Origin of the sequence: Desulfobacula sp., assembly GCF_030145145.1 — a bacterium.
Lineage (GTDB): Bacteria > Desulfobacterota > Desulfobacteria > Desulfobacterales > Desulfobacteraceae > Desulfobacula.
The window spans coordinates 1-57,671 of sequence record NZ_JAQYWD010000001.1; the positions used below are offsets into that span (position 1 = coordinate 1).

Here is a 57,671-nt window from a genome sequence, read left to right on the forward strand (position 1 = left end):
CGCTCTAAAATTTCTCACTGACCAATTTTCAAAGATCAAAAAAAAACTCCCCGAGGACACTCAAACCGTCTCTCGAGAAGACCGGCAGATAATGCATGAATTTTTTACTTCTGTCAAACCTTTTTTTAAAATAAAATCGATTAATTTTTATCTGTCTGAATTCATGAGTGATTCATGTATGGCCGATTAAAGTGTTACATCCCAACGGACTCGGCGGCAAGAAGTTTGCTTTGCCGGATTCCCGATATTGCCAGGCATTAAGAACCAGACGGATAAAATATAAAACCAGGGTCTTTGATCCAATGCCGCAAAGCATCCGCGCTTGCCTGCGTCACTGCTCACTCTTTATTTACAATGCGGAGGGATGCCTCAAACTCCTTGAAAAATTTATCTTTTTTCTGCCAATCCGGTCCAAATCGTCGGTTAAAATAATTTTCAAACTTGTCAAACATCTTTTTCCAAAGGGGTTTGCCCTCATTGAGGACAACTTGTTCTAAAAACTCTGTGAGTTCAGATAATTTTTCTTTTGGAAGAAAAAAGACCGCCCCCAACTTTATCGATTTTTTTATAGCCTCGGGGGTTATGGCATAGGCAGACAGCATCGTTGTGGGAAATCCTCTTGAAACGGAATCTTTCAGCAATTCAAAGCCATTTACCCCCATGATATCTAAAATCACAATATCATAAGAGTAACTTAACAGATATTGAAGTGCTGTTTCATAAGTTTTTGCCGTATGAACGATGCACATGTCCAATTCGTCCTTTATCGATTCCAGGACATCCGTTTCATCATCAACTGCCAGGATCAGTTTATCTTTTAAGGGGCTTTGTTTTATCATTTGTATCCTCCATATTCAAATACCGTGTGATTTTATAGCAGGTTTGAAATTTGGGTTTATGGGCGAAGTTCGTTGTCGGTTAAGCGGCTTTAATACGGATTCTTTAAGCGCTCTTTAAGCCAATTGTCCGATCCACCCGTCCAATTATTATCACAGGGTTTTTAAGATGAAAACATCTTTATTTTAGACAACCCTCTTATTTCCTTTCTTATGAACTCAACTTTCGGGGTTGGCCATTTAAAACTGAAGATCGAAAAATGAATTATCTTTTTTTCAAAATGAGAATTGAAAAACCAAAGTGAAAGAATCTTTATGAAAATTAAAGTGATTAATCGGTTTTTACATCGTCTATATCATCAATTAATCCATTAAAATAAGCATGTTATATGATTGACTGTCCAAAAACCACACTATGGCATACATATTGCTGAATATAATGAAGATGTCCAACATAAACTAAGGAGGAGAGCAAGCGTATGAAAAAATCAGAAAGCACACATGGGACTGCAGCATTTTTATCAGGTTTGGCATGGGCTTTACTTATCACCTTGATCTGCAGTATCAGCATGGGAAACGCCTTTGCAGCTGATACAATCAAGATCGGGTATATCAGCCCGATCACGGGCAGCCATGCTGAATTCTCTGAATCTGACCCGTACATGATTTCAAAAGTTAAAGCCCTGTTAAAGGATGGACTGGTTATCAAAGGGAAAAAATACACCGTTGAAATTCTTCAAAAGGACAGTCAGTCCAGTCTGGATAGAGCCGCAAACCTTACAGCACAGTTGATCTTGAAAGACGAAGTAGACTTGCTTTTGGTCCAGGACAGCCTAAGCTCGATTACGGCAGCTGACCAGGCTGAAATTAATGAAGTCCCGTTGGTCTCCACCATGATGCCCTGGCAGGCCTGGATGTTTCCGAGAAAAGGAGATCCGGCTGTTGGATTTGACTGGACATTCCATTTTTTCTGGGGTCTTGAAGATGTAATGAAGTGTTATACAGATATGTGGACCTCTGTTGAGACCAATAAAATAGTTGGGGGATTGTATGCAAACAACCCGTCAGGCCAGGCTTTTGCCAACAGGGAATTTGGCCTTCCAGCAGCCATTGCATCTATCAAATATAAAGAAGTTGATGGTGGCTTGTTCATAGAAGGGGCCCAGGATTACTCTCCTTTTATTGCTAAATTTAAAACCGGGGATACCGATATTATTACCGGGCTTTCTTATGTTCAGGACTGGGCCACGTTCTGGAGCCAGGCTGCTCAACAGGGTCTTAAACCAAAAGTAGTTACCATGGCCGCCTGCCTGCTATTTCCATCTGGGCTTGAAGTTTTGGGAAACCGGGGTGATGGTCTTACAACGGAAATCTGGTGGCATCCCAATGTGCCGTATAAATCTTCTTTAACTGGTGAAAGCGCTGCACAACTGGCAGCCGCCTATGAGAAAGAGACAGGGCGGCAGTGGACTCAGCCCCTGGGCTATGCCCATGCTATCTGGGAAATCGGTATTGAGGCATTAAAACGGGCCGGCGATCCACATGATCGAGACGCTGTTCGTGAAGCGCTGGCTAAAATGAAGATGGACACCATTGTTGGGGGCATCAACTGGGCCGACACGCCGATTAAAAATGTTTCCAAAACGACTCTGGTCGGCGGGCAATGGCGCCTGGGCGGCAAATACAAATATGAGTTGTTGATTGTCAATAATAATGCAGCGCCTCAAGTTCCGGTTCAAGCGGAGTTAAAACTGATGACAGATCTCAAGTAAAAAACGCAGGAAGGCATCAATGCTTAAATTGGAAAATATCCAGAAAAGCTATGGCAGTCTTAAAGTCATACACAATATGTCCTGCGAATTATCCCAGGGTGAGATGCTCGGGATTATCGGGCCGAATGGCGCTGGTAAAACAACGCTTTTTTCGGCCATATCCGGCCAGATTTCTGTGGACGGCGGAAAAATATTTTTTCTGGGAGAGGATGTAACAGGCCTTCCTGCATTTAAACGGTGCATGGCCGGTATCGGACGAAGTTTCCAGATACCACGGCCTTTTCATGGGATGACCATTTTCGAAAATGCCCGTGTGGCTGCCAATTTCGGAGCTGGTTTGAGCGGAAAAACAGCAGATAAATTTGCCATTCAGGCCATTGAACTCAGTGGCTTGGCCGACCAGTTGAATACCCCGTGTTCATCCTTGTCTTTATTAGACAGAAAACGCCTTGAACTGGCACGGGCCCTGGCAACAGATCCCAAATTATTGTTGCTTGACGAGATTGCCGGAGGTCTGGTTGAAAGTGAAATACATGATTTGATTGATATTTTAAAAGAAATTGGCCGAAGAGGAATCTCGGTTATCTGGATAGAACATATCGTACATGCGTTGACCTCGTGTGTGGATCGCCTGTTGGTCATCAATTTTGGTGCCAAGATAGCCGACGGCGATCCAAATACCGTTATGGCGTTGCCCGAGGTCCATGAAATCTATATGGGACTGGATGTAGAAGATGCTTCTTGAGATTAAAGAGTTGAAGGCAGGTTATGGTGAAATACAAGCATTGTTTGGCGTGGAATTATCATTGGAAGAAGGCTCAACCCTTGCCCTGATCGGTGCCAATGGGGCAGGGAAGAGCTCTTTGCTCCGCTGTATTACCGGTTTAATCCGCCCCACTGGCGGTCAGATTCTTTACAACAAAAAAAATATTGCAGCATACAGGCCCTATGATATCTCGGCCATGGGCATCGCCATGGTACCCGAGGGTCGGAGACTTTTTCCGTCCCTGACAGTGGAAGAGAATTTGATCATGGGCCAGTGTAATAAGCGGGAACAGGAGTGGACCCTGGAAAGGGTCTATGACCTGTTCCCCCCTCTCAAGGGATTTAGAAAAAGAATGGGAACCGAACTTTCCGGTGGACAGCAGCAGATGGTTGCTGTTGGGCGGGCACTCATGTCTAATCCCCGGTTGCTGTTGTGTGATGAATTATCTCTGGGTCTGGCACCTGTGGTGATAAAAGATATTTACCGAACCCTTGAAACCGTCACAAAAACAGGACTCAGCCTGATCATTGTGGAGCAGGATATCAACCAGGCGATTGCAGCAAGCAACTCTTTTCTATGCATTCGAGAAGGGGAAATTGTCCTGTCCGGAACCCGGGAAAATGCAGATAGAAACCTGATTGCAAAGGCATATTTCGGTAATTAAACAACAATCTTTTACAAAATAAAAAGCGAGAATTTATGATAGCATGGATAGATACCTTGATTCAGGGTGTATTGCTGGGTGGATTTTTTGCATTGTCAGGCCTTGGACTGTCTTTAAGTTTTGGCATCATGCATATCGTCAATATTGCACATGGTGATTTTTTAGTAGTGGCCGCCTATTTATGCCTGGTGATCTGTGGACTGTTCGGTTTAAATCCCCTGCTAGCCATTATTATCGTTATCCCGTTGATGTTTCTCTTCGGATATGCCCTTCAAAAAACGATTTTAAACAAGGGGGTTGATGGTGGTGAACTCAGCCCCTTGTTGATTACATTCGGATTATCCATCATTTTACATAATTTACTTCAGGAGTTCTTTTCTGCCGATGCCAAAAGTCTTGATGTGGGGGCTTTTGAAGTGGCAAGCCTAAATATTGGGCCACTCCATATCGGGTGGCTGCCCATCACCATACTTGTCACCACACTGGTGGTTTACTATATTCTGCACCAGATCATGGAATCTACCAAGTTTGGTATGATTGTCAGGGCGACGGTTGATGACCCTGAAATCACGAGTTTAATGGGAGTGGATACAAAAAAAATCAATTGCCTGGGGATGGGGTTGTCCATGACAATTGTCGGAATTGCAGGCACCCTTTTCGGTATCAAGTCCTCCTTTTTCCCCCTGGCCGGAGGACTCCAGCTGCTGTTTGCCTTTGAGGCAGTCATTATCGGAGGTATGGGCTCCATCTGGGGCACATTGCTTGGCGGAATGTCCCTTGGTATTGCCCAGACCATTGGATACCGGATCGGATCCGGTTGGGGCGAGTTTGCCGGCCATCTTGTCTTTTTTCTATTTTTATTGTTAAAGCCTTCAGGACTTTTATCAAAGGAAACCCAGCATGCCTGATACACCTCAAGTAAAATCCTCTTTTTCATGGCAGATAAAAAAACCAATTGCCGGTCCTATTATTCTGGCCCTGGCAGCAGTGTTCTGTGCTGTTTTTCCGTTATTCGGCAGTACCGGTACGCTCCGCTTGATGAATGAGATTATGGCCCTGATGATTATGGCCCAGGCCTGGAATTTACTGGCAGGATTTACCGGATTTGTATCTATCGGGCAGCAGGCATTTATTGGCATCGGTGCCTATGGCCTGTTTGTCACCTCTATCGAAACAGGGTTGAATCCCTTTGCTGCCGTTTTTCTTGGTGGTTTGGCTGCCGCAGTGGTCGGCATTCTATCCGCACCGGCCCTGTTTCGTCTTCGCGGACCCTATTTTGCCATTGGGACCTGGGTTCTGGCCGAACTATTCCGAATTGTGATATTAAATACTCAAAAATTCGGCAGTGGATCCGGTCTTACCCTTGCCCGGGTGATCAAGACCATACCCAGGGAATACAGGACCAGCGGAACTTACTGGGTTGCATTGTTCCTGACTGTTTTTACAATTTTCCTGGTTTATTTCCTTCTTCGGTCCCGATTCGGACTGGCTGTCAGAACTGTCAGAGACAATGAGGCCAGTGCTGAGAGTGTTGGGGTTAATATTCTGCGGATTAAATTTATTGTTTTTATCATTTCCGCTTTCCTTACCGGATGTGCCGGGGCCATATCTTATTTAAACACCATGTTTATCAATCCATATGCAACCTTTTCTGTTGAATGGTCGGCCCTGTTAATTTTTGTCGTGATCATTGGCGGCATTGGAACCATTGAAGGTCCTTTTATCGGTGTATTATTCTATTTTTTCCTCAGGGAAACCCTGTCTGATTTCGGTACCTGGTATATCATTGCGCTGGGCCTTGTGGCGATTGCCATGATGTTGTTTGTCCCCAACGGACTGTGGGGAATGGTAAGCAAACGGTTTAATATCAACCTGTTCCCGACCGGTGCCACCGTGGTCATGAAAAAGGGATAACGACAGTTTTAAAGACAAAACCATCACAAAAAAGCATGCATAGTGTCTAAAACACTGAGGATCTAAAACTTTTTCGAACCCGTGAATCTGCTTGATTTCCCGCCTGCAATCTTTTATTCATTCACAACACATTACGCTTAATTTTGGGAATCTTGGGATTGCATTATTTAACCGCACAGGGCGCAGCTTTTCTTGACAATATCAAAACCGTTGAAGGTCTTTACAGGCTCATGGCCCTGTTGCTGACCCCCGGATGGTGGCAGGTGTTAATCTGTTTTATGGCCTGCTCCCTATTAATGATCGTGGGGCTCAATGCCGTTGAAAAAAACGGATTCCAAGGAACCCTTATCGGGACCCTTATCATGCCCTATTTCAGCGGATTTCCCAACCTGTGCTTTGCCTATCTTCTTGCCAGGCAAGGTTCTGACGGTGCCCTGGTTCTTGAAAACTGCCTGGTGAACAATGTGACGACCCTGACCCTTGTTCTTGCTTTTCCCGCCATGCTGTGGGGACTGGATCTTTTCCAGACGGGCAAAAGGATCGGTAATGAAACAAAAATAAACCACTTATCCCTTTTATTAAGTATTCTGGCCCTGGTATTTTTCAGTCTATCTGTCTTTTTTGTATCAAAGGATGGAAGGATTACGGCTGCCGACGGAATGCTGCTGGTGGGGATCTTTTTTTTCTGGCAATTGGTCCCCATGTTTGATGTATTAAAAAATAATACCCGAAGGTCAAAAACCATTAAAAAAAGAATATTTTTAGATCTCCTGCTTATCGGCATCTGCGCCTGGGGCATATTTTCAAGTATTGAAACGCTTATTCAATGGATCTCAACCCACGGCAGGGGGTTTTTCTCCAAAGCCAACCTGGGGCTTTTAAGCGGCCTTCTCATGGTCCTTCCCAATGCATTTTTAGCTGTGTATTACTCGGCTGTTCACCGTTCCGACATTGCATATTCCTCCCAGATCGGTGACTGCCATATCTGCATCCCTTTCTGCATAGGGCTTTTTGCCTTATTTTCGCCCATCACGGTGTCCCCGTCATTTGAACTGGCCATTTTCATTATTATGGGGGCTTCAGCCGGACACTTTTTATTCATGGCTTTTTTCGGTAAATTACCGCGGCTTGCCGGAATAGTTTTGATGGGTCTTTATGGCTTTTTTATTTATGGAGCGATCATTTAATATCATGACACCTGTTTATACCGATGCCTCATCCGCCATTCTCCTGGAAAGAATCAAATTGTTTGAACCATTGACCCGGGTATTTAAGGTTGTCCTGGCAACTTCCGTATTTTACGAGATCACAAAACCAGGAAAATACGGCGCAACATCCTTTACAGAAGGCCTTCGTCAAGGCCAGTTTGTCGTTTATCCCCCTTTTAACTCTGAAAATTTTAAGGCCTCCCCTGACACAGAACATCTGGACAGGGGAGAAAAGGAGAATAAAAATTTCAACGGAATAGAATTCACCCGGTTTGTCGCTGACTTACCACAACGGGGTTAACCGCACGGAAAGACTTGTGTTGAATACATCCAAACCACACGCCTAGCTGATAGGAAATCTGTTCCAAGGAAAAATAAAACAGAAATCCAAAAATATTCAATTCCGGTTTTTTTAAAACATACTCTGTCAGACCCGATAGGCAATGGACAAAAATAAAGAGGATGGACACCCATGGAAAGATCAACAGCACCGGAACAAACCAGATTAAATAATACCGGGAAACAAATGAACAGCAATGATAAAATAATGCGGCATAACTACGAACAATGGCTGAAAAAAGGTCAAATGCACGAACAGGTATCCGGCCCTGCTTGATTTGGGCCTGTTTTGTCATCCCCTCTGCAAGAACGATGAGGGGGCAAAGGAATAAGAACGGCAGATATGAAAAAACAATGGACAGCAGGACCACAGACCAGAACAATGATCCCCAAACAGGTAAAAAGAACTGCTTTCTCCGATTCTGATGCAATATCTGTAAAAGGGGTTCTGAGGTACCATACTCAAACCGTCTGCGGCAGAAAGGACGTATCTTGTTGCGGTGCCTATGAAAAATTTTGCCAATGGGCCTGAATTCCACCGGATGGCCTGCATCCTGCAATCGCCAACACAAGTCAACATCCTCTCCCACCACAAGCGCCTCATTAAACCCGCCAATGTTAAGAAACAGATCCCGCTTTACCAGAAGATTGCACGAGGGAACATAAAAAAAATTTTCATTTTCCCGGGATCTTTTTGCATGGGTTCCCATCATCAAGGATGACTTGACCTGTTCATATTTATCCAGGGGACTTGTGTGGAAAAAACTGTCTACCCGGCCCCCAACAGCACCGATAGAAGGGTCTTTAAAGGCGGGAATCAATTCAGATAACCATAGGGGATCCGCCGTACAATCTGAATCTATAAACGCCAGAATATCCCCTTTGGCTTTTTGAGCTGCCAGGTTCCGGCAGAACGGGGCTTTTTTGTTTTCCGCTAACGCGATAAGATGGACATTAAATTTTTTGATGATGTCCGGTGTATGGTCGGTGGATGCATCGTCCACCACAATGATTTCAATTTTTTCCGAAGGATAGGTCAGCCGGGCCAAAGACTCAAGGCAGGCAGTGATTTCTTCCGGTCGGTTTTGAACAGGAATAATGACAGACACATACGGATACGACGTCATCCGAGCAATCCCTTCCTGTTCAAGAAATCCTTTGCGAACCAGATCATTTAAAAAAAGTTCAACGCTTTCAGGATCAATGGCCCTGCAGCCGCTCACAATTTTTTCCAGCGGGATAAACCTGTTGGACGACAACAGCGCAAAAGCCCCCTTCCAGGCAGCATGAAGCCGTATGGATTTTAAAGGAAAACTTCTGACCAAAACCAAAGACGTATCGTTTTTTTGACAGCTCACTTTTTCAGGCAGTTTATATGCCAGTGGTTTTAAATATGGATCCATCTGCCAGCTGTACTATTTTGATTTCTGAGTTTGTGCAGGGGTTAAAAAACCGTGTTCCTTTAAAAAAGAAATCATGCCGGTCACCTGAAATTCAGGGCTGCCATCTAATATTTGGGTCTTTTTTTTCATCCGACTACCGGTCAACAACAGTTTGATACGATCAAATGATGCTAAATCACTGTCGGGAGCAAGCGTTCTTTTCGTCCGTGGGCAAGGAGGAGAAATATAAGACGTCACCATACTTTTCCCCGTAGAAGCATCGGAAAGACCCGTCACGTGATGAACCGGCTGGATATCGGCCCTTGCCTGGGCCTTTAACGTCGGCATTCTGAACCCATAAGCCCCCATGTCCACACTAAAAACCGCCGGCAGACACGATTGAAGGATTTGTCTGGCACCCCGACCGCAGCTTCTTTGCACAACCGCCGTCTTGTTATCATTAGACATGTTAAGGGTCTCTATGGCGGAGACAAAGGGCTGGTTTAAAAATTCGGCTAAAAAACATGCCACCTGGCCATTTTGACGATCCATGGATTCCTTGCCGCACAATACCAGATCAGGGGCCAGCGTCTCTAATGCCCTGGCCAGAAATTTCGCCTTGTCCTGAGATCCCAGAGAGGCGCTTTGCTCAATCTGATAGAGATAATCCGCTCCCAGGGCCAGGCATCTCTTCAGTTCATCTTCTACGATAACAGGTCCCAGGATCAAAAGGATAATTTCAATATCCGGGTGTTTATCTTTTAAGGTTAATGCGATCTCCAATGCGGCTTCATCATAAGGATTTATCCGAAAAATTTGATCTTCAGGAGCCAAATAATGTGTTTCAGCATCCACCCCTGTTTGTGCATAGGTTTGACAAATCTGTTTGATGCAGACAATTATTTTCATGCAACCCCCATTCTTTTGTTTCTTAACTTCTTATCCAATGGATGATGCCACCATCTCAATAATATCCACTGCCTCGACCGGTTTTTTGGGTTCAGCGGCATTGATGCCGTCATCCAGCATGGTCAGGCAATACGGGCAGGCAGTGACGACCATATCTGCCCCTGAATCAACAATTTGCTCGGCCCGGATATGATTGATATGACGTCCAATAGAATCATGGAGCCACATTTGACCGCCACCGGCACCACAACAGAACCCATTCTCACGACGGTGTTCAAGCTCTTTAATCTCAATCCCGTCAATGGCCCTGCTGATTTTTCGGATTGGCTCAACTATTTTATTCACTCTTCCCAGGTAGCAGGGATCATGAATCGTCAGCAAACTTTTCCGGGGATATCTGGGTGTAATTTTATTTTCCTTGATTAAGGATTGAACCAGTTCACTGGCATGCATCACATCAAACTGCCCGCCAAGGTCCGGGTACTCATGTTTAAGACTATGAAAACAATGCGGACACAGGGTCACGATTTTTTTAAACGTATATTTTTTTATTTCATGGATATTGTTCTTAGCCAATGAATTAAACACGGTTTCCTGCCCTAATCTTCTGGCTTGATCACCGCAGCAACGTTCCTTTTTCCCCAAAACCGCAAATTCAACCCCTGCATGAATTAAAATCCTTACCATGGAACGGTAAACTGTTGTGTATCTCGGGTTGAATGCGCCGGAACACCCCACCCACAACAGCACATCTGTTTGAAAATGATCCCTGGATAACACAGCAACCTCATTATCTTGGATCCAGTCAGTCCTGTGGGCCGGTCCTTTTCCATGGGTGTCACCAAACAGCTCCAGATTACGAATCATGGGCCGCACTTCTTTAGGTAAAGCGTTCTCACACATCGTCTGGTGCCGTCGCAGATCAATGATTTTATCCACAGGATCCGTATAAACAGGGCAGTGATGGACACAGGCCATGCAGGTTGTGCAGGACCAGATCTCGTCATTGCTGATGATGGTATTCAAACCCTCCGTATTTTTCCCATTGCCTTGTTTAATTTGTCCAAAAATTTTCTGTAATATTTTTTCAGGATACAGGGGTTTTCCGGCAATGACGGCAGGACAGTTTTCAATGCATTTACCGCAGGACACGCAGGCTTCAGCATCCAGAAGCTGTTTCCATGAAAGACTGGCAATGGTATTGAAACCTGTTTTTCCCTTTGCAATGGTACCCAGTTTACCCATCTGACGTTTGGGCCAGTATACTATATTTATGGTGGATGCAGACACATGGCGCAAAAAACCGGATGGCATTAAAACCGCGGCCCCTGCCAACACAAGAAAAAAATGAGCGTTAAGGATGAACTGCAAGCCTGGCGAAGACCGGGGCAGGATAAGTGACGCCATCGAACCAACAGGCCATGCCCATTCCGGCCCTTTTGCATAAAAACCGGTTATGACCAGACAAAGACCCATCAAACCGGCAATCAAAAAACGATGGAAAATAATTTTCTCATAATTAAATTTTTTATTTAAATATCTAAGGATAAATAAACCAATGCTGAGCAAAAGCGTAACCAAAAGGATCTCTCCTGAAAGGATGTGAAAGACCAGCCAGAAATGATAATTATCCGTATGATGGTGTGCGAGAAATCCCGTTATAAAAGGTGCGGCAGCCAGGAGCAAAAGCCAATAGTTAGATGCGCCTGTTAAGTCGTTGATGTTTCTTAAAACAAGCCGTCGTATTAAAAAAATAAAACAGCAGATAATAACCAACAACGTTAAAGCATCCGTAACGCTTTCGGGTAAGCTTGGCCAGCCAAACCCCCATGTGGTTTTCAGCAGGATAACATGGGCGTTTAAAAAAAAGGGTATTACAATAAACCCTGCATGAAAAATTAACGTTGCCACCGTCATAACAGGACGTTTTATCGTCCAGTGCAGTATGGATTTCAAACTGTATTTTAAACTCATAACAGGATACATCTTTCTTTACCATTCACCTGTAAAAAGGGATTTTGATTCTGTAAATAAGAGGGCATATACTTATTCATCTTCTTGGTTTCCTGTTAAAAAGAACCAGAACCAAACCATACCGATCAATGACATTCCCATAATAATATAGAGTGTATTTTCCGTATGCAGCATGTAATCTTGAAGCGTATACATCATGTTTTCCATTTGTCTTGTTCCGGCGTATTAATGGTTATTTGTAAAATCAGGGTGGTCATAAAAAACCGGCATTCTTGTAACAATAAATCTGAAAACAAGAACCAGGCAGGTTACCATAAAGATAGAAAGCATCACTTCCATCCAGGAGGGAATATATTTTTCACTTAACGGCTTTTGCCAGTTAAAGGTTATGATGCTCACATTAAGCCTGTTTAAAACAATGCCAATAATGGATAGAATTGCAGCAGATTTTATAAAACCAGGGTTTTTATCCCGAAAGCCGATGGTAAAAAGAAGACAGGGTAAGGCAACAAAGCCAAACACTTCCACAAGAAACCAGATGCCATAAGGGGTCCCAAGAAGGGTCCAGTGATTGCCGGCGGCAACGCCCATCAGTTTTATGATAAAATATCCAAATAATACCAGGGCCGCTGCTTTTGCATATCCAAAAACAAGGGGGTCATGCGCTTCAAGATAGGGCTTACCCATGTTTGAATGAAATGCCCTATGGGAAAGGGAACTTTCAAAGATGACCATTGATAACCCTGCAATGATACTTGATACAAAGAAGAATACGGCAATATATGGCGAATACCAGAGGGGATGAACCTTTGATGGCGCTATCAGAAAAAGCGCGCCAAGGGAGGACTGGTGTAATGTTGATAAAACAACGCCAAATATGGTGAGCATTATGGTTAATTTTACGGCAATGGTACGGGCTTTTCGCAATCCCAGCCATTCAAGGGGTATGGGCGAAAATTCAAGAAAAAGAACCAGAAGATAAAGCATGACACACAACCCCACTTCAAATAAAAGAGAGGTTGTCCCCTGCTGCACAATAAAAGGATATGCCATGATCAGACGATCCGGACGTCCCACATCATATAACAAAGATACCAGTACGGTTGCATATCCGAGAAACCCGGTTAAGATTGCAGGTCTTACAGCAGAATGATATTGTTTCATTCCAAACAGATAACAGGCGGCAGATGTTGTATACCCACCGGCTGCAAGGGCAACGCCACACATAAGATCAAAGCCGATCCAAAGACCCCATGGCTGGGTGTTGGAAAGGTTTGTCACCGTACCAAGGCCCTTTGTAAACCTTAAAATCGTAAGCAGGAGTCCCACGATTACAATCCCCCCGGCAATCACATTAAAGGGCGTAAAAAAAACGTTTTTTTCGTCCATGGCGCCATTTTCTTGTGTTGCAACACCGTCTTGCTCAGACATCAGGAGTCCTCCTCAGATTTTGGCGTATCTGTTTTTGTAAGAGCCGCTTTAACCGCTTTTTCTTTTTCTGCCTGGGCTATTATTAACGCATTTTCCTGCTGAATTTTTGCCGTTTCCATGGCGTGTAAAAGTTGGTCAGCCGCCTTAGTCTCAGCTTCTTGTACTGCCTTTGCAACAGCATGGGCTTTTTCAACAGCTGCTATTTTCTCCCGCCTTTTTGTCATGCCATACATTCCTGTCAAAAACACCGGCCATAACGCCACAACCATTGGAACAACATGCAACGCACCGGACGTTAATTTTGGTGCCGGCGTGTTCCCAAGATCCTCTCTCATTCCGGTTTCTTCAAAAGGAACATCGGAAACGTACATCCAGCTTGTTCCGCCCATCTCTTTTTCGCCATAAATATGATCAACATAGTGATCCGGATCTTTGCTTATTCTTTGTCTTGCAATTTTAATCAGGTCATTGCGTTTACCAAAGGTTAACGCCTCTTTGGGGCAGACTTCCACACAGCCGGGAAGCTCACCTTTTTCAAGCCTGGGAGCGCACATGGTACATTTTACAACTTCCGGCGTAAACGCATCATTATATTGGTATGCCGGCACTTCAAAGGGGCAGGCAATCATACAATACCGGCATCCAACGCACACACTGGGGTCATATGTAACAGCACCGGACGGCTGTTTTGAAAAAGCGGTTACAAAACAGACAGAAGCACATGCCGGTTCAAGACAATGGTTGCATTGAATTTTTCTAAACCGAACGCCTTTTGACGTTTCATATTTATTGACAACCGTATAGGAATCTTCATCTGGTCTGCGTTTGTCATTTAAAATTGACGTATCCTTAAACGGTTTTTCAGGTTCGGGCAGGTTGTTAATCCGATGGCATGCGTCTTCACAGGATCTACAGCCAACGCATCTTGTTTCATCATGCAAAACACCCAGGCTGTCCGGGTAGCCGGCAAATTCCTTTCCAGCAGATGCATGGGCATTCTTTTTGCCACTTGTGGTTCCTACACCCACAGCTCCAAGCCATCCTAAAAATTTTCTTCGCGTTATGGCCATATCGTCATCTCGTTAATGTATAAAAACTGCATCCTGATTTTATTGTTTTTCCTTGTGGCAGTCCGTGCAGCCCACCTGGTCTATCTTCATCCGGGTATGGCATCCCATACACTGGATATGATATGCACCCATAATTCCCGGTCTATCCATGGTGTTTCCATTAAACGGCTTGCCATGACAACTTTTACACCGGCTAGGCGTGTCTGTGGCAGGGGAATGATGGTGGCATCCCAGGCACAAGGTGCCCGTATCAGCATGGAAATATTGCGCCAGTTTATTCTCTTTTATATTCCGGGCAATGGTGTTGACTATTTTTCCATGGGGGAAGTTGACGGGTTCATATGTATCAACAAGGTCTTTTAAAATGATGGTTTCCGGGATATTTTTTATATCAATACGTTTAGCTTGAGTGGCCCGGGCTCGCTGTTCAATTATTATAGCAGCTGCATTTTCATCCAACGCCTCATCTGTCAGCGGCTGGGTGTGACACATCAGACATGAAGCATTATCAGACTTTCCGGTTTTAGAAAAAAAGGAATGGCACCCTGCACAATCTATATCATCCTGCATTTTTTGATGGCACCCGGCACAGCTTTGATCCCTGTCCATTTTATGCATTGCCTGCTCCAGGGAAACCCCTTTACTTTCCATGGACCCTTCCAGGGTGTGGCAGGTATTACAGGCCGACATTGTCTGGTGATGACACACCCGGCAGGTATCATTATCCTTTTCATGGCCTTTATGATTAAACGATACAAAATTCATTCTGTTTTTACCTGATTCATCAAGCTCCCTGTTGCCTGTTTTCATGTTCACTACATCCGGCTGATTTCTTTCCAACCGGGGGACAGGGAAAATTTTTTCTATCCCTTTTTGTGCCAATGGATCATGGCACCCGCCACACCTGAAAGGGCCGGTCTCTTTTTTTTCAGCCGTTCTTGCGATATGACAATTGATGCAGACGTCATGAACAGCCTGTTCCAGGGAAATGACATTGTTTTCAGACAATTTTTTTTCATGACAGTGTCTGCAGGTTGTTTCTTCACCTTTTTTATACGTATCGGTTTTGCAATCCGTATGACAGACCTCACATTTTTTATCATAGGCCGTCAAGTGGCGGTAATGAAGAGAGTTATCCATTCCCATGGGCGTCCGTGAAGACAAAACCTGAGGATCGGGATCATGACAGTCAGCACATGCAACAGGACCGGTTTTTTGATTTCTGGTTGTATTGTCTTTATGGCATCCAATACAATTGTCATGAAACGTATCCATGGCATCTTTTCCATTTGTATATTGATACGCCATGAATGTTTGTAATACTTTATCCTCTTTGATTTTATGACAGGTTTTGCAATCACCCCCTGTCTTTTCAATGGCATCCGTGTGCCTGTCGTGGGGAAAAAAAACCTCTGGCCGCTCAAGATCACCAAACGTTTTCATGACATCTATGCGTATCATATCAGATCCCGGGGGGAGGCGTACTGAGGTTGATTCAATGCCTTTTGCAACAGCAACAGCAACAAACAAGATGACAATCAAAACCACCAGATTGTGTCGTTTTAATAGTGTTTTAGCGTAGTTTACCATTGTTGCGCTATCCAATATCCTTTAATTGAATTAATCGTTTGATCAAAAGCGGCAGGATCAGGTCAAAGTCACCAACGATACCAAGAGATGCAAATCTGAATATCCTGGCCCTGGCATCCGTGTTTATGGCAATAACCTGTTTTGATTTCTCAATGCCTGCAGTGTATTCATTTGCACCTGAAATCCCACAATTGATAATCAGACGTGGCGTGACAGTCTTACCGGTTTGGCCGATCTGCCGTTCAAAAGGCAGATCACCCCTGTCAATAACCGGCCTGGTGCCGGCAACGGATGCACCCAGAAGACGTGCCAGCTCATAAACGGAATCCAGAGCGGTTTCATTGCCAGCCTGTTTGCCAACCCCTCTTCCTATTGCAAGTATGATATCTGCCTCGGTAATATCCAGGTTTTCAGGCTCAGCTTCAATGGTGCTGATAATTCTGGTTTTAAAATCTTGTTCCTCGTTTTGCTGTAAATCGATTTGATGGATCACTATATTATTTTTCTCGTCCCGATATCGTTCCTGGTCCGGTTCACGTCCTGATGACACCAGCACATTTGGGAGAAGTGTTACAATTAAAGACGTCCTGCAATTGTAAGTCCGTGTTTCAAACAGATGGCCGTTGGCTATGGGGCGTACCGCTGTTGGAATTTGATCATTAACACTCAGATCCACCGCCCGGGTAACAACCTGCAGTTGTAACATTGCAGCAAGCCTGGGGGCTAAATCAGCCGTGTCCGCATCATGGGCCATGAGAAAAAATAGGGGTCTCTCTTTTTCCATCACCCCGGACAAAGCGCGGGCAACAGACTCACCATGATATGTTGACGCTGAAGATCCCTTAAACTGAATGACCCGATCAACGCCACATCCACCCAGTAAATTTAACGGGTTGGCATTTTCCTGATCATCATCCAATGGGTCGTTTAAATCAATTCCCATGGCAATGGCCACAATGGAAACCGTATCCGCCATATCAGCTGCCAGTTCTCTTGCTTCCTGCACAAGCCCAAAGGTGATATCATCAATCAGACCATCTCTTTGATGGATCCAGATCCAAATAGTATTTTTCATAAAAATAGTTCCGTATTCACATGATCAGATATCATCATTCACCATTCTAGTAAAATCATAAACGCCTGCCGATACGATGTCCATCTGTAATGGCACTATCTGTTAATCTCGGTGCAAGACAGTCCCCAATACGATAAATTTCTTTACCCGTATCTTTTAACTCAAAATAAAGACGGTCGTCTGCCATATTTCCGGCAATACAGACAATGGTGTCATACCCCTCAAAATCTATCATTTCATTGGAATAAACGTTAAGCCCCTTGACCAGTGTCCCCTGGATTTCCAAAACCGCAATATCAGGGGTACAGGTAACCCCTTTTCGGGCCAGGCGCTGACTGGTCAGAAACAGATCCTGCAAGGGTCCCAAAGCGGATCCGGGGAAAAGGGATGGCACCAGCATATGGACTTTCCTTCCCTGGTTTGCAAGAAATTCTGCTGTGCCAGTGCCATGGTGATGCCCATTTAAGTCAATGACCAGAACCGCTGGTCCGGCCATGACCTGACCGGTCAGGATCTGTATACTGTTCACCACCTGGGGGAACTGGTACTGCCCGGGAAACGGATTGTTTTTTGGCGTTGAACCGGTTGCCACAACAATGGCATCGGGATTTTCTCGTAAAATCATTTCAGCATCAGCCCTGCACCCAAGTCTTACATCAATATCCAATTTATTGACCTGGCTGCTCAGCCACCGGGTCACCCCCTGGATCTCCTGACGTCCCGCAGCCTTGGCAGCAATCAGATTCTGGCCCCCCACCGCATCATTCTTATCAAACAAAATGACCTGGTGTTTACGCAATGCCGCAACCCTGGCAGCTTCCAGTCCTGCAGGTCCTGCGCCAATGATCACCACCTTTTTGGGAACATCGCACAAACTCAAGGTCCCTTTACCCAGCGTTTGTTCATTTCCGGCACACGGTGTCTGCATACAGCCGATGGTGTATCCCATTCCCATGCGGCCAATACATCCCTGGTTGCAGGCAATGCAGTGACGTATATCTTCTGACTTGCCATAACGGGCCTTGTTGGGAAGGTCCGGATCTGCAATGAGCGCCCGCACCATATTCACCATATCTCCCTGACCGTTTTCCAATATTTTTTCGGCAAGATGGGGGTCATTGATGCGATTGGTTGCATACACCGGCAGATTCACCACAGAACGAATACCCGCAGAAAGCGGGGTGGTATATGCCAGAGGGGTATGCATGGAACCCTCTACAAGGAAAAGGTTATGAAACGTTCCAAGACTGATGTTGATAAAGTCTATCAACCCGGCATCATCCAGGCATTTGGCCACTTTTTTTGCATCACGGTGGGTAAGTCCCCCTTTGGGGTGCATCTCATCCGCATTTAACCGGACACCCAGGGTAAACTCATTTCCAATCGTTTTTCGAACAGCGGCTATGACCTCAAGACAAAACCGCAATCGGTTGTCAAAACTGCCCCCATATTCATCTTCCCTGAAGTTGGATGCCGGTGAAAGGAACTGCCGGATCAGGGAACTGTGACCCAGTTGAAGTTCAATACCGTCAAACCCGCCCTCCACGACATATCGGGCACTTTTGGCAAAATAGGCGATACATTCTCGGATATCTTCTATTTCCATGGCTTTAGCCATTTCACGGAACAGGGGATCTTTTCCCGGAGAGGGTCCCCAAACCGGCAGTCGGGAAATTTTTCCGTCCGCCTGCATGCCGTTATGGTTGAGTTGGGCAAATATTTTGGTATCGGTTCCATGAATCGCCCGGGTCAGTTTTAAGAATCCGGGAATCACTTCAGGTACAAACGCATCCACTAACTTCGCATAGGCCAGATCAGACGGATGCACGGTCAGTTCTTCGGTGGTGATCAGTCCGCACCCGCCGTTTGCCCGCTCCATGTAGTAATGGATATGCGCATCACTGATTTGATGGTTTTCAGACAGATTGGTCAGATGGGCTGCAAAATTGATCCGGTTGGGTATGATGGTGGATCCGATTTTCAAAGGAGAAAAAAGATAGGGATACTCACTCATATGATCTCCCCTGTTCTTCTGGCCTCAAGAATCGCCATGTCAATCCCTCTTGGGGCAACACTGTCACCGATTCTATAGAGTTCATTCACCATCCCCTTTAACTGGAAATAAAGCGAGTCGTCTGCTTTATCCCCCATGTCCAGGACAATGGTATCATAGTCTTTATATTCAATAAATTCATTGGTATAAATATGTCTGGCATGGACAAGATTGCCGTCAATTTTTTCGACCCTGACATTGGTTGTAAAGGTGACGCCTTTTTGAAGCAGCCGCTGTCTTGTCAAATAAAGGTCTCCGATGGGCGCAAGCCCAATGCCGATAAACAGGTCACTGGTCACCATATCTATTTTTTTTCCCTGGTCAGCCAACAATTCCACGGTGGCGGTTGCATGGTGTCCCCCATTTTCATCAACAAACAGCACCCGGTCTCCCACGGGAAATTTTTCTTCAAGCACATCCCGGACATTGATGACAAAGGGCGGACCATAATTGCCATCAACGGGTTTCTCACACGGGACAGACCCTGTGGCAATTACCACCACATCCGGTTGACCCTGTTTGACAAACTCTTTTGTCACCTGTGTTTTTGTGACAACCCGGACATCCCTTTTTCCAAGCCGATACCTCAGATAGCGCACCACTTCTTCCATGGGTTTTCGGCCGGCCGCTTTGCATTGCAGATTGATCTGGCCACCCAAAACCGTATTTTTTTCGTAAAGGGTGACGGTATGACCGCGATGGGATGCCACCCGGGCAACCTCTAAACCCGCCGGTCCTGCCCCGACCACCCATACGGTCTTGAAAACATCCGGTTTGATACGGTTTGTTTTGTCCTGATGCTCAAACCCGACCCCGGGATTTTGGATGCACCCTAAAATTTTTGACTGGTTGATGCGGCCAATGCACCCGTTATTGTCCCTTACACAACTTCTGATCGCTTTTATATCACCGTTAAGGGCTTTTTCAGGCATTTTAGGATCACAAATGAGATTTCGAATAAATCCAACAACATCAAAATCTTTTTTTCCAATACCTTCATCCGCCATCTTCGGGGATGCCATCTGATATCCGCCAATGACGGGCAGGGCGATGGACCCTTTTATCTGTCGGGTGGTTTCCAAGGCAAACTTGTCCGGTGTATGCATGGACGCCATTTGCATGTGCAGGTTATAATAGGTCCCCACAGCCACATTAATAAAATCCACCTGGGTTGTGCGTTCAAAAATCTTCGCCATTTCACAGGATTCTTCCGGGGTTATTGCCCCCCAGAATATTTCATCCGCACACAGCCGGATGCCCAATGACACATCCGGGCCCACCTGTTCCCGGACGGCATGAACAACAGCAAGGGGAAATCGCATCCTGTTTTCAAGGCTTTGGCCATATTCATCCTGGCGATGATTGCTCAACGGGGATAAAAATTGCCGCAATAATGAATAGGGCCCCATATCGATTTCAATTCCGTCAAAGCCCCCCGCTACAGCAAGGGCTGCTGATTGGGCAACCGCCATAACAACTGACCTTATTTCATGCAGTTCCATTGATTTGCCTGTTTCGCCAAAGGCAATATCTGACTGGGCTGACGGTGCAAGACATGCCTTGCGTGTTATGGCGCCACTGCTTTGAAACCCGTGGTGGTTCAGGTTGGCAAACACTTTGGTCTCATATTCGTGTATGGCCCCGGTAAGGGTTTGAAACCCTTTGATGACCCGGCTATCATAGGCGTCGATCATGGCCTCCCAGGGTCGATCGTCAGGGTCGATACAAAGTTCGCCAATGATAATAAGGCCGCATCCGCCCTTTGCTCTTTGTCGGTAATAGGCGGTATGCCGGTCACTGACACACCCTTTTTCGGCAAAGTTTGTCCGGTGGGCCAAAAATCCAATTCTGTTCGGCAGGACCATCTTACCTAAATCAATGGGGCTGAACAAATGATCAAACATGAATGCCTTCCTTAACTTGCTATTTTTTTCAAATTGACCAGACATTCAGGGTCAGGCATATTAATATCATGGTAGGTATGGTAAGCCATGGCCGGACATCCTCCTCGACAGACATCAAACCGGGAACAGGTCATGCAGGTTTCCACATTAAGATTCCGCAGGTTTGAAAAAACCATTGAATTATCCCACATATCCTGAAAATCGTCCTTGCGAACATTTCCCGCGTGAAACGGGCTTTCCTGCAGAAAGGCACAGGGATATACGTCACCATTGGGTGAAATGCAACAGGTCATTTTAGCTGCCCCGCACATGTCCAGTCCCTTTCTTCTGCGTTTTTCAGATGTCAGACAAAAAAACGAATCTCCGGTTCTGACAAGGTCATGGTTTTCCAGCCAAAGGGCAAAATTCTCCAATTGCCATTTTTCAGGCCCCAGGGTGTCCACACTGTTTTTTGCCCGTCCGGAAGGACGGAACCGGGACACCCTCATTTCAGAACCAAAAGATGCTGCAATTTTTCTAAGCGCATCCAACTGGGAATAATTGATCCGGGTCAAAACCGTATTAATGCTGAAGGGAACATGATGACGGGCCAGACATGCCATGGCCTGTAAAATTTTTTCATAGGTTCCCTTCCCCCGTATCCCATCGTTCACCTGGGCTGTGGCACCGTCAAGACTGACCTGCAGGTAAAGCATTTTCAACCGGGATAACTTTTTTGCCAGCCGATCATCCACAAGGGTGCCATTGGTGCTCACACAGGTGACCAGTTGTCGATCATGGGCGTATTGCAGCAATTCAAAAAAATCTTCCCGGAAAAAGGGTTCCCCCCCACCGATGTTCACCTGGAACACTTTCATGTGGGTCAATTGATCGATCAATCGGCGACATTCTGGGGTCGTTAATTCGTCTGCTGCTGCCACCCCTGAATCAGACAGGCAATGGGCACATTTCAGATTACACTTTAACGTCATTTCCCAGGTAACATTCACCGGTGCCCGCAGGCCCGTTCTAGCTAATTTAGAACTCAAGAATCACTCCTTTATCAATTAATTGACCCAGGCTTTTTTCTATTTTTTCAAGATACCCGTCAGAAACCGTTGTTTCCCGGCTTTTTTGTTCCGCCCATTGCCGAAGCGCGCAGTCACTCGTAAAAAAAGACGGGTCGAGAAACGTCCCCACCGGAAGAAAATAGAGGCGTGGCCCCCTCATGGTATAAAAAAGAAGGCCAAAATCCTCCTGTCTCACTTGTGTTCCGGAAGATAACCGGTATTTTTTTTCAGATATACATGTCATAATCGACCTACACTTTTATTGGGGTAACTCAACTTTCGATTTTCAGTTTTAATGGACGGGGTCAGGCTTTTTTATGGTGTTTTTTATCACTATTTTATGACTATACGGTTAAAAAGTGCCATAAAGAAAGCCTGACCCCATGTAAAAATGACCCAATCCGAAAATTGAGGGGTAACTTATTAAATCAATAAACACCACAAATGCCATCAATGGCCATCTCTTCAATTTCAATCTCTTCTGTGTCAAAAATATCCTCTGTCTTTTCAATATCCGCTTTGATGTCATTCATCTGATTGTCTTGCTCTTTCATTATTTTACGTATCCTTTATATTATTATTGTATTTGAAATATCCAAATGACCACACCCCTGTTTGTCTGAGAAAACAGATAACTTAAACAGCAATATATATGCCATTTTCTATGTCTCTTTGCTCTTCTTTCTTAACCCAATGATATTTAAAGAAATTTTTTCGTAGGAGGGATACAGTAGACAAACTTTTTAAAACCAGCGCAATATTTTTTTTTTCAATTTGAAATTGTTTTTCTCATAATGGTATACGGCTTATTAGGTTCCATATCTGCTTTAGTGTCATCCATGTGATTGTTTTGCCTGTCCTTTTTATAATTATTGTCCCGGGAATATCCAGATGATCAAGACACTCTGAGATGCTTGATCATCCGGAATATTCACCCGTATACCCTATGGTGAATCCTGCGCTTTAATTCACCTCACTTATTTAAAAATTTAACGCCGTGTCCAGTTCTTCAGGACTGATTAAGACGACTTTATTGTGCGGCGGAAGCGGTTCCGTATAAAAGAATTCCGGCAACCGGTCATCCGCATTGGTTAATCCGGCTTTGCGGTTAAATTCCAATTCTTCTTTTAACACCCTGACGCCCATGGCCGGTATATCGTCCGGTCCTAACTGGGTGCCAAACTTGGCATTCATGACCTTTAAAAAGGCTTCTCCGCCCTCCGGTGTTGTCAACGCAAAGCTTGCCAGCAGGCACAGGCCTGTACAATCCACCGCTGCCATGGCAATCTGTGTGTTTCTGGATGCTTCGACCTGACCTTCAGGTTTCAAGGGATCAAGGGCCCCGGACATATACTCTCCCAAAACATTCCCAGCCGTATGATCCGCTCCCATGGGGGAAGTGGCATAGGTCACCGCGTTTCCCTGCATGCCCCGGGGATCATAGGCGGCAATACTTTGCCCCTTAACAGTGGGGACCCGTTTATGATTGAAATGGTTGCCCACGGCATCAGGGCCATTCCCTATAATTTTTCCCAGTTCCGTTCCCTGTCCGATCTGTTCGAGCATATCAATGGCTGCCTCACCATCACCAAAGTTTATTTTTCCGGCATCCATGGCAACGCCTATGGCCACGCCAGTGTTCATGGTATCTACCCCCATGTCATCACATAGCCGGTCCAGCCGGGCAATGATATCCAGATCATCAATGCCGGTCATTCCTCCCATTGACCAGATGGTTTCATATTCAAGGGAGGAGGTGACAAACGCCCCTTTTGCATCTACAATCTCATTGGAACACCGTATAATGCATTGAGAACACCCTAAATGGGAATTATTGCCCCCTCTTTTTCCGTTCAGCTCGGCAAGGGCTTCACCACTGACTTTTTCCCAGCCGTCCATCACCCCCTTGGTGGCATTGAGACTGGGAAAAGCCCCCATGGAATTCACCGCGCCCACTAAACCGGCTGTACCCAGAGCCGGCAGCAACTGTCCTGTAAAGGGGTGGGCTTTGACAGACTGGGCAAAGGCTTTTGCCGCTTGTTTAAACCCTTCCGGATCGGCAATGGCATCAGCATTTTTCCCTTGTTGATCAATGACAATGGCCTTTATTCCCTTTGCCCCCATCACTGCTCCCATGCCTCCCCTGCCGGCTGCCCTGCACGGTCGGCCATCCACATCCGAAGCCTGGATGGAAGCGGATGCCAATTGATATTCACCTGCCGGACCAATGACCAGAATGGACGATTTTTCTCCATAGGTTTCAAGCAAGGTTTCGGTGAGGGCATAGGTTTTCATCCCTCTATATTCCGTTGCAGGGACAAGACTTGCCGCTCCCTGGCCGTCAATCCTTAATATATATAATTCGTCATCCGTTGTCTGACCCTCAATGATAATGGCCGTAATACCCAGATGTCCCAAAGCAGCCGCTGTTGTGCCACCGGCATTGCTTTCTTTTATGCCGCCGGTTAATGGACTTTTCGCCCCAATGGAAACCCTGCTGGTGTTGACCAGACTGGTTCCGCTTAACGCACCGGGTGCAATGATCAGTTTATTGTCCGGTCCAAGGGGATCACATGTCGCTGGGACCTCTGCATTGATTATTGTTGAGGTAAGGCCTCTGCCGCCAAGCCCCAGATATTTCTCTGGGACGTCACCAATAGCAGTAGACTTATCGGTCATATTGACCTTGATAAATTTCATGTTTGTTCCTTTTTTTGGATGATTCAAAAATCTATTGATACCAATGATGTTGAATGTCTTTTAATCAAAATCACACATCCAGCGGCCCTTGATCTCTCTTCTGCCCATGGCATCAGCCACATCATTGATATCTTCCAGTTTAAATCTCTCTGATATCAATTTATCAAGTTTTAAATCATGGGTTTGGGCCATACGGGTTATCCTCGGGATATCAATGTGGGTAGAAATAGAGCCGTAAAGGTTGCCCAGAAGGCTTTTCTGGTGAAGGGTAAACAGCATCAAATTGAGAGACGTTGCCTCATCATGGGGAGTGATACCCGGCAAGGCAAGCTTTCCGCCGATATTGGTGGACCAGTACGCCTGGGTCTGGGCTCCCGAGTCTCCGATGGCTTCAAATGCGCAGTCAACGCCACCACCCATGATGGTACCGTCTTCCATTTCCACACCGCCTGTCGCCAATTGGATAACCCTGACCGGATCTTCTTTTGAGTTATCGATAAAATGTGTGGCACCGAACTCCATAGCCAGGTCTCGTTTGCTGCTCTCAAGATCAATGGCAAATATCGGGTTGGCATGACGGAGCGCCGCTGCACGCAGGACATTGAGGCCAACACCACCCATACCCCAGATGGCTACCGAATCGCCAGGCTGAATTTTGGCCGAATTACAGACCGTCCCCCATCCTGTAGGGACGCAACACCCCATGAGAGCTGCCTGGTCAAGAGGAAAGTCCTTAGGCATGGGAATAACGCCATCTTCTGGTATAACATTCGCCGTGGAAAAACCAGAAACAAAATTGCCGTGCCTAACCATTTCTCCATTTGCATCCTTCATCCGGGACGTGCCGTCAAGAAGCATCCCTTGGAGAAAGTTGCCGAAATTACCACTGCAGATATTCCCTTTTCCCCGGTAGCACTGTTCACACTTTCCGCACGGAATCATCCAGGTTACACCGACATGATCTCCCGGTTTTACCTTTGTGACGCCGGGACCGATGGCTTCTACAATGCCTGCTGCTTCATGACCTGCTACCAGAGGCATCATGATGGGAATTTCACCTTTCAGAAGATGATAATCCGAACGGCAGTAGCCCGTGTGTTTATACCGGACAAGAACTTCTCTCTCCTGCGGCGGATCCAGTTCCAGCTCCTCAATGGTATACGGCTTATTGGGTTCCCTTAAAACAGCTGCTTTGATTTTCATGACAACTCTCCTTTAAAATTAAATAATAATGACCACACCCCTATTTGTCTGATAGTGAAAACAGACAACGTAAAATGCAATATATATGCCATTCTCTACGTCTCTTTGCTCTTCTTTTTAACCCAATGATATTCAAAGAAATTTTTTTCTAGGAGGGATACAACAGATAAAATTTTACCAAACAGCGCAATATAAATTTTTCAATTTGAAATTGTTTTTCTCATTTTGATAAACCGAATTTTTTCATTTTCCGATAAAAGGTGCTCACCGGAATACCAATATAATTGGCCGCTTCTTTTACATTGCCAAACCGGTCGAGGTTTTCTGACAACATTTGCCGGGTTACGGCTGCCATGGTATGAACGGTTGTTGATTTATCCTCTGACAAGCCAGCGTTTATAATGGGTAAATTCAGGCTTTCCTGATCAATCTTTTCCCCTTCACAAAAATTAAAAGCGCTTTCTATGCAGTTCTTTAATTCTCTGATATTCCCCGGCCATGAATAGTTCGACATCAATTCCAACGCATCCGGTTCAATGCCCTGTATGGAACGATGGAATTTTTCATTCATCTGTTTTATAAAAAAGGAAACCAGCAACGCAATATCATCCTTTCTCTCTTTCAAACAGGGGATATATAATCTGACGACATTCAGCCTGAAAAAAAGGGCACTGAGAAAATTGCCCTTTTCCACTTGTTCACTTAAATTCTCAGAACTGGCCACAATAAACCTTAGGCTCAAAGAGATCGGGGTGTTTCCCCCGACCCTGATAACCGTTCGATCTTCTATGGTTCTCAATATTTTCATTTGAGCAGGTGTACTCATGGTATGAATTTCATCCAGGAAAATCGTCCCTCTATTTGCCATCTCAAATTTTCCAACACCGCCACTTTTATGGGCACCCGTATAAGCCCCTTTTTCATAGCCAAACAATTCACTTTCAATGAGTTCATTGGGGATGGCACTGCAATTAATGGCAACAAACGGACCCTTGCTGAATTGACTGGCATTATGAATCGAATGGGCAAACAATTCCTTGCCGGTACCGGTTTCTCCTTCAATCAGAATATTCGAAGATGTTTTTGCTGCTTTTTTTGCTCGATTGACGATATTCAAAAGCCGGCTTGACCTGCCAATAATATTTTCAAAGGTGAATATCGCTTGTCCAACGGGTCTTTCAGTCTTTAACAGGCCTTTGTTTTCCTGGGTAAATTGCAGCAAATAAGATATTTCATTTCCAGACGGATCAAAGATTGGAAGGGCTTCCACAGACACTCTTTTTACATCACCGTCAAGCTTAAAATTAAAGACTTGGACGTTTGACGATTTTAAAAGTGAACGAAACAGTATTGAATCCATATTCAATACACCTAAAATATTTCTATTGTGAATTTCGTATGGATTGATCCCAAAAAATTTCTTTGCCTTTGCGTTTAAATTAATAATATTCCCTCGTTTATTGATGAGGATTAAATTTTTATCCGCATATTTAAACGTAGAGTCAAAATAGGAACTATAGAGTTTAAGCTCTTGAAATTTTTTTTTCATAAAAAACTCGAATTGAAAAGAACTGGCTATACTGCAGAAAAGTAGCGTCAACTGTTCGAGTTTATGCCGATTTTCAATCGGGGTGGAAATGTTTAAACATCCTAATATTTTATTTTGATGACAGAAAACAGGCACTGCAAAACAACTGGCCCAGTGAAACATTTTAGAGTAGTGTTCTTCACCGCTGATAATAATCGGTCTTTGATTATGAAGGCTGATACCCGGTGCCGTCGTTCCCACAGAGCTTTCACTCAGGTTGGAACCGACCTTGATCGTTGAATGTTCTGATATTTGTAGAATTTTGTCATGCCCTTCAATGGACAGAACATAGCCTTCGGCATCTGAGAATAAAATATTGAAGAGAGATAAATCGGTTTCATTCGTGATATTTTGACAATGATATTGAATCAGTTGATGCAGGTCAACTTTTTCTTCAATTCGTTTTGTGACCATCTCCTGGCCCACTGTTGTCGGAGAGATATCATTTAAAGGGTCAACACCATATTCCCGGCATCTTTTCCAGGATTGTCCGATGGTGTCCCTTACACCAGTGGTTGTTCCATCTTTTAAAAAATTTTCCCACGCGCCATAAAATTCGGTTTTTTGAGTTACTGACTGAGACATAAAACGGTTTCCTTAGAAAAACAGAAAAAGTATTCATTTCAGAGATATGATGATGACAAAAAAGCCATCCCCCCCTAAACGGAAAAATAATTTTTTAATGGATTTTTTTTAGGTCAAGCGACTCCCCCCATCTCCTTGTTCCGGTTCCCCCCCCGATAGCTGACCCTTTCACTACAGGCGGCCTGGTCTAACAAATTTTTAAAAACGCTTTTGATTTCGAACCGTTACCTTAAATAACTATTGAATTTTGTTCAAAATGTCAAGGATATGAAAAATTATAACGGTACTTCTGGTTCCTCAAATTTTCTGGTATGCTGGATTTGTAACACTTAAAGAGGACTTAAAATTAAAATGATAGATCATCTCCGTTTTGACAGGACCGTATGGACAAAAAAAGCCATGGCCTTTGTGACCCGGTCTCACCGGCATCTTTGGGGAAAAAACAATGAAGACCCCCAGGCTTTTTTGTTTACCCGGGGTTTTAGCCATCAATTTGCAAAAACGCACCTCTTCGGCTGGAACAAATTTGGCCAGGAGCGCCCCCTTCAAAACTGGGGAAATAAAACTGATTCACGTGAAACACAAAAATTATTTCTTCCACCGGGCATTGTGATTCCGTTTATTGTAGAAAAAAAATTACAATCCATTTTTATCCACCCCTATGATGAAAACAAAAAAAGCAGCACAACCCTCGTGCCCGGAAGTTGGCATCCAACCATGGTGTTAGGGGGAAAAAAACAAAGAATTGCCGTTATCCAAAATATTTTTGACGGTCTGTTTCTTTTCCAGGAAATGAAGGACTCCTGCTGTGTCATGATTCATCCGGACCCGGATATTCCATTGGCGCGTCCGCTTGCATCCATGGTTAACTCTGCAGATTCTGTTTTTATCTTCTCTTCTGGAAAAAAGGAACTCGCCACAAATAAAACAGTATTTCCTGATCTTCCAAACCCTTGTTTTTATCTCTATCAATCAAAAGAAGAAGCGAAAGAAATTTATTTAACCCACTGATGCCGGCCATTTCCCTGTTTTTAAGTTTACAATGATCACCCCGGTCACGATAAAAGCGCTTGCCGTGGCCAAATGAGGGGTAATGGTTTCTCCCAGCAGCACCACACCCAACAGGACACCCGCCAAGGGCATGATAAAGATAAAGGAATGCAAAGACGTGGCCCCGAATTTCTGTAAAAGGGTGTTCCAGACAATAAAACCAAAGGATGCGGTAACGACAGACTGATACAGCAGGGAAGTGATGACCACCGGATTGATCATTTGTATCATTTGATCATCCCATAAAAAACCGCCGATAAAAAAGAAAGGGGTGCCGAAAATCATGGGATATATGGTAATTTGAACGGCATTATATTCGGAAATAATTCGTTTGACAAAAACGGCATTTGAACTCCACAAGTAAACGGCCAGTAGTACAATCAAATCGCCTTTCTTTAAATCCCCCGTCAAGTCCTGTTCATCAAATAACAGGAATAAAACACCGATAAAACCAAGTGTGATGCCCACCCCTTTTTTTAAGGAGATCCGTTCGCCGGGAATAAAAAAATGGGCCAGTATAAATATAAAAAAAGGCATAAGATTTGATATCAATGCCCCGTGAGAGGCCGTTGTTCTGGCAAGACCCTGATAAAAGCAGGAGAGCTGGGCAACAAAAATGGCAGAGAGTATGAGCATCTGAGCCAATTTTTTTTGAGTGAGTCTTAATGGGATGTGTTTAACCCTTGCCCATATAAAAATGACTACCGCTGCAATGGCAAACCGTATTCCCACTGTTGTAAAGGGCCCTAACCCTGTCAGACAAAATTTAATGGCCACGGGATTGCCACCAAAAAGAATGCAGATAAAAATTGTCAGGATTGATGCCCTGATCGTCAAATCATTGTTTTTCAATTGATACTCCAGATGGTTGAACTTGTTGCAGGGTGTTATTTTTGATGGTCTTTTCCCAGATGATAATTAATCCATGCGGATGTCTTGTTCAGTTCCCACATTCTCGGGGGAACAAACGCTTTAAGAAAGGTGTCAGATTCATGGGCATGTTTCAAGCGGTCATATGCCCTGACCCAGATGCAGCGCTTTTCCGGGTATACCTCGCAATATCCGTTCCTGCTGCCGCCGCACGGGCCGTTCCGGGTATGTTTCGGGCAGCCCGATTCCGGGCATTGAAAGGCGGCATGGGCGATACCGCAATCGCCACAGCTCTGGCAGGAAAGAAAAATAATTTTTATTGGATCTTCAAGGCCGCGTTTCAATATCCAGCCCTTTTTATGGGTTTCCAGAAACCGGGCGATGTGTTTATAAACCGGTGCAAACATGGCCTCTTTATCAAAAAAAATTCCATGGGCAGCCTTCAAAAGTCGATAGGGAATGTGGTCGGCCATTGTTTCTTTCATCCTTTCCACTACAGGCCGTTTCTCATCAAATGCCGCCTGTTTACCAACATAATAGCCGGTATTGGGTGTTGTTCCTTCAAATTCATCCAGGTATGCCTGCCAGTGGTCTTCTATTTCTTCCATCCGGTCCAGGATCGCCCCCACGGTTTTAAAACTTCTATGAATCCCACCGATATGAATCCCCCGGTACCCCAGGCCCTTTAAGATGACACCCAGCTTTGCAGCCCGTTCAATGGCAGCGTTCAATCCTGGTCTTGGCTTTTTCCACTCCAGGACAACCCGGTTAAAAAGATCATCGGACACATGGGCTCCCGGAACCCTTCCTCGATTCATGGCCCTGGCAGATCGGGGGCTCAACAGGAAAACCGAAGCCATCACCGGAATCTTTGGGTTATTGGCCGTGTGATGGCGTATGAGTTCATGAAATTTTTTTACATTATACCCCAATTGTGTCACAACAAAAGAAGCGCCGGCTTCAATCTTCTTGTCCATTTTTTTGTACTGGGCATGGCATTCTGCTTCAGTGGTTTTAAACGGGGATACCGCACACCCTGTTAAAAATTCTTCCGGGTCACCCCAGGCCAGAAGTTTTTGACTGAGGGTTTTAAACATGGCATTTAACAGAACAGAATCCAGATCAAACACGGGTGCTCCCCTGCCACCAAACCCGCTGCCGGAATAATCGCCGGTCAATGCCAGTATATTTTTCATTCCCATGCGGGCCAGCTGAAGGGCCCGGCTTTCCATTCCCACCCGGTTCATGTCCCTGCAGGTAAAATGAACAATGACATCCAGTCCATGCTTAAAAATTTCATATCCCAATACATCCGGACTCAAAGACGGATTACCCCCGGGATTATCTGTAATGGAAACGGCTGAGACCCGGCCGTCAGCAAAGGCATCCTTTGCAATCCCGATGAGTGTATCCGTTGTCCTGCCGAAGGATTCCCGTCCCGGAACCAGTTCAAGGGTGACCACAAAATTTTTGGGGTTTAATATCTCATCATTGAAAATGCGCAGCATCGCTTTTCACCTCCTGATGGTCGGATGGGACGTGTTATTTTTTGGACCGGCTTATCAATGGATGGTTTAGTCCTTTCCTGCATCATGATACATTTGGACAAAATTATTCAGTTGTCGGGCTTTGTTTGCCATAAATTTTATCCAATAAGACAGCACTTCTTTGCCTTCATCCGTAATGGTATAAATTCTTTTTGCCGCACCGGCTTGTTTGGTTTCCCACTCCGACTGCACTAAATTGTCATCCTCCATCTGACGCAAATGCCTGTAAACCATTCCTGGAGGGGCTTCTCCTTCCACAAACCCATACGACTGAATGGTGCTGATCAATTCATACCCATAGGAGGGCCTCAAACTTAAACCCAACAAGATTGATGCCTGGATATATCGTTCCTGCCGGCCGGAACCGGGTTTGATATTTTTTTCTTCTCGCATATATATTATTCCTTGACATATATCCTTCAAGGATATATTCTACCTGTAATGATATTGACCCGTATCATATCATATTTATTCATTCAACAATAGGAGGGGATCATGAGCAAAATATTTGTCAGGGAAAGACGAAAAATCGAAAAAGGAGAAAAAAAACCCCGGTTAAGGATTGTCGGTGTCAATGGGAATGACATTAAACTCTATTCAAAGCATATCCGGAAAGTCGAACTTGAAGCCATTGCCAATGAAACCGGCGCACAAATCGTTTATCTGCCGGTCCATGGCACCGGCAATAAGGATGGTTCAAGTAAATAATCAATGTCCGGCACGATTTACAAACCGGCTGTGACATCGTGCCGGACAGGACTGGGTTATTTGTAAATAATCGTACCGACTTGTTTTCCTTCCAGCGCGTCCCGAATAAACTCCGGATGGTTCAGGGCATCAATGATCTGTAGTTCTTTCAGGCATTTTGAAAATTTCAGCATCTGTAAAATAGGACGTTCAATGATCAGGTCATCCAGATCCAGTTCTATTAATTCATCCACAGAAATTTTACCATAAAATTTTAAATCTTTGGCATTTTTTCCGGCTTTTTTCGGATCATTTTCAAAAAGGCCGGTTTCATCTTTCAGGTAAATAAGAGACCGGGCGCCAATGTTTTCTGCCAGCAGAAATGCACCGCAGTCGGTTCGATGGGGGGGGATGGAACCGAATTCGGCCGGTTGTTCAAAAAATCCATAGGGCGGGATACCCGTGGTGATGGGAAGATACCCTTCCTTGCAGAACATGGTCAATTGTTCCAGGTGATCCCCGTGGCCAATTTTTACGCCGCCATGCTTTGCCAGAAGGACAGACAGAATTTCTGCATTCTGCCAGGAAACCTTATCCCCCAGTTTTGATAACACACCCGTGGGCATGCCCAAGTCCACACCGATATTGTACACATGCCTTGCCCGGGTCCCCCCGCCGGTCATTAATAGTAATTTGTATTCATCTTTCAGTTTTACCAGTTCATCAACAATGGGAAAAATGGCTTTTCGTCCCCGGTCCATGATACTTTGACCGCCGATTTTCAGGATATTGATATCCGGATGCATCCTGAAATATTCCTTGGATTCGGTTGTTTTTAAAAACTCTTTGCTCACAAGCGATTCACCCATAAGCGGTGTATCAATATGCAATCTGCCCTTATCATCATTTTCTTTGATTAATTTTCCCATGATTCCCTCCGATTATTTATTATCGTCGTTTCAGCGCTCAAACCATTCACCAGATGGGCCCATCCCAAGCATAAACCCTGGTATTCCGGAAGCCCGGTCCAGTGTTAAACAAATCGGTCATCCGACTTTAAAGACATTGCCTTTTTATAATTTTTTTCAAGCCATCCGGTGGCAGTCACCTCCTTTGCATCAAATCCGGGAACATAGGGTTTGATATCAATCAGCGGGGTTTTGTTCACCACATCAATACCTTTGATGGTCAATCGGTTTGTTTCACGTTTGATCAGCTGGACAATGGATAATCCCACAGGATTGGGCCGTCGGGGTGCCCGGGTGGAAAAAAGACCTCTTTCATGATCGTCCATAAACGGTTTCACCATCAAATCATACCCGTTTGACTGATGAAAATGGTACAGAAGAATGATATGGGAAAATCCTTCCAGATCGTTTAACCCCTGTTCATATTCCTTGTCAATAACAATGGTACCTATTACATTGACGGCACCCGAAGGTTGAATGGGCATGCCTTCCAATTTATCAAAAGGGGTTTCAATGATACCAATTGGCCTTATTGTGAACGCCATATATTATTCTCCTTTAAACAGAGTGGTTCTATTTCTTCCATTTTGCTTGGATTCATACAGGGCCTTATCTGCCTGGCGGATCCAGTCCGTGGCTGTCTGTATACCTGGGTCTCGATATAATCCGGCTATCCCGAAAGACATGGTAATATTTAAATATTGATGATCCAGGGGCTTTCCTGTTCTATCCGCCTGTTCAAACGGTGTTTGTTCAATGGTTTTTCGAAGCCTTTCAATAATGTGAAAAGCCTGGATTTCATCGGTTTCATCAAAAATAAGTAAAAATTCTTCCCCCCCATATCTTCCGGCTACATCAAAGACCCCCCGCAGGGAATTGGACAAAAGATCCCCCACCTTTTTTAAAACCAGATCCCCCTGAATATGGCCATAGGTATCATTGATTCGCTTAAAAAAATCAATGTCTCCCATGGCGATACAGGCAGTTGAAACGGGTTTTCTTTCAAACCGCTTTAACAGGGTTTCAACTTTTTGTTTGATCTTGCCGCTATTGAAAAGCCCGGTGAGATCATCATATTCTGCCTGTTGCTTAAACTGGGTTTTCAACAAAATAGCACTTAAAAAATTACACATAATTTCAACACTGGCCACTTCATAATCTTTGATGGAAGACTCGTGTCCACAGAAATCACCACCAAAAAGATAGTCCCCCCCAAAGCTTTCCGGCAAATAAACATATCCGATAATATCGCATCCCTCGCCCGGTACATTGATGTGCGAAATTCTTTTATTTAAAAATGCCATGACCTCATTGACATGGGTTTTATCCGGCTTATCCAGAAAAAGTCTCAGTTTCCTGCCCTCTTTTAAATCCGGTCGCAGACCGTCAGGGTCCAAAATTTTTACAATTTCCAAAATCAACCGGTTCCCAATGACGTTGGAAATTTTATACAGCACGCTGACATCAAACAGCATGTTTTTCTGGAGAATTTCCATGGGCAGGTCAAAACAACCGGTTTTGCCGCCATTGGCATTCAGGCCCGTTAAATAATCGGACAAGCCGCCCAGGCGTGTCAAAATCGTTTTTGCGTCTGATTTATGCTTTTTCATGTGGTTTCATTATAATTGACCTTGTGTTAAAGGTTATTTACTTTTTATTTTAGCTGTGATTAAATACCATTTTTTTCTTATTATTTGCAACTGCTTTCAAATTCGGTCAACCCCATTGGTAAGACCTTTTTTTTCTTTTATTAACCGTTAAAAATCTGATATAATACCCGATTTAAAATAACAAATTAACATTAACAAAGGAGTGCTGCTTTGGAAGATAATGGTATAATTCGTTTTGCAAGCCGTATGGATCAACTTCCCCCTTATTTGTTCGGAATGATCAATAAGATGAAAATGGAAAAAAGACGAAACGGGGATGATGTTATTGATCTGGGTATGGGAAATCCCATGGACCCCACCCCCAATGCGGTTATTGAAAAACTGGTTGAAGTGGCCCAAGACCCCAAAGCACACCGGTATCCGGAAAGTTCAGGAATGCCCCACTTGAAAATTGAAATCTCAAAATATTACAAACGGCATTACAATATTGATCTAGATTCTGAAACAGAAACTTACTTCACCATTGGTTCCAAAGAGGGAATATCCCATCTGTGCCTGGCCATAATGGGTCCGGGAGATTTGGTTCTGGTGCCGGCCCCTGCATTTCCGGTGCATATCTATGCCGCCGTTATTGCCGGGGCCACTGTTATGAAAATACCCATTGAACCCAAAAAAAGTTTCCTTGACCGCATCATCAATATTTGTGAGTCCTGTTATCCGAAACCCAAGGTTCTCATGCTCAATTACCCCCATAATCCAACAGGGGTTGTCACAGATAAAAATTTTTTCAAGGAAGTGGTCAAGCTTGCCAAACGGTTTAAATTCATGGTCATAAATGACTTTGCCTATTCAAAAATAACCTTTGATGGGTATGTGGCACCCAGTTTTCTTGAAGTTGAGGGCGCAAAGGATGTCGGGGTTGAATTCGGATCCTTTTCAAAATCCTATAACATGGCCGGATGGAGAATTGGATATTGTGTCGGTAACGCTGAAATTGTTCAGGCCCTTGGAAAAATAAAAGGCTATTTTGATTATGGTATTTTTTCGGCCATCCAAGTCGCCGGTATTATTGCTTTACGGGATTGTGATGACACCATACCTGAATTGTCAAAAATCTATGAACACAGAAGAGATGTCCTGTGCAATGGTCTTGAAAAAATCGGATGGAATATTCAGAAACCAAAAGCCGGCATGTTTGTATGGGCAAAAATACCGGAGCCCTACAATAAAATGGGTGCCTTTCAGTTTGCCATTGAAATGATGAACAGGGCCAATGTCGCCGTTGCACCCGGAACAGGATTCAGTGAAGAAGGGGAAGGATATCTGCGGCTGGCACTGGTGGAAAATGAGGAGCGGTTAAAACAGGCGGTACGTCAAATGAAAAAAGCCATGGAAAGTATATCTGTTTAATGTTCACTCAACTTTCGGACATCCGCTTTAATGGATGGGGACAGGCTTTTTTTATGGCACCTTTTATCATTATTTCATGATCAGACAAACAAAAAGTGCCATAAAAAAAGCCTGACCCCATGTAAACTGCCAACACCGAAAGTTGAGAGGTTAAGCAATGGCACACTTGATGATTTGCACTGCTTTTTCAACGGAAAAGGTCCCGGTATTTAAGAGCAGGTCATAATTTGACGCATCGTTTGCATCACAATTCATATATCTTTTTACAAAAGCAATTCTATTGGCATCAGTGCTGACGATATGTTTGTGGGCATCTTCTTTAGTTAAACCAAGGCGTTTTTGAATCCGGTCACGCCGGATCAAAACAGGCGCGATCATCCTTACCCTGAGGGCCTTTTGTTTGTTTAAAACACTATTGGCACCTCTTCCGAGAATCACCGCATTTCCATGTCTGGCAATGGTGGTCAATATCTTGAACAGCAGTTTTGAATATTCATCCGCCCATAAATGGTGATCGTTCACAAAATTGGATACAATATCATCCACGATGTTCATTGCCCGCTCATCCAGGGTTTCTAAAAGGGCCCGGCTGTTCTTTGAGGTTTCTATCATGGCCTCGATAATTTCGTTATGAAAAAGATCAAACCCTGTCTCCTGGCAAAGTTTTTCTGCAACCTCATGTCCCAGGCTGCCGGATTCTCTGGAGATGGTAATAACATTGATGGCTTCCTGAACAGGTGTATCTTCTATTTTCCCCATTTGCCATCTTCTGATCTGCTCCTCAATTATTTTTTGAATAGATTTGCCCATGATACCCTCCTTTTTTAATAAATACGCGAAAAAGAATTTATTATTGAAGTGTATTAACAGAATAAATTAATTTCATAATCCTGTCAATGAGGATCAATAATCCAGGGAAGAGACCTCAAGGGCATGTTTTTGGATAAAATTTCTTCTGGGTTCAACTTCCTCACCCATGAGAAGGGTGAAAATTTCATCTGCTTTCTCTGTATCTTCAATATCTACCTGAAGCATTATTCTTTTTTCCGGATTCATCGTAGTTTCCCAGAGTTCATCGGCATTCATTTCACCCAGACCTTTATAGCGCTGAATCGTAATCCCTTTTTTTGCTTCTGATAAGATAAATTCAAACAGGGTGCTGGTATCATTAAATACATACTCTTTTTTTATTTCAGCACCGGATTGCTTGGCAGATATGGAAAAAGGGGGGGTATCAAAGTGCTTGATTTTTTCATATCCTTTTAACATTCGTTTATAATCACTGGTGGCTAGAATTTCTCTGCCAACCCTTAAAAGAAAGTGGTTTCCTTCTTTCTCTGATATATCCATTTCAAAGATATTTCTTTCAGGATCATATTCTATTTCACCAGCAATATAATCGTGCTTGTTAAGATCTTCTGAAAGAGAAATAAAATTTTGTTTTTCCTCAAGGAAAAATTTATCTTTTACACCATTTTTAATCAGGGTAAGCAATAGATTCGTATCCATATCTCTTCGTTTTAAAATCGTTACCGCATGATAATAGTCTGATAAATTTATCAGAAAAGAATAAAAATCGTCCTCGGAAAGCGGGTCTTTGTTTCCGTTTAAAAAAATATTTTTTTGCCCGGCAATTCGTTTCACCAGATAATTAGAATACTCTTCTTCATTTTTCAGGTATACACCGCTTTTTCTTGACCCTACCCTGAAAAGAGGCGGCTGGGCAATATACAGATATCCTTTTGACACCAGCTCCGGCATCTGTCGATAAAAAAAGGTTAACAACAAGGTTCTGATGTGCGATCCATCAACATCCGCATCCGTCATGATCACGATTTTATGATACCTGATTTTATCAATATCATACTCTTCCCGGCCGACACCGGTACCCAGGACTGTTATAATATTCTTGATTTCATCACTTCGCAGCAATTTGTCAAATCTGGCCTTTTCAACATTTAAAATTTTTCCTTTAAGGGGAAGAATCGCCTGGAAACGTCTGTCTCTACCCTGTTTGGCACTGCCCCCTGCAGAATCGCCCTCCACCAAAAACAATTCCCTTTCAGCAGGATCAGCATACTGGCATTCAGCCAGTTTACCCGGCAGAGAAGAATCCAGCAGGGTTCCTTTTTTTCTTGCAAGCTCCCGTGCTCTTTTAGCGGCATCCCTTGCCCTTGCCGCATCAACGGCCTTGGCAATTATTTTTTTTGCAGTGCCTGGATTTTCTTCAAGATAATGACCCAGTTTTTCATTCAAAAGGGATTCAACAATCCCTTTAATTTCATTGTTCCCAAGCTTTGTTTTGGTCTGACCCTCAAACTGGGGTTCCATTAATTTTACAGAAATAATAACCGCAAGCCCCTCTCTCATGTCATCGCCGCTAATTTTTATATTCTGCATGTTTTTGGGCAGATTGTTTGATCCCGACGTAATATAAGCATTTACGGTACGGGTCAACGCCGCTTTAAAGCCGGATACATGGGCGCCACCTTCAATGGTCCGGATATTATTGGCATAAGAATAGAGTTTTTCCTTAAACGTGTCATTATATTGAATGGACACCTCAATCTGTACATCCTTTTTATCCCCTTCAATGTGAATGGGATCATGCAGCGGGGTGCAGGATCGGTTCAAATACTCGACAAAAGAAACAATGCCACCTTCATAATAAAATTCTTCTTTTTCAGCAGACCGTTCATCTTCAATAATGATTCTCAGACCCTTATTCAGAAAAGCCAGCTCTCTCATTCGCCGGGAAAGCGTTTCATAAATAAATTCGTTCTCGTTCATGATTTCAAAATCAGGAATAAAGGTAATTTTTGTTCCCCGCCGGACCGTATCCCCTTTAATGGTCAGTTTGGTTGTCACATGTCCTTTGGAATAGGACTGGTGATAAATTTTTCCATTTTTATACACTTCCATGTCAAGATTCTGGGAAAGGGCATTTACAACGGAAATCCCCACCCCATGCAGCCCACCTGAGACTTTATAGGAATCTTTATCAAACTTACCCCCGGCATGGAGCTTGGTCATGACCACTTCGCAGGCAGGAATATGTTCTGTTTCATGCATTTCAACAGGAATTCCCCGGCCGTTATCCATCACGCTCACCCGGTTATCCGGATGAAGGGTCACAAGGATGGTATCGCAGTGACCTGCCATGGCTTCATCAATACTATTGTCCACCACTTCATACACCAGGTGATGAAGACCTTCAATGTCAACATTTCCGATATACATGGAGGGTCTTTTCCGGACGGCTTCAAGGCCTTCCAATACTTTAATACTAGAAGAATTATAGTCTTTGGTTACTTTATTTTCATTCATGATATATGCATCGCCATTATTACACAAACAAGGTTATCATCATCCATACTTCTGATGATGCAGGGACTTTTATTGTCCTTAATATTGATAACAACAATACTGTCTTTAAAAAGGGATAGGGCATCGATAAAATATTTAGGATTAAAGGCGCTTTTAATTTCTTCATCAAAATATGAAATCATCATCCGTTCTTTTGATTCGCCTATTTCAGGATTGGTAATGGTCACTACCAGCTCCGAGTTCTTGAAGTTCAATATCACGCTTTTATAATCATCAGAGGTTAAAATAGAGACCCGCTTCATAAGGGTTGAAAACATATTTCGATCCATTTCAACGGGAATCATGCCCTCATAATTTAATACCGGCTGATATTTGGGATAGTCTCCTTCAAGGAGTTTGATCATAATGGATTCATTTTGATTTTGAAAAATAAAATAATTGTCTTTAATCCCCACCCGTATATCATCTACGCCACTGTCGATGAATTTGCTCAGTTCAGACAATCCTTTTTTGGGAATAATAACACTTTCATCCGGCATTTGAAAGTGACCTTTAAACGGTGCATCACAGCAATTAAGCCGTCTTGAATCCGTGGATACGATTCGTATTTTTTCACCTGTATCATTGGATATCTTTTCAATGAGGGATCCTAAAACATAAATTCGTTTTTCCTCACCCGAGTAACCCACAATGGCGGACACATCCACCATCTTTTTCAAGTCTCTGGAACTGATTTCAATAAATTCTATATTTTCTATGACCGGTGTCTCTGGAAAATTTGCATAATCTGAAGAAACAATGTGATACACACTGTCTCCCTCTCCAATTTCAACCCACCTGTTTTCCACTTCATTAACAATGATTTTATTTTCCGGGTATTCTTTGATAATTTCAAAAAATTTTTTTGAATTAATGGATAGAACACCCTCTTTTTCCACCTCTGCCATATAGGTTCCAAAAAAAACAGTTTCCAGATCATTGGCTGTAATCGTAATATTGGATCCCATTGCCTTGATAAGAATATCCGATGTAATCGTCAGATTTGTTTTCCTTCCAGTCAATCCTTGAATTTTTGAAAGAACGTCCACAATTTCTTTTTTGTCAAACGAGAATTTCATGTAAGGCCCTTTTCTTAAAATTATACATCCATCAATATTTATATCAAATCCATTGAATTATCAATTGATAAATTTGAAATTTCCAACTCACAGTTCATGGGCGACCAAGGTTTGTTTGTTAAATTATTTTATAAAAGATTAATCTTAATAATAAAGGATGTTTAAATGTTTAAAAGTTTATAACTTTCTTAATTTATTCGTCTTAGCTTTAACTTTTGGTGTTGAATACTGGTGTAATTTTTAAATAAAACCGGTTTGTTTTATCGTTTTATTTTCAGGTGTTCAAAACTGCCAGGTTTTGAACATTTTATTAAAATGATCCAATCCAGTTCTTAATATCCTGTAATCCTTTATGATTCCACTCATCTGATGCTCTTTGTTCAATATAGTTTAAAAACAGGGTGTCAATAATTGAAAAAATTTTAAAACAAAAAAATGATTTTTCCACCACCAGGCCCTCAAGTTCATCCTCGTTATGAGACAGATCTGTTTTTGGGGTTTTAAGACCGGTGATATTAAAACTGTCGCCTTTAATGGTAAATTTATATTCATCTTCATTTATTTTACAGATCAGGTTAATCTGGGTAACAAAGGCCCCTTTCTTTAAAGCGGTGGTGCCTTCTTCAAGACCGGCCTGGTCGCCTTTGATGGAAATTTTTTCCTTTGATTTATCCCCCAGGTTATTTTCAAGAACAATTGAATTACCCACTTCAAGTGTTACAGCATCTTTTGAATTTAAAAGGGCGGAAACAGAATGGTCGTTTTCAATTAAAAACCAGATCCAGGTTAAAAACTCATTGCCAAGAAATTGGTATTTATTATACGCGGTTGCAATATCAAGCATAAAGATTACCTCGAATATTTTACAGGGACAAGGGAGAGCACTTTGTCTTTCTGCGGATTTAAAAAATTTGATTTGGTTTCAACAATGGTATAAGGAAACAGTCTGATGGGCTTTAAATTAAAGGATTTCAAAAACAGGGTTTCAAAAAACTCATTGGCTGCTTTCTGTGTGGTATACAAATAGAGATTGCTTTCTTCATAATTCCAGAGCACATCATATATACTGGGGATAGAAGGTATTTTATGCATTAAAATATCAATGACCATTTCTTTTATTTCTGATTTTTCATTTTTAGAGACAAAATCTCTGCCTGATTTCTCCTTCTTTTTTTCAATTTCAATGGCCATGTGTTTTTGAATGACTTTAGCTGGAATGGACCGTTTATCAATTCTCAGTGAAAAAAGAAAATAGGTTGCAAATTGAAACGAAAATTTTTCAAAATCCGGATTATACGGACTTTCAACCGGGGTCCACCCGGCAGATATTTCATCATATTCATTCTCTGTTTTTGGGATGGAATGTTTGATTAAACCGTTTCGCACTTCTTCTGTTATTGAACCCTCAAATTGTCCATCAATATGATACCGACTGACAGAGTGTGTTGAAGAGATTAATCCCATACTGTATCCTTAGTTAATATTTGGTTATAAATAATTATTTTTATACATAAATAATGTTCTTCGTGTACCGGGTCTTTTTATCATAGTTTAATCAAAATAAACAGAACTCTTCTGGTATCCCCCAAGGGCATCCGGTATTTGGTTTAATATGTTTTTTACCAGATAGTTAAGCATTGACTTTTTTTAACTGTTTACTTATTCAGCATTTTATTGTATATTCTAAGGTTTAAATTAGTCATTAAAATTATTTCATTAAATAAAAGAGGGGATAATATGAAAAAAACAATGCAGACGATTGATGGAAATACTGCAGCAACCCATGTGGCCTATGCCATGAGTGAGGTGGCTGCCATATATCCGATTACACCGTCAAGCCCGCTGGGTGAAGTCGCTGATACATGGGCGTCAAAAGGCAGAAAAAATATATTCGGCCAGGTGTTGAATATTAAACAGATGCAATCTGAAGCTGGTGCAGCAGGAGCGGTTCACGGGTCCCTTGCGGCAGGCGCACTTACATCGACCTTTACGGCATCCCAGGGACTTTTGCTTAAAATACCCAATATGTATAAAATCGCCGGAGAACTGCTTCCCTGTGTTTTTCATGTAACGGCCCGTTCTATTTCCGGCCATGCCCTTTCTATTTTTGGTGATCATCAGGATGTCATGGCCGTCCGTCAGACCGGTTTTGCCATGCTGGCATCAAATTCAGTCCAGGAAGCCCAGGATATGGCATTGGTTGCCCATTTGGCAACGGTTGAAGGGCGGGTTCCCTTCTTGCATTTTTACGATGGATTCAGAACATCCCATGAAATCCAGAAGATAGAAATGATTGATTATAAAGATATGGCAGCACTGTTTAATTATGATGCATATAAAGCATTTAAAAGCCGTGCCATAAATCCGGAACATCCCGATACCAGGGGAACGGCCCAGAACCCGGATATTTATTTCCAGGGCAGAGAAGCTGCAAACGCCTATTATCTGAAAATTCCCGCCATTGTGAAAGCGTGTATGAAAAAGGTCAGTGATCTGACCGGACGGGAATATAATTTATTTGATTATGTGGGGGATCCGGAAGCTGACAGAGTGGTTGTGGCCATGGGGTCCGGTTGTGAAGCCATTGAAGAATCCATTAATCAGCTCAATGCCCAGGGGGAGAGACTGGGACTCATAAAAGCACGGCTTTACAGACCCTTTGATGTTCAAAGCTTTTTGCAGGCACTTCCGTCATCCGTTGAGACCCTTACGGTACTTGACAGGACCAAAGAATCCGGTGCCATCGGGGATCCGCTTTACATGGATGTGTGCACGGCCTTCATGGAATACGGCGAAAGTCCGAAAATCGTTGGCGGCAGATATGGTTTGTCTTCCAAGGAATTTAATCCAAATATGATCAAGGCTGTGTATGACAATATGAAATCTGTTCAGCCGAAAAATCATTTTACGGTGGGGATTATTGACGATGTTACCCACACCTCCCTTGATGTAAAAACCGGTTTTAACCCGGCGCCTAAAGGAACCATTGCCGCAAAATTCTGGGGGCTGGGGGCTGACGGAACCGTTGGTGCAAACCAGAGCGCCATCGCCATTATCGGTGATAACACGGATAAATATGCCCAGGGGTATTTTGCCTATGATTCAAAAAAATCAGGCGGCCTGACCGTATCCCATTTAAGGTTCGGGGATGTGCCCATCCAGTCAACCTACCAGATTGATAATTCTGATTTTGTTGCCTGTCATAAATCCAATTATGTGGAAATTTATGATGTTCTCAAGGGCATAAAAGAGGGGGGGACTTTTCTTCTGAACTCACCCTGGTCTGTTGAAGACATGGAAAAATATATTCCCGGCGATGTCAGAAAGACCATTTATGATAAAAATCTTAAATTTTTTAATATAGATGCCGTCAAAATTGCCGGAAAAGTTGGTTTGGGTGGCCGGATCAACATGATTATGCAGACCTGCTTTTTTAAGCTGGCCAATGTTCTTCCCGTTGAAACCGCCATCCGTCTTCTCAAGGAAGATATAAAAGCAAAATTCGGTAAAAAAGGTGAAAAAATTGTTTCCATGAATATGGAAGCCGTGGATAAAACCCTGGATCACCTGATTGAAATCACAGTTCCGGAATCCTGGAAAGAGGGGGGTCGCACAGAAAAAACAATTGAAAAGGCCACGCCATTTGTGGATGAGGTCATGCGAAAAATTAATGCCCAGGGCGGAGATGATCTTCCGGTTAGTGTGTTTACACCGGATGGTGTTTTTGAACAGGGAACCGCCCAATATGAAAAAAGAGGGGTGGCCATCAGCGTACCGGAATGGATTCCTGAAAATTGTATTCAGTGCAACCAGTGCGCCTTTGTGTGTCCCCATGCAGCGATTATTCCGATTGTCGTGAAAGAAGAAGAGCTTACCCAAGCGCCTGGAACGTTTGTTACGGTTGATGCGAAAGGCAAGGGCATGGAAGCGTATAAATTTAGAATTCAGGTGAACCCCCTGGATTGCCAGGGATGTGGAAACTGTGCAGATATCTGTCCTGCCAAAACCGTTGCCCTTGAAATGAAATCTGTGGCCAGTCAGATTGAAGGCCAGGTGGAGAATCATAAATTTTCCAAGACCATTCCGTTTAAAACAGATCTTCTTAAAAGAGAAACCGTTAAGGGCAGTCAGTTGTTTCAGCCCCTGCTTGAGTTCTCCGGCGCATGTGCCGGCTGTGGAGAAACCCCTTATGCGAAACTGTTAACCCAGTTGTTTGGCGAAAGAATGACCATTGCCAATGCCACTGGATGTTCATCCATCTGGGGCGGGTCAGCACCGTCAACGCCATATTGCACCAACGCAGATGGGGAAGGCCCGGCATATGCCAGTTCCCTGTTTGAAGACGCGGCTGAATTCGGCTATGGCATGATGCTGGCCACGACTACCCGGCGAAAAACCCTGGCGGCAAAAGTCACACAAGCGCTTGAAACCGATATATCGCCAGAATTAAAGGATGCATTAAGCGGTTGGCTTGCTGGAAAAGACGATGCCGAAGCCTCTAAAAGATATGCACTTGAATTAAAAACCCTGTTAAAAGGCGAGACCGAAGGTCTCCTGGCAGAGATCTATGATGAACAAGATATGTTTGTAAAAAAATCTCATTGGATCTTTGGTGGTGACGGCTGGGCATACGATATTGGATTCGGTGGTCTGGATCATGTTCTGGCATCGGGAGAAGATATCAATATTCTGGTAATGGATACGGAAGTGTATTCCAATACCGGTGGTCAGTCTTCAAAGGCTACTCCCACCGGCGCCATTGCAAAATATGCCGCTTCCGGTAAAAAAATCGGTAAAAAAGATCTGGGCCGTATGATCATGAGTTACGGGTATGTTTATGTGGCATCCATTTCCATGGGCGCGAACAAAAACCAGACCTTGAAAGCCATCCTTGAAGCGGAAAAATACCCAGGACCCTCTTTGATTATCTGTTATGCCCCCTGTATCAACCAGGGGATCAGAAAAGGTATGGGAAAATCCCAGCTGGAAGGTAAACTGGCGGTGGATTCGGGTTACTGGCCACTTTACCGGTATAATCCCGAATTGATCAAAGAAGGGAAAAATCCCTTTATTTATGATTCTAAAACGCCGGATGGTACCTTGCAGGAATTTCTTGGTGGTGAAACCCGATTTGCAGCCCTTGAAAAGAGTTTTCCTGAAGAATCCAAGCGGTTGAGAGCAAAAATTGAAGAAGAAGTGGCCGATAAATATACCATGTTTAAAATGATGGCAGACGCCGGTCAAGAAGAAAAATAGCGCTTTCGTCAAATCCTTCATATCTTAAAACGGGCCGGAATACAGATTTCCGGCCCGTTTTAAATCTAAAACAGTCCCAGTCCCATCTTGAATCAGGTGAAAATTTTCTTTACTAAAGATACGGGGTTGTATATGGTATCGGAAATTTAGCTTTAACACATGATGAATGGAAAGAAAATTATGGTTAGAAAAAAGGGTGTTTGTGTGCTGTTATTTATCGGCATTTTTTTTACCCTTTACAGTAACCGTGGATGGGCTTCAACCCTGGTTCATCATTCTCATACCCCTTCTTCCATTACCCTGCCGGACATTCAAATTGTAAAAGGCATCATAAAACAGGGCGATACCGTATCTTCGTTATTGAATAAATACCTTCCGTTAAAAACCATATATGAGATCAGCCGGCGCAGTTCAGATATTTTTAGTCTGGCCCGTATCAGGAAGGGAAAGCCGTATAAAATTATTTTTCAGGAGAACAATCTGATTGGATTTGAATATGAAATCGATAAAAAGAACCGATTGGTCATTCAAAGAAAAAAAGATATATTTTCCATAAACCGATTGCCCATTGAATATAATGCGCATCTTGAAGTAATATCTTCCACCATCACATCCAGTTTGTTTGAAGCTGTTAAAAAATCAGGAGAGCACATCAAACTGGCATTGAACCTGGCGGATATTTTTGCCTGGGACGTTGATTTTATAAGGGATATCCAGCCCGGAGACCAACTCAAGGTTCTTGTGGAAAAACACTATCGCGATGGAAAATTAGTGGGGTATGGCAAAATTCAGGCTGCGTTTTTTACAAATAACGGTAGGCTTTTTAAGGCCTTTTTATACAAAGATTCAAATGGGGTATCAGGATATTATGATGAGAATGGCGTATCTCTTCAAAAAGCATTTTTAAAAGCCCCCCTTGAATTTTCACGGATTTCATCCAGATTTACCAAAAAAAGACTGCATCCCATATTAAAAGAATATCGCTCTCATCCGGGCGTAGATTATGCGGCACCAAAAGGAACCCCCATTAAAACGGTTGGAGACGGTATCATCACGGAAATCGGCTATAACAAGGGAATGGGAAATTATATTAATATCCGCCATTACAATGGATATATTACCCAATATAATCATATGTGCAAGTTTGCCAGTGGTATGAAAAAAAAGAAAAGCGTGCTTCAGGGGGATGTGATCGGATATGTCGGCATGACCGGTTATGCCACAGGCCCCCATCTGGATTTTAGGATGAAGAAAAATGGAAAATTAATTGATCCGCTCAAGCATAGACCGGTATGCGCAAAATCGGTCAAACCGGATGAAATGCGACTGTTTATGGCCATAACACACAAATTGTCCACAAAAATTTTAGCCGTTCACACGCCTGAAGCATCCGATAAAACGCCCACGTAAAAAATAAAAAAGAATTGCTGCATCATCTATCCGCACATAAATTGAAAAAAAATCCCGCCGTGATGTTTGGGGTGTTACGGTGATAAAGAAAACAATAGGATCCAGTATCCATTAATTGAAAATGGAGGCCTCTAATTGTCTAACGAATCCATCAGCGAGCGGTTTGAGAATATTTTTAAACTGTTTGCCCGTAAAATAGCCCTCACGTTTTTCCGGAACGGGGTCATTGAAACACAATTAACCTATGATCAATTACATCATGATATGAATCTGTTTTCCAATTTTTTTTCGGCCAGGGGTCTGGAAAAAGGAGACCGGGTTATCCTGCTGCTTGAAAAGTCAGTGATCAGTGTTGTGGCTCATCTCGCTTTATTAAAAACAGGTCTTGTGGGTGTTCCCCTGAATCCAGGGTTTAAAAAAAATGAACTGAAATACCTGCTCAAGGATGCCCAGGCAAAAATGATCCTTGTGGACCCGGATAAAACAGAACGGATAAACGCCATTGATCCTCACATAACCCTGGTCGAAATACCAACCCATCGTCCCTATGCAGCGATCAATTTTTTCAGATCTCATGGATCCTCTTCCCCGGATTCAGACATATCACAAAGCGATGCGGGGTTGATTGTTTATACGTCAGGCACAACCGGTCATCCAAAAGGCGCTGTCCTGACCCACGGCAACCTGGTTTGTGATGCAGAAAATATTATTTCAATCTGGAAAATATCCCCAACAGACGTCCTTTGTCATGCCCTGCCCCTGTTTCATGTACATGGGCTTTGCTTTGCATTGAATACAGCTTTGCTGAGCGGTTCCCACGTGCTGATGCTGGACCGTTTTACGCCCAGGACCGTCCTGGAAAGACTATCGTCAAAAAATCCTGCCACCACCTGCAGCATTTTTATGGCTGTTCCTGCCATGTATTCAAAACTATTGGATTTTTTAGGGGATCAAACCATTGATGTGTCTCATATACGGTTATGGGCCTCTGGTTCAGCGCCTCTTCTGGAAAAAGAATTTGACCGGATCACACGAAAATTTGGTAAAAATCCAGTGGAAAGAGAAGGCATGTCAGAAACCGGCATGAATTTTTCAAATCCGTTAAATGGTGAAAAAAAACCGGGAAGTATCGGGCTTCCCCTGCCAGGGGTGTCCGTAAAAATCGTGTCTCCTGAAACCGGCAGGGGTGTTAAATCCGGGGAGACGGGTGAAATCCGGCTGAAAAGTTCTTCTATTACCAGAGAATATTGGCAAAAGCCGGCTGAAACAAAGGCAGCCTTTACAGATGGTTGGTTTAAGACCGGTGATCTGGGAAGAAAAGATACAGACGGGTATTATTATCTGACAGATCGGATAAAACACTTGATTATCACGGGGGGGGAGAATGTTTCCGCCAAAGAAGTGGAAACCGTTATCCTTTCTGTGGAAGGCGTGAAGGAAGCATCTGTGGTGGGGATACCGGATGAAACCTGGGGGGAACGCGTGGTGGCCCTGATCGAAAAAAAAACCGGATCTGACTTGAGCGCGTCTACAATTAAATGTGTGTGCAAACAACAATTGCACGACTTAAAATGTCCAAAAGAAATTCTGTTTACAGACCATATTCCTAAAAATACAATGGGTAAGGTGTTAAAGAAACAGGTGAAACAGTATTTTCAATAAAAAAGGAAAAAAGGGCATGGCAAATCCGATCCGATTAACGGCAGTCAAGGGGCTTAAACCCGGAGATACATTTGTGTATCAAAAAACATTCACAAAAGCAGAAACTGTGATATTCGGCGATATGACAAGGGATTACAACCCGGTTCATTATGACCAGCGCTGGACAGACGAAAAAGGGTTTAACGGGTTGATCTGTCATGGACTTCTGGTCGGCTCAATGATCTGTGAATTTGGGGGCCAGGTGGGATGGTTGGCCACTGGCATGGGGTTTAAATTCATCCGTCCTGTCTATTTTGGAGATACGATCCAGTGTGTTGTAACCATTACCCAAATTGAAGAAACCGGCCGGGCAGAAGCAACAGCGGTCTTTACGAATCAGGACAAAAAAAAGGTCTGTGATGCCCATATGACAGGTCGCCTGCCCATGAAAAAAGCAAAAGAAATTCTTAAAGCCATGATAGAGGAGGGTGATCCGACCAATGCATTGGCTGACAAACAATATCCGTTAATGGGACCTTCTTTTGAACCTGGTATTTCTTAACGTGTCCTTTTTTTTCCAACATAAGGGGAAAATTTAATTATAGAAATATCCGGATAAGCAGTCGTGTTCAAGATCATTTTATAGCCTTGATCTCATAGTTTCATCGTGCTAAACTTTTTTTAATTTTTTTAAAAAAAGGAACTGCTGATCGTTAAAGCGGAAATGGCCCAACAGATGTTGCCGAAAATGGATAATAAAGTAAAAGAAGAAGTGGCTGCTCTCAACCTGGGCAATAAAATCAGAAATCTTCGTAAACTAAGAGCATTAACCCTTCAGGAAGTTTCAAATCTGACCGGGCTTTCCAAACCCTTGCTCTCCCAGATTGAAAACAACATTGCAGCCCCCCCCATTGCTACATTGATTAAGATTTCCACAGCGCTGGGGGTTAAAATAAACCATTTTTTTCGGGATCATGAAATGGGAGACCGGATTGTGGTGGTAAAAAAACAGGAGCGGTATAGTGTAAAAAAATTATTTCATCATAAAAATGAATCCACGGTTGGATATCGTTGGGAGTCTTTAGCCTATCCCATGGTCGGAAAACAGATGGAGCCGTTTATTGTGGAAATAGAGCCCAGAAAAAAAGAGGCACTGCTGTATAATGACCACAAGGGAGAAGAGTTTCATTTTGTATTGGAGGGTACGCTTGAGTTCCGAAGTGCAGAACAGGCCCACGTGCTCGAAAAAGGGGACAGCATTTATTTTGACTCGAGTATTCCCCATGCCCTGCGGGGGATTAATGGTATGGCAAAAGCATTGATTATTATCTATGCATCCAAATAGAAAAGGGTCTACCATGAGATATCCCATTTTTTCAAAGAACATAAAAGATATAGTATCCCTTGTCATACCTAGCGGCAGGTGAACTGTAAGGCCAATCGTTTCATCAATGGAGAAAAATATGACCCACAATTTTCTAAAGGAAATTGTCACTTTGTTTTTGAGAATGGACCAATATGCCATCGATATTTATCAAAATTTTTCACTTTCTTCAGACAACAGGGAGTTAAAAAAATTCTGGGAACAAATGATGCAGGAAGAATCACGACATGTGGTTTTCTGGAAAGACCTGTTAAAATTGGTAAAGGATAATGGGATCCCCCAAATTTTTCACCACCCGGACATAACATTAAAAGAGTTAAAAGAAAATTTTAATAAAATACTGGCCCTTTCAAAAAAAAGCTCAGCATCCACAGGGATATCAGAAAGTTTTGTTTTAGCATTTCGCCTGGAATTTTATATGCTTCATCCTGCCCTTGAACAACTTTGGCATTATTATGGCATTATTCGAAAAGACGCGTATACTCCCGGTCAAGCGTATGGGCATCATTTACAAGGATTTATTGGTGCGATGCGTAAATTCGGTAAGGCGTCAATTGAATTAGAAGCACTGGGGGAAACGGTTGAACGAATGTGGGTGTATACGAAAAGCATGGCGCAACAAACAAATATCGATGAGCTGACGGGAATTTTAAACCGGCGGGGACTTTTTGATACCATGACATCATCAGCGTATCTGGCAAAAAGGAATACATTTAATTCAGCGGTTTTAATGATCGATATCGATCATTTTAAACAGGTTAATGATACCTTTGGTCATCAAAAAGGAGATATCGTGTTAAAACAGGTTGCTGATATTATACGAACAAATATCCGGACCAGTGATATTTTTGGCCGGTTTGGAGGCGAGGAGTTTTTAATTTTCTTTCCTCAAGTTGAACAAGAGAGTATCCACCCGCTTGCCGAAAAAATAAGGCTGTCCATTCAAGAAGGAATGCGACACAGTGTCCCTGTCACTGTCAGCATTGGGTGCGCGACTGCAAAAATTGCCGGAATCGTTGAGGATGAAATTCATGAACTTGTAAAACAGGCGGACACCCATATGTACGCGGCTAAAAGTATGGGAAGAAATAAAGCGGTCTGTTAATGGCCGCAGCAATATTTTTTCAAAAATAAAAAGGAAAATAATGTCAGATTTAAAAACTGAAAAATTAGCCGTACTTATAGATGCAGAGAATGCCCAACCGGCTATTGTTGAAGGATTATTGACGGAAATCGCAAAATATGGAACTTCAAATGTAAAGCGGATTTATGGGGATTGGACATTGCCGGACCTGAAAGGATGGAAAGAGGTTTTGTTGCGCTATTCCATCCAGCCCATCCAGCAATTTAGATATACCACAGGAAAAAATGCCACGGACAGTGCCATGATAATAGATGCAATGGATTTACTTTACACGAAAAATTTTGATGGTTTCTGTGTTGTTTCCAGTGACAGTGATTTTACAAAACTGGCATCAAGGATAAGGGAAGCCGGCCTTATTGTTTATGGCTTTGGAGAAAAAAAAACACCGGAACCGTTTGTTTCAGCCTGTGATAAATTCATCTTCACCGAAGTTCTCCGATCAAAAGATGAGGATGCCTTAGGGATTAATCGAAAAACAACATCAGAATTAAAGCAGGATACAAAGTTGGTGAATGTGTTGAGAATGGCGGTTGAAAATTCTTCTGATGATAGTGGGTGGGCCCATTTGGCCTCTGTTGGCAGCCATATTGCCAAACAAGCCCCGGAGTTTGATCCGAGAAATTATGGGTATAAAAAATTAGGTGAGCTCATAACCGCAACAAAATTATTTCAGATTGAGGAAAGAGAAGTGGGTGACGGACATTCAAAGGCGTTATACTTAAAAGATATCCGAAAAAAATAAACCCATTTCCGAGTCCCATATTACATTTTGCCGAATTTAAGGGCTGCTGTCATTGGCCGCTGATATTTTTTTAGACCAATGTCCGGGATGGGTATCCTTATACCTTGGAAATTTTGAAAATTTTTTCCAGGATGGTTTCCATGGGACAAAGGTTTGTAAAAGCAGATTGTAAAAGGTTCAGCCCCACAAAGGCCGTAAAAAGGAGCCAATAGTGGGAATGAAGCTGTCCAAGGATTAAAGATACGAGAATTAATGTGCCGGCAATGGCTCTGATATATTGTTCCATTTTCATGATTTACCTCATGTGTTTGTTTTAGAACCCCCGGGGGTTATTTCTGTCTATAATCTTTATAATTGATACCATATTTTCCAGCCTTATAAGAAAATTTACGGACGGTAATGCCAATGAGTTTTGCTGCCGCATGAATATTTCCCCGGGTATTTTTCAAAGAATCCATGAGTATTTCTTTTTCAAGATGTGTCACCGCATCTTCAAGGGAGAGGGGAAGGGTTTTGGATTTGTTTCCGGTTTGAAGGGTGGCGGGAAGATGATAACTGTGGATGGCGCCTTCATTACAGAGGATGACGGCTCGCTCTATACAGTTTTCAAGCTCTCTTACATTTCCCGGCCAATGATATTCCATCATCATGTCAATGGCCGGGGTCGTGATCCGTTTGATTTGTTTTCCATGTTCTTTTTTGTATTTTTCAAGAAAGTGATCGGCCAATAGAATGATATCGGTTTTCCGCATTCTCAGGCTGGGAATATAAATAGGGAACACGTTCAGCCTGAAATAAAGATCATCCCTGAATTTGCTTTGCTGGACCATCTCTTCAAGGTTTGAATTGGTGGCCGCCACTATTCTGACATTGGATTTAATGGGTTTGTATCCCCCTACCCGTTCAAATTCTTTTTCCTGCAGTACTCTCAACAGTTTGACCTGGGCAGAAAGGGACATATTCCCAATTTCATCTAAAAAGATGGTGCCTGTATCCGCCACTTCAAATTTCCCTTTTTTCTGTTGGGAAGCCCCGGTAAACGCACCTTTTTCATGGCCAAACAATTCACTTTCGATAAGGTTTTCCGGGATGGCGGCACAATTAATTTTGATAAAGGGTTTCTGGTTTCTTTCACTGTTATAATGGATGGCATTGGCAACCAATTCTTTTCCTGTCCCACTTTCTCCCCGGATGAGAACCGTTGCTGAAGAAGAAGATACCTGGGAGATCATTTGAAGCACTTCTCGCATCTTGTTGGAATTTCCAATAATATTGGTAAAACTGTATCGATTTTCCAGGGCTGATTTCAGGCGGATGTTTTCGGTTTTGAGCTGTTCTTTTTCCACCCGGATGGTTTCAATATGGATAACATGATGGGCCACCATGGTGGCCACAACCGACAAGAGTTTTTCTCCCTTTTCCAGGGACTGTTTGCCTTCAAAGGGTCGATCCGCACTGATGGCACCCACCACCCGGTTGTCTTTTTTTATGGGCACGCAGATAAAAGAATACTCCCGGCCTTCTATAATATCCCTTGAATGGGTTTTATCAAGAAACAGCGGTTCCTTACTGATGCGGGGAACCACCGCGGACTCTCCATTTTGGATGACCCTTCCAATAATGCCTTCACCGGGAAGATATTTGATTTGACGCGTGGTCTCTTCGGAAATGCCATGGGCCATTTCAATCCGTATTTCTCCGGTTTCAGAGTTGATCAAAAAGATGATCCCCCGGACCAGATCCATGGATTCCGATAGAACACTTAATACCTTGAACAGGGATTTTTTCATGTCCATGTGTTGGTTCAGTGATTCACTGATTTGATATAAAAAAGAGACTTCTTCAGAAAAATTCATTTATTGTCGTCCGTATAATAAGTTACAAGTTCAGCGCTTACTCTCATCCTATTATTGTCATACTTTATTCATACACAAGGCTGTCCGGATAGTATTACATAAAATCTGATACCAGAACAAGGGATAATGTTTTGCCGGGTCTAAACCGGCGACGCCCGGATGGAAATCCGTTTTCGGATACAGGGGAGGCGCAGACCAACGACCCGTTTGCCCGCCGGGATTTTTCTTGATAAAAGTAAATATTAATGGAATAATACGACCTTTTTTATAAAGATTTAAATAAAAAATCAATAACAGGATTGTGATGGGAAAAGATCGATCTGTAAACATAGAGAAGAAACGAGATTCCGGCAAATGTGTAACATTTGTGATCGGGGGCTGCAGAAGTGGGAAAAGCACTTTTGCCCTGGATCAGGCCAACCGGGTGCAGGGCAAAAATAAAATTTTTATTGCCACATCCGTGCCAACCGATTCTGAAATGGAAGATCGGGTAAAAAAGCATCAACAAGAGCGGGGAAAAGACTGGCAGACCATTGAAGAACCCGTGAAAATTCATGAAACAATAAATAAATTTTCTTCAAAAGCAGGTGTCATCCTTGTGGACTGCCTGACACTCTGGGCGTCCAATCTTTTGTTTCAGTCATATACGCCGGATCAAATTGATGGGGCGCTTCAACAACTGGAAACGTCTCTTGAGCAGTGCCAGTGTCCGGTATTTCTGGTTTCCAATGAAGTGGGCACCGGGATTGTTCCGGAAAACAGGCTTGCCAGACGATTCAGGGATGTTGCCGGGCTGGTCAATCAACGGACGGCAAAAACGGCAGATAAAGTCGTGATGATGGTTGCCGGAATTGACTGTCAGATAAAACCAACCCCCTAAATCAAAGGAAACCGGTTAACCGTGCAGAAAAAACAGCCCCACAGAGGAACCGCAATGTTTAACCATCACAAGGAAGTAAATATCCATGCAATATAAGTATATTTTCGGGCCGGTGCCGTCTCGGCGGCTGGGTCTCTCCCTGGGGGTTGATCTGGTTCCCCATAAAACCTGCAGTCTGGACTGTGTCTATTGTGAGTGCGGGAAAACCACCCGGTTAACCCTTGAGAAAAAAGAGTATGTCCGGTTTGCCGAGGTGAAAAAAGAACTGGATCATTATTGGCAGCACAATGCAGATCCGGACTATATCACTTTTTCCGGGTCGGGCGAACCCACATTAAACAGCAAGCTTGCCCAGGTGATTGAGTATATTAAGAAAACAAAACCACAGATTAAGGTGGCGGTTCTGACCAATTCAACCCTTTTTTCTGATCCAACCGTGCGGCATGCAATGTTAAAAGCAGATTTGGTGGTGCCGTCTCTTGATGCGGTTTCAACATCGGCATTTATCAGGATTAACCGGCCCCGGAAAGGGTTGGAGATCCATGAAATTATAAGGGGTATTGAACGGTTTGCAGCAGAATATACGGGACGTATCTGGCTGGAGGTGTTTGTTCTTCCAGGGATGAATGACAGCCGGTCTGATTTGCTGCTGCTGAAAGATGCGATACAACGGATTCAACCGGATCGGATACAGATCAATACCCTGGATCGGCCGGGAACTTTAGCCGGAATTGAACCGGCATCAAGGTCACAACTTGAACGCGTGATCCGGATTCTGGGGTTCCCCAATAGCGAAATTATCGCAAAGGTGGATGGAGACATCCAGGCCCGGATACACAGAGAAGATATCAGGGCCGCCATCGTGGAAACCATTCATCGAAGGCCCTGCACAAAGCAGGATTTGCTGCAGATGCTGGGGGTTGAAAAACACGTGCTGGATGCCTGTATCCATGGTCTTGAACAGGAAAAGAAAATTATTGGAAAATCCCAGGAACGGGGTGTTTTTTATCAGACAGTAAAAAAATCATGATAACAAATACGGTTATACGAGCGTTAAGCGGTGCGATTTTGTTTTTACAACCAGGGCATTAATCGCTGAAAAGGAACAGATGAAATGATACTCGGCCATGGTGGAAATATTAAGGAACTGGCAAAAACAATGGGCTGCAGCGATAGTGATATTATTGACATGAGCAGTAATTTAAATCCGCTGGGACCGCCGGAAACAATAGAAAAAGTCATTTGCGACAATTTAATGGACATCAGATCCCTTCCTGAACCGGATGCAGAGACCATGAGAAAAGGGTTTGCCGGATTTCACGGGATAGACCACAATACCGTTGCAGCAGGCAATGGCACCACCTGGTTTATTTACACCATCCCCAAAGCCCTGGGATCAAAAAAGGTATTAATTGCCGGCCCCACCTATTCGGATTACAAGGATGCCTGTCTCATGCATAATATTACTTTTACCCATTGCCTTGCAAAAGCCTCAGAACTATTTGTTCCGGATATGGATGACCTGTCCCGGATGGCCCAGGAGGCGGATACGGTTTTTATCTGCAATCCCAACAATCCCACCGGCTCACTATTGTCACGGGAAAAACTGGTGTACCTGATTCAAAAACATAAAGATACGATTTTTATCATTGATGAATCCTATCTTCCGTTCGTGGATCAGGCCCGGGAGATTTCCCTGGTATCATACACGGGATACGAGAATCTGATCGTGCTGTCCTCCATGTCAAAAATATTCAGGATACCCGGGCTTCGTACCGGGTTTTTAAGTGCCGCCAGGGGGCTGATTGAACAGATCATGGTCTATTACCAGCCATGGAGTGTGAATGCACTGGCCCAGGCAGTGATCAACCACATTTTTGACCATCCTGAAAGGATAGAGCCCTTTTATCAACGGACAAGGGATTTTATCACATTAGAAAAGCAGGTGTTCCTTGAAAGCCTTAAGGATATTAAAGCGTTACAATGGGTGGATTCCTGCACCTATTTTCTTTTAGCCCGTTTGACCGGTGACATAACCTCAACGGCGTTTTGCCGGCGGATCGGGCAGCACAAAATACTGATCCGGGATTGTGCTAATTTTATAGGGTTGTCAGATCAGTATGTCAGATTTTCGCTAAAAAAAAGACCCATCAATGCCCGTCTGGCAGATCTGATAAAACAGGTGGTTAACCATGATTGATCTTCACTGGACCATTATACCGGCCGCGTTTATTCTTGATGTTCTCCTGGGGGATCCAAAAAGATTACCCCACCCGGTCATTTACATGGGCAAAGCCATCTCTTTTTTTGAAATCCGGTTCAGGCGCTATGTCAAACCGCCCCTGGTTTCAGGATTTTTCTTTGCCGGCAGCCTGATTCTCTCTACATGGCTCATCGCCTTTATCACCATTCGAGTGAGCATGGGGGTTCATCCTGTTTTTGGATATGGTGTCCAGGCGATCCTGCTGTTTTTCTGTTTTTCATCAAAAAGCCTTGAAAGAGCTGCGTTAGATGTTTTGGCCGCCCTGGAAAAAAAGGATATTGAAACCGCCCGGGAAAAGGTCTCCAGGATTGTCGGCCGGCAGACGCAACATCTGGATCAAACGGCCATCACAAGGGCCAGTGTGGAAACCGTGGCTGAAAATTTTGTGGACGGGTTTTTATCTCCCTTGTTTTTTGCCGTGATCGGGGGCGTGCCGTTGGCCCTGGCTTACAAAATGGTCAACACCCTGGATTCAATGGTGGGATATAAAAATCAC

General features: G+C 43.5%; 52 protein-coding genes (1 of these 52 running past the window's edge). 22 read left to right on the forward strand and 30 right to left on the reverse strand.

All coding sequences use genetic code 11. The features are described 5' to 3' along the window. Positions 1 to 190: hypothetical protein (locus Q1Q15_RS00005; protein WP_300454837.1), on the forward strand; the 190-nt coding region annotated here is incomplete at its 5' end. 148 nt (positions 191 to 338) lie between these two features. On the opposite strand, the gene Q1Q15_RS00010 is transcribed toward Q1Q15_RS00005, so the two are convergent. After that, on the reverse strand, positions 339 to 839 hold the full coding sequence (locus tag Q1Q15_RS00010) for a response regulator (protein WP_300454840.1): 501 nt from the start codon (positions 837 to 839) through the stop codon (positions 339 to 341). 476 nt (positions 840 to 1,315) lie between these two features. Between Q1Q15_RS00010 and Q1Q15_RS00015 the strand changes: the two genes are divergently transcribed. The 7 genes from Q1Q15_RS00015 to Q1Q15_RS00045 all read left to right on the forward strand — a co-directional run bounded on the left by Q1Q15_RS00015 (position 1,316) and on the right by Q1Q15_RS00045 (position 7,461). Then, positions 1,316 to 2,608, forward strand: a complete 1,293-nt coding sequence (locus Q1Q15_RS00015; protein ID WP_300454843.1) for an ABC transporter substrate-binding protein — start codon at positions 1,316 to 1,318, stop codon at positions 2,606 to 2,608. A gap of 19 nt (positions 2,609 to 2,627) precedes the next feature. Beyond that, a complete protein-coding gene (locus Q1Q15_RS00020) occupies positions 2,628 to 3,353 on the forward strand; it encodes an ABC transporter ATP-binding protein (protein ID WP_300454846.1) in 726 nt (241 codons plus the stop codon). Then, positions 3,343 to 4,038 (forward strand): ABC transporter ATP-binding protein, encoded by a 696-nt coding sequence (locus Q1Q15_RS00025; protein WP_300454850.1) that lies wholly within the window; start codon positions 3,343 to 3,345, stop codon positions 4,036 to 4,038. The genes Q1Q15_RS00020 and Q1Q15_RS00025 overlap by 11 nt, the downstream gene beginning before the upstream one ends. 35 nt (positions 4,039 to 4,073) lie before the next feature. Next, positions 4,074 to 4,946, forward strand: coding sequence for a branched-chain amino acid ABC transporter permease (locus Q1Q15_RS00030; RefSeq protein ID WP_300454853.1), 873 nt, complete (start codon positions 4,074 to 4,076; stop codon positions 4,944 to 4,946). Further along, complete coding sequence (locus Q1Q15_RS00035; protein ID WP_300454856.1) at positions 4,939 to 5,952, forward strand: branched-chain amino acid ABC transporter permease; 1,014 nt, start codon at positions 4,939 to 4,941, stop codon at positions 5,950 to 5,952. The genes Q1Q15_RS00030 and Q1Q15_RS00035 overlap by 8 nt, the downstream gene beginning before the upstream one ends. A 158-nt stretch (positions 5,953 to 6,110) precedes the next feature. Then, entirely contained in the window at positions 6,111 to 7,139 is a 1,029-nt protein-coding gene (locus Q1Q15_RS00040; protein WP_300454859.1) for a hypothetical protein, read from the forward strand. Between the two features lie 4 nt (positions 7,140 to 7,143). After that, positions 7,144 to 7,461, forward strand: coding sequence for a hypothetical protein (locus tag Q1Q15_RS00045; protein WP_300454863.1), 318 nt, complete (start codon positions 7,144 to 7,146; stop codon positions 7,459 to 7,461). Here Q1Q15_RS00045 and mftF read toward each other — a convergent pair. The 16 genes from mftF to Q1Q15_RS00120 form a co-directional block, all read right to left on the reverse strand. Next, complete coding sequence (mftF, locus tag Q1Q15_RS00050) at positions 7,424 to 8,902, reverse strand: mycofactocin biosynthesis glycosyltransferase MftF (RefSeq protein WP_300454865.1); 1,479 nt, start codon at positions 8,900 to 8,902, stop codon at positions 7,424 to 7,426. The genes Q1Q15_RS00045 and mftF overlap by 38 nt on opposite strands. Before the next feature lie 12 nt (positions 8,903 to 8,914). Next, positions 8,915 to 9,790 carry an electron transfer flavoprotein subunit beta/FixA family protein gene (locus Q1Q15_RS00055; RefSeq protein ID WP_300454868.1) on the reverse strand — a complete coding sequence of 292 codons (876 nt, stop codon included), beginning with the start codon at positions 9,788 to 9,790 and terminating at the stop codon, positions 8,915 to 8,917. A gap of 30 nt (positions 9,791 to 9,820) precedes the next feature. Then, positions 9,821 to 11,764, reverse strand: coding sequence for a (Fe-S)-binding protein (locus tag Q1Q15_RS00060; RefSeq protein ID WP_300454871.1), 1,944 nt, complete (start codon positions 11,762 to 11,764; stop codon positions 9,821 to 9,823). A 72-nt stretch (positions 11,765 to 11,836) separates the two neighbouring features. Then, positions 11,837 to 11,971: a sulfate respiration complex protein HmcD gene (gene hmcD, locus Q1Q15_RS25410; protein WP_363320840.1), complete on the reverse strand. Its 135-nt coding sequence runs from the start codon at positions 11,969 to 11,971 to the stop codon at positions 11,837 to 11,839. Positions 11,972 to 11,989: 18 nt separating this feature from the next. After that, positions 11,990 to 13,195, reverse strand: a complete 1,206-nt coding sequence (hmcC, locus tag Q1Q15_RS00065; RefSeq protein WP_300454874.1) for a sulfate respiration complex protein HmcC — start codon at positions 13,193 to 13,195, stop codon at positions 11,990 to 11,992. Next, positions 13,195 to 14,265 (reverse strand): sulfate respiration complex iron-sulfur protein HmcB, encoded by a 1,071-nt coding sequence (gene hmcB / locus Q1Q15_RS00070; protein ID WP_300454877.1) that lies wholly within the window; start codon positions 14,263 to 14,265, stop codon positions 13,195 to 13,197. Before hmcB ends, hmcC begins: the two co-directional genes overlap by 1 nt. Before the next feature lie 39 nt (positions 14,266 to 14,304). Beyond that, positions 14,305 to 15,855 (reverse strand): sulfate respiration complex hexadecaheme cytochrome HmcA, encoded by a 1,551-nt coding sequence (gene hmcA, locus Q1Q15_RS00075; protein ID WP_300454880.1) that lies wholly within the window; start codon positions 15,853 to 15,855, stop codon positions 14,305 to 14,307. 7 nt (positions 15,856 to 15,862) lie between these two features. Next, entirely contained in the window at positions 15,863 to 16,930 is a 1,068-nt protein-coding gene (locus Q1Q15_RS00080) for an electron transfer flavoprotein subunit alpha/FixB family protein (RefSeq protein ID WP_300454883.1), read from the reverse strand. A 55-nt stretch (positions 16,931 to 16,985) separates the two neighbouring features. Further along, complete coding sequence (locus Q1Q15_RS00085; RefSeq protein ID WP_300454885.1) at positions 16,986 to 18,944, reverse strand: mycofactocin system FadH/OYE family oxidoreductase 2; 1,959 nt, start codon at positions 18,942 to 18,944, stop codon at positions 16,986 to 16,988. Then, positions 18,941 to 20,887 (reverse strand): FAD-dependent oxidoreductase, encoded by a 1,947-nt coding sequence (locus tag Q1Q15_RS00090; protein WP_300454888.1) that lies wholly within the window; start codon positions 20,885 to 20,887, stop codon positions 18,941 to 18,943. Before Q1Q15_RS00090 ends, Q1Q15_RS00085 begins: the two co-directional genes overlap by 4 nt. 11 nt (positions 20,888 to 20,898) lie before the next feature. Next, a complete protein-coding gene (gene mftC / locus Q1Q15_RS00095) occupies positions 20,899 to 21,915 on the reverse strand; it encodes a mycofactocin radical SAM maturase (protein WP_300454891.1) in 1,017 nt (338 codons plus the stop codon). After that, positions 21,905 to 22,180, reverse strand: a complete 276-nt coding sequence (gene mftB, locus Q1Q15_RS00100) for a mycofactocin biosynthesis chaperone MftB (protein WP_300454893.1) — start codon at positions 22,178 to 22,180, stop codon at positions 21,905 to 21,907. The genes mftC and mftB overlap by 11 nt, the downstream gene beginning before the upstream one ends. 184 nt (positions 22,181 to 22,364) lie before the next feature. Next, positions 22,365 to 22,490 (reverse strand): variant-type mycofactocin precursor, encoded by a 126-nt coding sequence (mftA, locus tag Q1Q15_RS00105; protein ID WP_300454898.1) that lies wholly within the window; start codon positions 22,488 to 22,490, stop codon positions 22,365 to 22,367. A 427-nt stretch (positions 22,491 to 22,917) separates the two neighbouring features. After that, on the reverse strand, positions 22,918 to 24,636 hold the full coding sequence (locus Q1Q15_RS00110) for an aldehyde ferredoxin oxidoreductase C-terminal domain-containing protein (protein ID WP_300454901.1): 1,719 nt from the start codon (positions 24,634 to 24,636) through the stop codon (positions 22,918 to 22,920). Positions 24,637 to 24,696: 60 nt separating this feature from the next. Continuing rightward, positions 24,697 to 25,839 (reverse strand): alcohol dehydrogenase catalytic domain-containing protein, encoded by a 1,143-nt coding sequence (locus Q1Q15_RS00115; protein WP_300454904.1) that lies wholly within the window; start codon positions 25,837 to 25,839, stop codon positions 24,697 to 24,699. Between the two features lie 220 nt (positions 25,840 to 26,059). Further along, entirely contained in the window at positions 26,060 to 28,012 is a 1,953-nt protein-coding gene (locus tag Q1Q15_RS00120; protein ID WP_300454907.1) for a sigma 54-interacting transcriptional regulator, read from the reverse strand. 351 nt (positions 28,013 to 28,363) lie between these two features. Between Q1Q15_RS00120 and Q1Q15_RS00125 the strand changes: the two genes are divergently transcribed. Further along, positions 28,364 to 29,023, forward strand: a complete 660-nt coding sequence (locus tag Q1Q15_RS00125; protein ID WP_300454910.1) for a hypothetical protein — start codon at positions 28,364 to 28,366, stop codon at positions 29,021 to 29,023. On the opposite strand, the gene Q1Q15_RS00130 is transcribed toward Q1Q15_RS00125, so the two are convergent. From Q1Q15_RS00130 to Q1Q15_RS00140, 3 genes are all read right to left on the reverse strand, one after another. Beyond that, the gene (locus Q1Q15_RS00130) at positions 29,012 to 29,914 is read right to left on the reverse strand and encodes a DMT family transporter (RefSeq protein WP_300454913.1); all 903 of its coding nucleotides are present in this window, start codon (positions 29,912 to 29,914) and stop codon (positions 29,012 to 29,014) included. The genes Q1Q15_RS00125 and Q1Q15_RS00130 overlap by 12 nt on opposite strands. A gap of 35 nt (positions 29,915 to 29,949) precedes the next feature. Further along, positions 29,950 to 31,440 (reverse strand): methylenetetrahydrofolate reductase C-terminal domain-containing protein, encoded by a 1,491-nt coding sequence (locus Q1Q15_RS00135; protein ID WP_300454915.1) that lies wholly within the window; start codon positions 31,438 to 31,440, stop codon positions 29,950 to 29,952. A 66-nt stretch (positions 31,441 to 31,506) separates the two neighbouring features. Continuing rightward, on the reverse strand, positions 31,507 to 31,872 hold the full coding sequence (locus Q1Q15_RS00140; RefSeq protein WP_300454918.1) for a helix-turn-helix transcriptional regulator: 366 nt from the start codon (positions 31,870 to 31,872) through the stop codon (positions 31,507 to 31,509). A 102-nt stretch (positions 31,873 to 31,974) separates the two neighbouring features. Here Q1Q15_RS00140 and Q1Q15_RS00145 point away from each other — a divergent pair, with 102 nt between their 5' ends. Beyond that, entirely contained in the window at positions 31,975 to 32,187 is a 213-nt protein-coding gene (locus tag Q1Q15_RS00145) for a hypothetical protein (RefSeq protein WP_300454921.1), read from the forward strand. A 56-nt stretch (positions 32,188 to 32,243) separates the two neighbouring features. Here Q1Q15_RS00145 and Q1Q15_RS00150 read toward each other — a convergent pair whose 3' ends face one another. From Q1Q15_RS00150 to Q1Q15_RS00160, 3 genes are all read right to left on the reverse strand, one after another. Continuing rightward, positions 32,244 to 33,095, reverse strand: coding sequence for a uridine kinase (locus Q1Q15_RS00150; protein ID WP_300454924.1), 852 nt, complete (start codon positions 33,093 to 33,095; stop codon positions 32,244 to 32,246). A 104-nt stretch (positions 33,096 to 33,199) separates the two neighbouring features. Beyond that, on the reverse strand, positions 33,200 to 33,679 hold the full coding sequence (tsaA, locus tag Q1Q15_RS00155; RefSeq protein WP_300454927.1) for a tRNA (N6-threonylcarbamoyladenosine(37)-N6)-methyltransferase TrmO: 480 nt from the start codon (positions 33,677 to 33,679) through the stop codon (positions 33,200 to 33,202). A gap of 3 nt (positions 33,680 to 33,682) precedes the next feature. Then, a complete protein-coding gene (locus Q1Q15_RS00160; RefSeq protein ID WP_300454929.1) occupies positions 33,683 to 34,744 on the reverse strand; it encodes a GGDEF domain-containing protein in 1,062 nt (353 codons plus the stop codon). A gap of 210 nt (positions 34,745 to 34,954) precedes the next feature. Between Q1Q15_RS00160 and Q1Q15_RS00165 the strand changes: the two genes are divergently transcribed. After that, positions 34,955 to 36,154: an aminotransferase class I/II-fold pyridoxal phosphate-dependent enzyme gene (locus Q1Q15_RS00165; protein ID WP_300454932.1), complete on the forward strand. Its 1,200-nt coding sequence runs from the start codon at positions 34,955 to 34,957 to the stop codon at positions 36,152 to 36,154. Between the two features lie 150 nt (positions 36,155 to 36,304). Here Q1Q15_RS00165 and Q1Q15_RS00170 read toward each other — a convergent pair whose 3' ends face one another. From Q1Q15_RS00170 to rdgC, 5 genes are all read right to left on the reverse strand, one after another. Continuing rightward, positions 36,305 to 36,964, reverse strand: a complete 660-nt coding sequence (locus Q1Q15_RS00170; protein ID WP_300454935.1) for a cytidylate kinase-like family protein — start codon at positions 36,962 to 36,964, stop codon at positions 36,305 to 36,307. Positions 36,965 to 37,057: 93 nt separating this feature from the next. Further along, positions 37,058 to 39,481, reverse strand: a complete 2,424-nt coding sequence (gyrB, locus tag Q1Q15_RS00175; protein WP_300454938.1) for a DNA topoisomerase (ATP-hydrolyzing) subunit B — start codon at positions 39,479 to 39,481, stop codon at positions 37,058 to 37,060. Continuing rightward, entirely contained in the window at positions 39,478 to 40,599 is a 1,122-nt protein-coding gene (dnaN, locus tag Q1Q15_RS00180; RefSeq protein WP_300454941.1) for a DNA polymerase III subunit beta, read from the reverse strand. Before dnaN ends, gyrB begins: the two co-directional genes overlap by 4 nt. A gap of 310 nt (positions 40,600 to 40,909) precedes the next feature. Beyond that, positions 40,910 to 41,443 carry a hypothetical protein gene (locus Q1Q15_RS00185; RefSeq protein WP_300454944.1) on the reverse strand — a complete coding sequence of 178 codons (534 nt, stop codon included), beginning with the start codon at positions 41,441 to 41,443 and terminating at the stop codon, positions 40,910 to 40,912. Positions 41,444 to 41,448: 5 nt separating this feature from the next. Next, on the reverse strand, positions 41,449 to 42,063 hold the full coding sequence (gene rdgC, locus Q1Q15_RS00190) for a recombination-associated protein RdgC (protein WP_300454946.1): 615 nt from the start codon (positions 42,061 to 42,063) through the stop codon (positions 41,449 to 41,451). Positions 42,064 to 42,336: 273 nt separating this feature from the next. Here rdgC and nifJ point away from each other — a divergent pair, with 273 nt between their 5' ends. From nifJ to Q1Q15_RS00225, 7 genes are all read left to right on the forward strand, one after another. Beyond that, the gene (nifJ, locus tag Q1Q15_RS00195) at positions 42,337 to 45,855 is read left to right on the forward strand and encodes a pyruvate:ferredoxin (flavodoxin) oxidoreductase (protein ID WP_300454949.1); all 3,519 of its coding nucleotides are present in this window, start codon (positions 42,337 to 42,339) and stop codon (positions 45,853 to 45,855) included. A 180-nt stretch (positions 45,856 to 46,035) separates the two neighbouring features. Next, a complete protein-coding gene (locus tag Q1Q15_RS00200; protein WP_300454952.1) occupies positions 46,036 to 47,265 on the forward strand; it encodes a peptidoglycan DD-metalloendopeptidase family protein in 1,230 nt (409 codons plus the stop codon). Positions 47,266 to 47,400: 135 nt separating this feature from the next. Continuing rightward, positions 47,401 to 48,927, forward strand: a complete 1,527-nt coding sequence (locus tag Q1Q15_RS00205; protein WP_300454954.1) for an AMP-binding protein — start codon at positions 47,401 to 47,403, stop codon at positions 48,925 to 48,927. A 16-nt stretch (positions 48,928 to 48,943) separates the two neighbouring features. Further along, complete coding sequence (locus Q1Q15_RS00210) at positions 48,944 to 49,468, forward strand: MaoC/PaaZ C-terminal domain-containing protein (protein WP_300454957.1); 525 nt, start codon at positions 48,944 to 48,946, stop codon at positions 49,466 to 49,468. 186 nt (positions 49,469 to 49,654) lie between these two features. Further along, complete coding sequence (locus tag Q1Q15_RS00215) at positions 49,655 to 50,251, forward strand: cupin domain-containing protein (protein ID WP_300454959.1); 597 nt, start codon at positions 49,655 to 49,657, stop codon at positions 50,249 to 50,251. Between the two features lie 118 nt (positions 50,252 to 50,369). Next, positions 50,370 to 51,395 carry a GGDEF domain-containing protein gene (locus tag Q1Q15_RS00220; protein ID WP_300454961.1) on the forward strand — a complete coding sequence of 342 codons (1,026 nt, stop codon included), beginning with the start codon at positions 50,370 to 50,372 and terminating at the stop codon, positions 51,393 to 51,395. A gap of 40 nt (positions 51,396 to 51,435) precedes the next feature. Further along, positions 51,436 to 52,176 (forward strand): NYN domain-containing protein, encoded by a 741-nt coding sequence (locus Q1Q15_RS00225; protein ID WP_300454964.1) that lies wholly within the window; start codon positions 51,436 to 51,438, stop codon positions 52,174 to 52,176. 97 nt (positions 52,177 to 52,273) lie between these two features. Here Q1Q15_RS00225 and Q1Q15_RS00230 read toward each other — a convergent pair whose 3' ends face one another. Together Q1Q15_RS00230 and Q1Q15_RS00235 are read right to left on the reverse strand one after the other, a co-directional pair. Further along, positions 52,274 to 52,468 (reverse strand): DUF2892 domain-containing protein, encoded by a 195-nt coding sequence (locus tag Q1Q15_RS00230; RefSeq protein ID WP_300454967.1) that lies wholly within the window; start codon positions 52,466 to 52,468, stop codon positions 52,274 to 52,276. 37 nt (positions 52,469 to 52,505) lie between these two features. Continuing rightward, positions 52,506 to 54,032, reverse strand: a complete 1,527-nt coding sequence (locus Q1Q15_RS00235; RefSeq protein WP_300454970.1) for a sigma 54-interacting transcriptional regulator — start codon at positions 54,030 to 54,032, stop codon at positions 52,506 to 52,508. A 304-nt stretch (positions 54,033 to 54,336) separates the two neighbouring features. Here Q1Q15_RS00235 and cobU point away from each other — a divergent pair, with 304 nt between their 5' ends. The 4 genes from cobU to cbiB all read left to right on the forward strand — a co-directional run. Beyond that, positions 54,337 to 54,912, forward strand: coding sequence for a bifunctional adenosylcobinamide kinase/adenosylcobinamide-phosphate guanylyltransferase (gene cobU, locus Q1Q15_RS00240; protein ID WP_300454973.1), 576 nt, complete (start codon positions 54,337 to 54,339; stop codon positions 54,910 to 54,912). A gap of 85 nt (positions 54,913 to 54,997) precedes the next feature. Then, positions 54,998 to 55,942, forward strand: coding sequence for a radical SAM protein (locus Q1Q15_RS00245; RefSeq protein ID WP_300454975.1), 945 nt, complete (start codon positions 54,998 to 55,000; stop codon positions 55,940 to 55,942). 84 nt (positions 55,943 to 56,026) lie between these two features. Beyond that, positions 56,027 to 57,112 (forward strand): aminotransferase class I/II-fold pyridoxal phosphate-dependent enzyme, encoded by a 1,086-nt coding sequence (locus tag Q1Q15_RS00250; RefSeq protein WP_300454978.1) that lies wholly within the window; start codon positions 56,027 to 56,029, stop codon positions 57,110 to 57,112. Further along, positions 57,105 to 57,671: the 5' portion of an adenosylcobinamide-phosphate synthase CbiB gene (gene cbiB / locus Q1Q15_RS00255; RefSeq protein WP_300454981.1), read on the forward strand. It continues 390 nt past the right edge of the window; the window shows 567 of its 957 coding nt (coding positions 1-567); the start codon lies at positions 57,105 to 57,107; its stop codon lies off the right edge, out of view. The genes Q1Q15_RS00250 and cbiB overlap by 8 nt, the downstream gene beginning before the upstream one ends.

Excerpts from the sequence above, each read along its gene's own strand:
- Q1Q15_RS00150 (WP_300454924.1), bottom strand. The coding sequence starts at position 33,095 with ATGGGAAAATTAATCAAAGAAAATGATGATAAGGGCAGATTGCATATT.
- Q1Q15_RS00225 (WP_300454964.1), top strand. The coding sequence starts at position 51,436 with ATGTCAGATTTAAAAACTGAAAAATTAGCCGTACTTATAGATGCAGAG.
- rdgC (WP_300454946.1), bottom strand. The coding sequence starts at position 42,063 with ATGGGATTAATCTCTTCAACACACTCTGTCAGTCGGTATCATATTGAT.
- nifJ (WP_300454949.1), top strand. The coding sequence starts at position 42,337 with ATGAAAAAAACAATGCAGACGATTGATGGAAATACTGCAGCAACCCAT.
- mftB (WP_300454893.1), bottom strand. The coding sequence starts at position 22,180 with ATGACATGTATATCTGAAAAAAAATACCGGTTATCTTCCGGAACACAA.
- Q1Q15_RS00010 (WP_300454840.1), bottom strand. The coding sequence starts at position 839 with ATGATAAAACAAAGCCCCTTAAAAGATAAACTGATCCTGGCAGTTGAT.
- mftF (WP_300454865.1), bottom strand. The coding sequence starts at position 8,902 with ATGGATCCATATTTAAAACCACTGGCATATAAACTGCCTGAAAAAGTG.
- Q1Q15_RS00085 (WP_300454885.1), bottom strand. The coding sequence starts at position 18,944 with ATGAGTGAGTATCCCTATCTTTTTTCTCCTTTGAAAATCGGATCCACC.
- Q1Q15_RS00160 (WP_300454929.1), bottom strand. The coding sequence starts at position 34,744 with ATGAAAAAGCATAAATCAGACGCAAAAACGATTTTGACACGCCTGGGC.
- hmcB (WP_300454877.1), bottom strand. The coding sequence starts at position 14,265 with ATGGCCATAACGCGAAGAAAATTTTTAGGATGGCTTGGAGCTGTGGGT.
- tsaA (WP_300454927.1), bottom strand. The coding sequence starts at position 33,679 with ATGGCGTTCACAATAAGGCCAATTGGTATCATTGAAACCCCTTTTGAT.
- dnaN (WP_300454941.1), bottom strand. The coding sequence starts at position 40,599 with ATGAAATTCTCGTTTGACAAAAAAGAAATTGTGGACGTTCTTTCAAAA.
- Q1Q15_RS00170 (WP_300454935.1), bottom strand. The coding sequence starts at position 36,964 with ATGGGCAAATCTATTCAAAAAATAATTGAGGAGCAGATCAGAAGATGG.
- Q1Q15_RS00135 (WP_300454915.1), bottom strand. The coding sequence starts at position 31,440 with ATGCTGCGCATTTTCAATGATGAGATATTAAACCCCAAAAATTTTGTG.
- hmcD (WP_363320840.1), bottom strand. The coding sequence starts at position 11,971 with ATGGAAAACATGATGTATACGCTTCAAGATTACATGCTGCATACGGAA.
- Q1Q15_RS00200 (WP_300454952.1), top strand. The coding sequence starts at position 46,036 with ATGGTTAGAAAAAAGGGTGTTTGTGTGCTGTTATTTATCGGCATTTTT.
- Q1Q15_RS00120 (WP_300454907.1), bottom strand. The coding sequence starts at position 28,012 with ATGTCTCAGTCAGTAACTCAAAAAACCGAATTTTATGGCGCGTGGGAA.
- Q1Q15_RS00140 (WP_300454918.1), bottom strand. The coding sequence starts at position 31,872 with ATGCGAGAAGAAAAAAATATCAAACCCGGTTCCGGCCGGCAGGAACGA.
- Q1Q15_RS00210 (WP_300454957.1), top strand. The coding sequence starts at position 48,944 with ATGGCAAATCCGATCCGATTAACGGCAGTCAAGGGGCTTAAACCCGGA.
- Q1Q15_RS00015 (WP_300454843.1), top strand. The coding sequence starts at position 1,316 with ATGAAAAAATCAGAAAGCACACATGGGACTGCAGCATTTTTATCAGGT.
- Q1Q15_RS00215 (WP_300454959.1), top strand. The coding sequence starts at position 49,655 with ATGGATAATAAAGTAAAAGAAGAAGTGGCTGCTCTCAACCTGGGCAAT.
- Q1Q15_RS00235 (WP_300454970.1), bottom strand. The coding sequence starts at position 54,032 with ATGAATTTTTCTGAAGAAGTCTCTTTTTTATATCAAATCAGTGAATCA.
- Q1Q15_RS00145 (WP_300454921.1), top strand. The coding sequence starts at position 31,975 with ATGAGCAAAATATTTGTCAGGGAAAGACGAAAAATCGAAAAAGGAGAA.
- Q1Q15_RS00230 (WP_300454967.1), bottom strand. The coding sequence starts at position 52,468 with ATGAAAATGGAACAATATATCAGAGCCATTGCCGGCACATTAATTCTC.
- Q1Q15_RS00090 (WP_300454888.1), bottom strand. The coding sequence starts at position 20,887 with ATGTTTGATCATTTGTTCAGCCCCATTGATTTAGGTAAGATGGTCCTG.
- Q1Q15_RS00220 (WP_300454961.1), top strand. The coding sequence starts at position 50,370 with ATGACCCACAATTTTCTAAAGGAAATTGTCACTTTGTTTTTGAGAATG.
- Q1Q15_RS00035 (WP_300454856.1), top strand. The coding sequence starts at position 4,939 with ATGCCTGATACACCTCAAGTAAAATCCTCTTTTTCATGGCAGATAAAA.
- Q1Q15_RS00025 (WP_300454850.1), top strand. The coding sequence starts at position 3,343 with ATGCTTCTTGAGATTAAAGAGTTGAAGGCAGGTTATGGTGAAATACAA.
- gyrB (WP_300454938.1), bottom strand. The coding sequence starts at position 39,481 with ATGAATGAAAATAAAGTAACCAAAGACTATAATTCTTCTAGTATTAAA.
- Q1Q15_RS00250 (WP_300454978.1), top strand. The coding sequence starts at position 56,027 with ATGATACTCGGCCATGGTGGAAATATTAAGGAACTGGCAAAAACAATG.
- Q1Q15_RS00045 (WP_300454863.1), top strand. The coding sequence starts at position 7,144 with ATGACACCTGTTTATACCGATGCCTCATCCGCCATTCTCCTGGAAAGA.
- Q1Q15_RS00110 (WP_300454901.1), bottom strand. The coding sequence starts at position 24,636 with ATGAAATTTATCAAGGTCAATATGACCGATAAGTCTACTGCTATTGGT.
- mftA (WP_300454898.1), bottom strand. The coding sequence starts at position 22,490 with ATGAAAGAGCAAGACAATCAGATGAATGACATCAAAGCGGATATTGAA.
- Q1Q15_RS00245 (WP_300454975.1), top strand. The coding sequence starts at position 54,998 with ATGCAATATAAGTATATTTTCGGGCCGGTGCCGTCTCGGCGGCTGGGT.
- Q1Q15_RS00125 (WP_300454910.1), top strand. The coding sequence starts at position 28,364 with ATGATAGATCATCTCCGTTTTGACAGGACCGTATGGACAAAAAAAGCC.
- cobU (WP_300454973.1), top strand. The coding sequence starts at position 54,337 with ATGGGAAAAGATCGATCTGTAAACATAGAGAAGAAACGAGATTCCGGC.
- Q1Q15_RS00030 (WP_300454853.1), top strand. The coding sequence starts at position 4,074 with ATGATAGCATGGATAGATACCTTGATTCAGGGTGTATTGCTGGGTGGA.
- Q1Q15_RS00020 (WP_300454846.1), top strand. The coding sequence starts at position 2,628 with ATGCTTAAATTGGAAAATATCCAGAAAAGCTATGGCAGTCTTAAAGTC.
- Q1Q15_RS00080 (WP_300454883.1), bottom strand. The coding sequence starts at position 16,930 with ATGAAAAATACTATTTGGATCTGGATCCATCAAAGAGATGGTCTGATT.
- Q1Q15_RS00055 (WP_300454868.1), bottom strand. The coding sequence starts at position 9,790 with ATGAAAATAATTGTCTGCATCAAACAGATTTGTCAAACCTATGCACAA.
- Q1Q15_RS00060 (WP_300454871.1), bottom strand. The coding sequence starts at position 11,764 with ATGAGTTTAAAATACAGTTTGAAATCCATACTGCACTGGACGATAAAA.
- hmcA (WP_300454880.1), bottom strand. The coding sequence starts at position 15,855 with ATGGTAAACTACGCTAAAACACTATTAAAACGACACAATCTGGTGGTT.
- Q1Q15_RS00185 (WP_300454944.1), bottom strand. The coding sequence starts at position 41,443 with ATGCTTGATATTGCAACCGCGTATAATAAATACCAATTTCTTGGCAAT.
- hmcC (WP_300454874.1), bottom strand. The coding sequence starts at position 13,195 with ATGTCTGAGCAAGACGGTGTTGCAACACAAGAAAATGGCGCCATGGAC.
- Q1Q15_RS00115 (WP_300454904.1), bottom strand. The coding sequence starts at position 25,839 with ATGAAAATCAAAGCAGCTGTTTTAAGGGAACCCAATAAGCCGTATACC.